This is a genomic window from Psychromarinibacter sediminicola (genome assembly GCF_029168335.1).
In the GTDB taxonomy this organism is placed as follows: domain Bacteria; phylum Pseudomonadota; class Alphaproteobacteria; order Rhodobacterales; family Rhodobacteraceae; genus Psychromarinibacter; species Psychromarinibacter sediminicola.
This window is the reverse complement of the sequence record NZ_JARGYC010000011.1, coordinates 1-56,730: the sequence shown is the minus strand read 5'-3', so window position 1 is coordinate 56,730 and position 56,730 is coordinate 1. Positions and strand designations below refer to the sequence as shown.

48 protein-coding genes, 1 tRNA gene and 2 riboswitches are annotated in these 56,730 nt (G+C 69.3%); of the genes, 26 read left to right on the top strand and 23 right to left on the bottom strand.

Annotation, left to right across the window (positions count from 1 at the left end):
• Positions 1–78: 78 nt before the first annotated feature.
• Positions 79–2,388, bottom strand: a complete 2,310-nt coding sequence (locus P1J78_RS06155) for a xanthine dehydrogenase family protein molybdopterin-binding subunit (RefSeq protein ID WP_275566451.1) — start codon at positions 2,386–2,388, stop codon at positions 79–81.
• A gap of 81 nt (positions 2,389–2,469) precedes the next feature.
• Here P1J78_RS06155 and P1J78_RS06150 point away from each other — a divergent pair, with 81 nt between their 5' ends.
• The gene (locus P1J78_RS06150) at positions 2,470–3,087 is read left to right on the top strand and encodes an alpha/beta family hydrolase (protein WP_275566450.1); all 618 of its coding nucleotides are present in this window, start codon (positions 2,470–2,472) and stop codon (positions 3,085–3,087) included.
• 190 nt (positions 3,088–3,277) lie between these two features.
• Here P1J78_RS06150 and P1J78_RS06145 read toward each other — a convergent pair whose 3' ends face one another.
• Positions 3,278–5,473: a primosomal protein N' gene (locus P1J78_RS06145; RefSeq protein WP_275566449.1), complete on the bottom strand. Its 2,196-nt coding sequence runs from the start codon at positions 5,471–5,473 to the stop codon at positions 3,278–3,280.
• A gap of 95 nt (positions 5,474–5,568) precedes the next feature.
• Here P1J78_RS06145 and fsa point away from each other — a divergent pair, with 95 nt between their 5' ends.
• The 5 genes from fsa to P1J78_RS06120 all read left to right on the top strand — a co-directional run bounded on the left by fsa (position 5,569) and on the right by P1J78_RS06120 (position 10,299).
• Entirely contained in the window at positions 5,569–6,222 is a 654-nt protein-coding gene (gene fsa, locus P1J78_RS06140; protein ID WP_275566448.1) for a fructose-6-phosphate aldolase, read from the top strand.
• 207 nt (positions 6,223–6,429) lie between these two features.
• The gene (locus tag P1J78_RS06135; RefSeq protein ID WP_275566447.1) at positions 6,430–7,140 is read left to right on the top strand and encodes a DUF484 family protein; all 711 of its coding nucleotides are present in this window, start codon (positions 6,430–6,432) and stop codon (positions 7,138–7,140) included.
• On the top strand, positions 7,137–8,075 hold the full coding sequence (locus P1J78_RS06130) for a tyrosine recombinase XerC (protein WP_275566446.1): 939 nt from the start codon (positions 7,137–7,139) through the stop codon (positions 8,073–8,075). The genes P1J78_RS06135 and P1J78_RS06130 overlap by 4 nt, the downstream gene beginning before the upstream one ends.
• 120 nt (positions 8,076–8,195) lie before the next feature.
• Positions 8,196–9,497: a SulP family inorganic anion transporter gene (locus P1J78_RS06125; protein ID WP_275566445.1), complete on the top strand. Its 1,302-nt coding sequence runs from the start codon at positions 8,196–8,198 to the stop codon at positions 9,495–9,497.
• A gap of 100 nt (positions 9,498–9,597) precedes the next feature.
• A complete protein-coding gene (locus P1J78_RS06120; protein ID WP_275566444.1) occupies positions 9,598–10,299 on the top strand; it encodes a CDP-alcohol phosphatidyltransferase family protein in 702 nt (233 codons plus the stop codon).
• A 5-nt stretch (positions 10,300–10,304) separates the two neighbouring features.
• On the opposite strand, the gene P1J78_RS06115 is transcribed toward P1J78_RS06120, so the two are convergent.
• Positions 10,305–10,781: a methylated-DNA--[protein]-cysteine S-methyltransferase gene (locus P1J78_RS06115; protein WP_275566478.1), complete on the bottom strand. Its 477-nt coding sequence runs from the start codon at positions 10,779–10,781 to the stop codon at positions 10,305–10,307.
• Positions 10,781–11,647, bottom strand: coding sequence for a glutathione-dependent disulfide-bond oxidoreductase (yghU, locus tag P1J78_RS06110; protein ID WP_275566443.1), 867 nt, complete (start codon positions 11,645–11,647; stop codon positions 10,781–10,783). The genes P1J78_RS06115 and yghU overlap by 1 nt, the downstream gene beginning before the upstream one ends.
• 193 nt (positions 11,648–11,840) lie before the next feature.
• Between yghU and P1J78_RS06105 the strand changes: the two genes are divergently transcribed.
• From P1J78_RS06105 to P1J78_RS06095, 3 genes are all read left to right on the top strand, one after another.
• Entirely contained in the window at positions 11,841–13,793 is a 1,953-nt protein-coding gene (locus tag P1J78_RS06105; protein WP_275566442.1) for a TRAP transporter permease, read from the top strand.
• Positions 13,790–14,755, top strand: a complete 966-nt coding sequence (locus P1J78_RS06100; RefSeq protein ID WP_275566441.1) for a TAXI family TRAP transporter solute-binding subunit — start codon at positions 13,790–13,792, stop codon at positions 14,753–14,755. The genes P1J78_RS06105 and P1J78_RS06100 overlap by 4 nt, the downstream gene beginning before the upstream one ends.
• A 97-nt stretch (positions 14,756–14,852) precedes the next feature.
• Entirely contained in the window at positions 14,853–15,506 is a 654-nt protein-coding gene (locus tag P1J78_RS06095; RefSeq protein ID WP_275566440.1) for a dienelactone hydrolase family protein, read from the top strand.
• A 40-nt stretch (positions 15,507–15,546) separates the two neighbouring features.
• Here P1J78_RS06095 and P1J78_RS06090 read toward each other — a convergent pair whose 3' ends face one another.
• The 7 genes from P1J78_RS06090 to P1J78_RS06060 form a co-directional block, all read right to left on the bottom strand.
• Complete coding sequence (locus P1J78_RS06090; RefSeq protein ID WP_275566439.1) at positions 15,547–16,599, bottom strand: Ldh family oxidoreductase; 1,053 nt, start codon at positions 16,597–16,599, stop codon at positions 15,547–15,549.
• Positions 16,596–17,552, bottom strand: a complete 957-nt coding sequence (locus tag P1J78_RS06085; RefSeq protein ID WP_275566438.1) for a phosphoglycerate dehydrogenase — start codon at positions 17,550–17,552, stop codon at positions 16,596–16,598. The genes P1J78_RS06090 and P1J78_RS06085 overlap by 4 nt, the downstream gene beginning before the upstream one ends.
• A 2-nt stretch (positions 17,553–17,554) precedes the next feature.
• Positions 17,555–18,517, bottom strand: a complete 963-nt coding sequence (locus P1J78_RS06080) for a 2-hydroxyacid dehydrogenase (protein ID WP_275566437.1) — start codon at positions 18,515–18,517, stop codon at positions 17,555–17,557.
• Positions 18,514–20,136, bottom strand: a complete 1,623-nt coding sequence (locus P1J78_RS06075) for an ABC transporter ATP-binding protein (RefSeq protein ID WP_275566436.1) — start codon at positions 20,134–20,136, stop codon at positions 18,514–18,516. Before P1J78_RS06075 ends, P1J78_RS06080 begins: the two co-directional genes overlap by 4 nt.
• Positions 20,133–21,068, bottom strand: a complete 936-nt coding sequence (locus tag P1J78_RS06070) for an ABC transporter permease (RefSeq protein ID WP_275566435.1) — start codon at positions 21,066–21,068, stop codon at positions 20,133–20,135. Before P1J78_RS06070 ends, P1J78_RS06075 begins: the two co-directional genes overlap by 4 nt.
• Before the next feature lie 3 nt (positions 21,069–21,071).
• Positions 21,072–21,986 carry an ABC transporter permease gene (locus tag P1J78_RS06065; RefSeq protein ID WP_275566434.1) on the bottom strand — a complete coding sequence of 305 codons (915 nt, stop codon included), beginning with the start codon at positions 21,984–21,986 and terminating at the stop codon, positions 21,072–21,074.
• Between the two features lie 88 nt (positions 21,987–22,074).
• Positions 22,075–23,580, bottom strand: coding sequence for an ABC transporter substrate-binding protein (locus tag P1J78_RS06060; protein WP_275566433.1), 1,506 nt, complete (start codon positions 23,578–23,580; stop codon positions 22,075–22,077).
• 189 nt (positions 23,581–23,769) lie between these two features.
• Here P1J78_RS06060 and P1J78_RS06055 point away from each other — a divergent pair, with 189 nt between their 5' ends.
• Positions 23,770–24,681 (top strand): LysR family transcriptional regulator, encoded by a 912-nt coding sequence (locus P1J78_RS06055; RefSeq protein ID WP_275566432.1) that lies wholly within the window; start codon positions 23,770–23,772, stop codon positions 24,679–24,681.
• 74 nt (positions 24,682–24,755) lie between these two features.
• Here P1J78_RS06055 and P1J78_RS06050 read toward each other — a convergent pair whose 3' ends face one another.
• Positions 24,756–25,649, bottom strand: coding sequence for a DMT family transporter (locus P1J78_RS06050; protein WP_275566431.1), 894 nt, complete (start codon positions 25,647–25,649; stop codon positions 24,756–24,758).
• Positions 25,650–25,922: 273 nt separating this feature from the next.
• Here P1J78_RS06050 and P1J78_RS06045 point away from each other — a divergent pair, with 273 nt between their 5' ends.
• The 5 genes from P1J78_RS06045 to P1J78_RS06025 all read left to right on the top strand — a co-directional run bounded on the left by P1J78_RS06045 (position 25,923) and on the right by P1J78_RS06025 (position 30,867).
• Positions 25,923–27,077 carry a sialidase family protein gene (locus P1J78_RS06045; protein ID WP_275566430.1) on the top strand — a complete coding sequence of 385 codons (1,155 nt, stop codon included), beginning with the start codon at positions 25,923–25,925 and terminating at the stop codon, positions 27,075–27,077.
• Positions 27,074–28,018, top strand: coding sequence for a 4-hydroxythreonine-4-phosphate dehydrogenase PdxA (gene pdxA, locus P1J78_RS06040; RefSeq protein ID WP_275566429.1), 945 nt, complete (start codon positions 27,074–27,076; stop codon positions 28,016–28,018). The genes P1J78_RS06045 and pdxA overlap by 4 nt, the downstream gene beginning before the upstream one ends.
• Entirely contained in the window at positions 28,015–28,917 is a 903-nt protein-coding gene (locus P1J78_RS06035) for a dihydrodipicolinate synthase family protein (protein ID WP_275566428.1), read from the top strand. The genes pdxA and P1J78_RS06035 overlap by 4 nt, the downstream gene beginning before the upstream one ends.
• Before the next feature lie 163 nt (positions 28,918–29,080).
• Complete coding sequence (locus P1J78_RS06030) at positions 29,081–30,202, top strand: iron-containing alcohol dehydrogenase (RefSeq protein ID WP_275566427.1); 1,122 nt, start codon at positions 29,081–29,083, stop codon at positions 30,200–30,202.
• Positions 30,203–30,303: 101 nt separating this feature from the next.
• Positions 30,304–30,867 (top strand): cobalamin biosynthesis protein CobQ, encoded by a 564-nt coding sequence (locus tag P1J78_RS06025; protein ID WP_275566426.1) that lies wholly within the window; start codon positions 30,304–30,306, stop codon positions 30,865–30,867.
• Between the two features lie 4 nt (positions 30,868–30,871).
• Here P1J78_RS06025 and P1J78_RS06020 read toward each other — a convergent pair whose 3' ends face one another.
• The 4 genes from P1J78_RS06020 to P1J78_RS06005 all read right to left on the bottom strand — a co-directional run bounded on the left by P1J78_RS06020 (position 30,872) and on the right by P1J78_RS06005 (position 34,567).
• Entirely contained in the window at positions 30,872–31,606 is a 735-nt protein-coding gene (locus P1J78_RS06020; protein WP_275566425.1) for a FadR/GntR family transcriptional regulator, read from the bottom strand.
• A gap of 3 nt (positions 31,607–31,609) precedes the next feature.
• Entirely contained in the window at positions 31,610–32,632 is a 1,023-nt protein-coding gene (locus P1J78_RS06015; RefSeq protein WP_275566424.1) for a four-carbon acid sugar kinase family protein, read from the bottom strand.
• A 112-nt stretch (positions 32,633–32,744) separates the two neighbouring features.
• Positions 32,745–33,473: an SDR family NAD(P)-dependent oxidoreductase gene (locus P1J78_RS06010; RefSeq protein ID WP_275566423.1), complete on the bottom strand. Its 729-nt coding sequence runs from the start codon at positions 33,471–33,473 to the stop codon at positions 32,745–32,747.
• A gap of 98 nt (positions 33,474–33,571) precedes the next feature.
• Entirely contained in the window at positions 33,572–34,567 is a 996-nt protein-coding gene (locus P1J78_RS06005; RefSeq protein WP_275566422.1) for a phosphatase PAP2 family protein, read from the bottom strand.
• Positions 34,568–34,766: 199 nt separating this feature from the next.
• Between P1J78_RS06005 and carB the strand changes: the two genes are divergently transcribed.
• On the top strand, positions 34,767–38,108 hold the full coding sequence (gene carB / locus P1J78_RS06000) for a carbamoyl-phosphate synthase large subunit (protein ID WP_275566421.1): 3,342 nt from the start codon (positions 34,767–34,769) through the stop codon (positions 38,106–38,108).
• Positions 38,109–38,235: 127 nt separating this feature from the next.
• Positions 38,236–38,625: an LIC10280 family protein gene (gene lfb1 / locus P1J78_RS05995; RefSeq protein ID WP_275566420.1), complete on the top strand. Its 390-nt coding sequence runs from the start codon at positions 38,236–38,238 to the stop codon at positions 38,623–38,625.
• A 67-nt stretch (positions 38,626–38,692) separates the two neighbouring features.
• Here the strand turns inward: lfb1 and P1J78_RS05990 are convergent, their stop codons facing one another.
• Positions 38,693–39,262: a gamma-glutamylcyclotransferase family protein gene (locus P1J78_RS05990; protein ID WP_275566419.1), complete on the bottom strand. Its 570-nt coding sequence runs from the start codon at positions 39,260–39,262 to the stop codon at positions 38,693–38,695.
• A gap of 75 nt (positions 39,263–39,337) precedes the next feature.
• Positions 39,338–39,429: riboswitch (glycine riboswitch) on the top strand.
• Between the two features lie 3 nt (positions 39,430–39,432).
• Positions 39,433–39,494: riboswitch (glycine riboswitch) on the top strand.
• A 76-nt stretch (positions 39,495–39,570) separates the two neighbouring features.
• Here P1J78_RS05990 and gcvT point away from each other — a divergent pair.
• From gcvT to trxC, 4 genes are all read left to right on the top strand, one after another.
• Positions 39,571–40,695: a glycine cleavage system aminomethyltransferase GcvT gene (gene gcvT, locus P1J78_RS05985; protein WP_275566418.1), complete on the top strand. Its 1,125-nt coding sequence runs from the start codon at positions 39,571–39,573 to the stop codon at positions 40,693–40,695.
• A 20-nt stretch (positions 40,696–40,715) separates the two neighbouring features.
• Entirely contained in the window at positions 40,716–41,075 is a 360-nt protein-coding gene (gene gcvH / locus P1J78_RS05980; RefSeq protein WP_275566417.1) for a glycine cleavage system protein GcvH, read from the top strand.
• A gap of 89 nt (positions 41,076–41,164) precedes the next feature.
• Positions 41,165–44,011 (top strand): aminomethyl-transferring glycine dehydrogenase, encoded by a 2,847-nt coding sequence (gene gcvP / locus P1J78_RS05975; RefSeq protein ID WP_275566416.1) that lies wholly within the window; start codon positions 41,165–41,167, stop codon positions 44,009–44,011.
• 162 nt (positions 44,012–44,173) lie between these two features.
• Positions 44,174–44,614 (top strand): thioredoxin TrxC, encoded by a 441-nt coding sequence (trxC, locus tag P1J78_RS05970; RefSeq protein ID WP_275566415.1) that lies wholly within the window; start codon positions 44,174–44,176, stop codon positions 44,612–44,614.
• A gap of 4 nt (positions 44,615–44,618) precedes the next feature.
• On the opposite strand, the gene P1J78_RS05965 is transcribed toward trxC, so the two are convergent.
• From P1J78_RS05965 to P1J78_RS05945, 5 genes are all read right to left on the bottom strand, one after another.
• Positions 44,619–45,917 (bottom strand): DUF2254 domain-containing protein, encoded by a 1,299-nt coding sequence (locus tag P1J78_RS05965; protein ID WP_275566414.1) that lies wholly within the window; start codon positions 45,915–45,917, stop codon positions 44,619–44,621.
• A gap of 151 nt (positions 45,918–46,068) precedes the next feature.
• The gene (locus P1J78_RS05960; RefSeq protein ID WP_275566413.1) at positions 46,069–46,389 is read right to left on the bottom strand and encodes a hypothetical protein; all 321 of its coding nucleotides are present in this window, start codon (positions 46,387–46,389) and stop codon (positions 46,069–46,071) included.
• Between the two features lie 27 nt (positions 46,390–46,416).
• Positions 46,417–47,037 (bottom strand): hypothetical protein, encoded by a 621-nt coding sequence (locus tag P1J78_RS05955; RefSeq protein WP_275566412.1) that lies wholly within the window; start codon positions 47,035–47,037, stop codon positions 46,417–46,419.
• A gap of 11 nt (positions 47,038–47,048) precedes the next feature.
• Entirely contained in the window at positions 47,049–49,286 is a 2,238-nt protein-coding gene (locus tag P1J78_RS05950) for a xanthine dehydrogenase family protein molybdopterin-binding subunit (protein ID WP_275566411.1), read from the bottom strand.
• A 3-nt stretch (positions 49,287–49,289) separates the two neighbouring features.
• Complete coding sequence (locus tag P1J78_RS05945; RefSeq protein WP_275566410.1) at positions 49,290–49,751, bottom strand: (2Fe-2S)-binding protein; 462 nt, start codon at positions 49,749–49,751, stop codon at positions 49,290–49,292.
• Positions 49,752–49,925: 174 nt separating this feature from the next.
• On the opposite strand from P1J78_RS05945, the gene ppsA reads away from it, so the two are divergent.
• The 4 genes from ppsA to P1J78_RS05925 all read left to right on the top strand — a co-directional run bounded on the left by ppsA (position 49,926) and on the right by P1J78_RS05925 (position 54,698).
• Positions 49,926–52,307 (top strand): phosphoenolpyruvate synthase, encoded by a 2,382-nt coding sequence (gene ppsA / locus P1J78_RS05940; protein WP_275566409.1) that lies wholly within the window; start codon positions 49,926–49,928, stop codon positions 52,305–52,307.
• A 98-nt stretch (positions 52,308–52,405) separates the two neighbouring features.
• Positions 52,406–52,481: transfer RNA gene (locus P1J78_RS05935), tRNA-Ala, on the top strand.
• A gap of 192 nt (positions 52,482–52,673) precedes the next feature.
• Positions 52,674–54,269 carry an alpha-amylase family glycosyl hydrolase gene (locus tag P1J78_RS05930; RefSeq protein WP_275566408.1) on the top strand — a complete coding sequence of 532 codons (1,596 nt, stop codon included), beginning with the start codon at positions 52,674–52,676 and terminating at the stop codon, positions 54,267–54,269.
• A gap of 75 nt (positions 54,270–54,344) precedes the next feature.
• Positions 54,345–54,698 (top strand): hypothetical protein, encoded by a 354-nt coding sequence (locus P1J78_RS05925; protein WP_275566407.1) that lies wholly within the window; start codon positions 54,345–54,347, stop codon positions 54,696–54,698.
• Positions 54,699–54,723: 25 nt separating this feature from the next.
• Here the strand turns inward: P1J78_RS05925 and gltX are convergent, their stop codons facing one another.
• The gene (gene gltX, locus P1J78_RS05920) at positions 54,724–56,046 is read right to left on the bottom strand and encodes a glutamate--tRNA ligase (RefSeq protein WP_275566406.1); all 1,323 of its coding nucleotides are present in this window, start codon (positions 56,044–56,046) and stop codon (positions 54,724–54,726) included.
• A 283-nt stretch (positions 56,047–56,329) separates the two neighbouring features.
• Here gltX and P1J78_RS05915 point away from each other — a divergent pair, with 283 nt between their 5' ends.
• Positions 56,330–56,710 (top strand): hypothetical protein, encoded by a 381-nt coding sequence (locus P1J78_RS05915; protein ID WP_275566405.1) that lies wholly within the window; start codon positions 56,330–56,332, stop codon positions 56,708–56,710.
• Positions 56,711–56,730: the final 20 nt, after the last annotated feature.

Sequence of the window (56,730 nt, the reverse complement as noted above, 5' to 3'; positions counted from 1 at the left end):
GCACCGGCCGCCGCGCGCCGATAGAATTCCCGCAGCGCGCCGCCCGACCGAAGATGCCACGATCGCCCCGGAGGCAGCCTATCCCTCCGCCGCGCGGATCGCGGCCCAGACCCGCTGCGGGCTGGCCGGCAGCGCCAGCTCGCGCACCCCCAGCGGCGCCAGCGCGTCCAGCACGGCCGACATCACCACCGGCGTCGCCCCCACGGTCCCGGCCTCGCCGGCGCCCTTCGCGCCCAGCGGGTTGCTCTGCGTGTCCGTCGACAGCACCTCGAACCGCACCGGCGGTACGTCGCCCGCCCGCGGCATCGCATAGTCCATGAAGCTGCCGGACAACAGCTGCCCGGTCTCGCCGTCATAGGCCACGTCCTCCATCAGCGCCTGGCCCATCCCCTGCGCGATGCCGCCGACGATCTGGCCCTCCAGCAGCATCGGGTTCACCACCGTGCCCACATCGTCGACCGAAGTCAGCTGCACCAGTTCCACCACCCCGGTCTCCGGGTCGACCTCGACCTCGCAGATCTGGCAGCCGTTCGGGAAGGCGAAGCCCTGCAGCAGGAAATCGTGCTGCCCGTGCAGGCCCATCCCCAGCTCCGGCGGGAAGATCGGCTTGAAGGACAACGCCGCGATCTGCCGGATCGGCATCGCCTTGTCGGTGCCGGCGACCGAGAAGGTGCCCTCGGCGAACTCCACATCCGCCGGCGACACTTCCATCAGATGCGCGGCCATCGCCTTGCCTTTCTCGATCACTTCGTCGGCCGCGCCCCGGATCGCGCCGCCGCCGTTGATCATCGACCGCGACGCCACGGTGCCGCGCCCGAACGACACCGCGTCGGTGTCCCCCTGCACGACGCGGACCGTCTCGAACGGCACGCCCAGCCAGTCCGACACCATCTGCGCATAGACCGTCTCGTGCCCCTGCCCGTGGCTGAAGGTGCCCGCCAGAACGGTCACGCCGCCCGAGGGGTCGAACCGGATCTCGGCGCCCTCGTTGGCGAGCCCGGCATTCTCCATGTGGACCGCCAGGCCGATGCCCCGGCGCCGGCCCTTTGTCTCCGCCGCGGCCTTGCGCGCCGCCGCGCCGTCCCAGTCGGCCGCCGCCAGCGCCCGGTCCAGAACCGCCGCATAGTCGCCCCCGTCGATCGTGTAGAGCAGCGGCGTCTTGTAGGGCATCGCCCCGGCCGAAATCAGGTTCTTTCGCCGCAGCGCCACCCGGTCCTCGCCCAGCTCGGCCGCAGCCTTGTCCATCAGCCGCTCGATCAGATAGCTCGCCTCGGGTCGCCCGGCACCGCGATAGGGCTGGGTCGGCGCGGTGTTGGTGTAGACCCCGCGCGCGTAGGTATGGGCGACCGGAATGTCGTAGCAGCCGGTGGCCAGCGTGCTGGCGAACATCGCCGCGACGCCGCCGCCGGAGGCGAGATGCGCCCCCTGGTTATAGTCCATCGTCACCCGCAGCGCGGCGATCCGGCCGTCCCCGTCGAAGCCCAGCTCGGCCGTGACGGTCTGGTCGCGCCCGTGATAGTCCGACAGGAGCGACTCCGCCCGGTCCGCCTGCCACAGCACCGGCCGCTCCAGCCGCTTGGCCGCCCAGGCCACCAGCACGTCCTCGGGATACACGGCCCCCTTCATCCCGAATCCGCCGCCCACATCGGGCGCCAGCACCCGCACCTGCGTCTCCGGCAGACCCAGCGCGCCGGCCACGTCGCTCTTCACCGAATGCGGGTTCTGGGTCGAGGTGTGGACCGTCAACCGCCCGTCGCGCCTGTCCCATTCGGCCAGCGTCGCGCGCATCTCGATCGCGTTGGCCGACAGGCGGTTGTTGTGAAGCTCCAGCCGCGTGACATGGGCCGCGGCGGCCAACGCGGCCTCGGTGGCGCCCGCATCGCCCAGCGCCACGGTGAAGGCCAGGTTGTCCTCGGCGCCCGCATGCAGCACCGGCGCCCCCTCGGCCATGGCGGCCGCCGGCGTCAGTACCGGGTCCAGCTCCTCGTAGTCCAGTTCCACCAGCTCGGCCGCGTCCCGCGCCGCCGCCAGGCTGTCGGCCAGGATCAGCGCCACCGGCGCGCCCACATGGGTCAGCCGGTCGGTGGCGAGCGCCGGCATCGGCGGCGCCGATTTCACCTGGTGCATCCCCGGGAACAGCGTGTGGCAGGATAGCCCCCCGATCCCGTCGGCGGCACAGTCCGCGCCGGTCAGCACCGCCGCGACGCCCGGCGCCGCCTTGGCCGCCTCCGTCTCGATTCCGTTCAGCCGGCCATGCGCCACCGGCGCGCGCAGCACGACGGCGTGCAGCATCCGCGGCCGCTCGATATCCGCGACATATCGCGCGCGGCCGGTCAGGAACCGCGCATCCTCCTTGCGGGCGACGCTCTGCCCGATGCCGAATTTCATGCCTGTCCTCCCCTCGGATTTTCCGGGATGCTAGCGCCCGGCACGGCCAAGCGGAAGCCCGACGCGACGGAGGTTCAACCGATGGAATTCCTGTGGAACGGGCCGGAGGACACCCCGGCGACGATCCTGCTCGCCCACGGCGCCGGCGCCGCGATGGACGCGCCCGCAATGACGCTCGCGGCCGAGGCGCTGGCCGCCGCGGGCCTGCGCGTGGCGCGGTTCGAGTTCGGCTACATGGCCGCGCGCCGCAGCGGCGGGGCGAAGCGGCCGCCGCCGCGGGCCGAGGCACTGAATGAGGAGTACCTGGCGGCGGTGGAGGCCGTCGCCGCCCCACTGGTGATCGGCGGCAAGTCGATGGGCGGCCGCGTCGCCAGCATGGTCGCGGACCGGTTATGGGCCGATGGCCGGATCGCGGGGCTTCTCTGCCTCGGCTACCCGTTCCACCCGCCGGGCAAGCCGGAAAAGCTGCGGACCGAGCATCTGGAAGGGCTGCGCACCCCGACCCTCATCTGCCAGGGCACCCGCGATCCGTTCGGCACGGCCGAAGAGGTGCCGGGCTATCCCCTCTCCGATGCGATCCGCGTGGACTGGGTCGCGGACGGCGACCACGACCTGAAGCCGCGCAAGCGGCAGACGGGCAAGGGTCACGCCGAGGCGATGGCAGAGGTGGCGCAGGCCGTCGCGGCCTGGCTCGCATAGCGGGACGGGCGCCTGCCCGAGATCGCCCCGCGGGCCTGTGCAACCGGGTACGCCGCGCGAAGCTGGTGGAAATCGCCCGCGGCTGATCCGGTGCAGCGCCCCGTGGACGCCCAACCCCTGTTACCGCTATCGATAACAATATCCGTTACTTACCACCCCGTCCAACCTCGGACACCCTCGGACGCGACCCTCAATAGAAGCTCTGCGGGTCAATATCTATCGCCAGCCGCAGGTTCGCCGGCAGCTTCACCTGCGCCACCCAGTCCGCCAGCGCCCCCTGCAGCGGCGCCGTCTTCGCCGCCTTCACCAAGAGCCGCACCCGATGCCGCCCCCGGATCCGCGCGATCGGCGCCGGCGCCGGCCCGAAGACCTGCGCCCCGATCCGCCGCAGCGGCGCATCGTTCCGGGCCAGCACCCCGCCCAGGTCGAACACCTCCTGCACGTCCGGCGAGGACAGCACGATCCCCGCCATGCGGCCATAGGGCGGCACGCCGGCCTGCTTGCGCTCCGCCGCCTCGGCGGCCCAGAAGCCTTCCTCGTCGCCCGACAGGATCGCCCGGATCACCGGATGCTCCGGCTGATAGGTCTGCAGCAGCGCCACGCCGGGCTTCTCCGCACGCCCCGCGCGGCCCGCCACCTGCCGCATCAGCTGGAACGTCCGCTCCGCCGCGCGCAGGTCCGACCCCTGCAGCCCCAGATCCGCGTCGATCACCCCCACCAGCGTCAGCAGCGGAAAGTTGTGCCCCTTCGCCACCAACTGCGTGCCGATCACGATGTCCGCCCCGCCTTGCGCGATCTCCTCCACCTTCGCCTTCAGCGCCCGCGCCGAGCCAAAAAGATCCGACGACAGCACCGCGATCCGGGCGTCGGGAAAGAGGCTCACCGCCTCTTCCTGCAACCGCTCCACCCCCGGCCCCACAGGGGCCAGCCGATCCTCGGCCTCGCAGGACGGACAGACGGTGGGCATCGGTTTCGTCTCGCCGCACTGGTGGCAGACGAGCCGCTTCAGGAATCGGTGCTCCACCATCCGCGCGTCGCAGTGATCGCAGCCGATCTGGTGCCCGCAGGCCCGGCAGATCGTCACCGGCGCATAGCCGCGGCGGTTCAGGAACAGCAGCGACTGCTCCCCCGCTTCCAGCCGCTTGCGCACCTCGCCGACCAGGGCGGGCGAGATCCAGCGGTTCGACGGCAGCTCCTCCTGCCGCATGTCGATCGTGGACATATCCGGCAATTCCGCGTCGCCGAAGCGCGATGTCAGCGTCAGCCTTTCATATTTCCCGCTTTCGACATTGGCCCAGCTTTCCAAGCTGGGCGTCGCCGAGGCCAGGATCACCCGCGCCTCGCAGATCGAGGCGCGCAGCACCGCCATGTCGCGGGCGTTGTACAGCACGCCGTCCTCCTGCTTGTAGGAGGTGTCGTGTTCCTCGTCGATCACGATCAGCCCGAGGTCGCGGAACGGCAGGAACAGGGCGGAGCGGGCGCCGACGACGAGCTGTGCGCCGCCCTCCCCGACCATGCGCCAGGCCCGGCGGCGCTCGGTCATGGTCACGCCCGAATGCCACTCCGCCGGCATCGCGCCGAAGCGTTCCTCGACGCGCTTGAGAAACTCCGCCGTCAGCGCGATCTCGGGCAGCAGGACCAGCGCCTGCCGGCCGCGGCGCAGGGTTTCGGCGACGGCTTCGAGATAGACTTCCGTCTTGCCGGAACCGGTGACGCCCTTCAGCAGGGTGGTGCCGTAGGCGCCGGAACGGATACCGGCGCGCAGATGTTCGGCCGCCGCCGCCTGGTCGTCGGTCAGCGTCATCCCCGCGAGGTCCGGGTCGAGCCGCCGGTAGGGCTGGTCGCGCGGGCTTTCCTCCTCCAGCACCGCGCCCTGCTTCACCAGTCCCTTGACGACCGACGCGGTCACCCCCGCCGTCTCGGCCAGCTCGCCCAGCGTGAAGGCCAGCCCGCCATAATCGCGCAGCACCTCGAGCACGCGCCGGCGCGCGTCGGTCATCCTCTCCGGCTCGGCATGGCCCAGCCGGTAGACCTTGCGCATCGAGGGCGGGTCGCCCAGCCCCGGCGAGCGCGTCGCAAGCCGCAGCATCGCGGGCATCGGCGTCAGCGTGTAATCCGCCGCCCGGCCGAGGAATTGTCGCATTTCTTCAAGCATCGGCGCGGCATCCAGCACCCGGATCACCGGCCGGATCTTCGATCTGTCGAAGTCGCCGAGCCCCGGCCCCCAGACCACGCCCAGCACCTTGCGCGGCCCCAGCGGCACCTCGACGAAGGCGCCCAGGAAACAGCCGCCCTCGGGCGCGCGGTAGTCCAGCAGCCTGTCCAGCGGCTGGGTCGTCAGGACGGCGATCAGCGTGCCTTCGTCGAAGAAGGACGGCTCGCTCATCGCGCGGCCCCCGCCCGGGTCGCGAGAGGGGTTCCGATTAGCGCTAACACGCGATATGTCACTGGCAAGCACCGCACTGCCAACAGGAGGCTCCCATGAAATTCTTCGTCGATACCGCCGACGTCGACGCCATTCGCGAACTGCATCAGCTTGGCATGGTCGACGGCGTGACCACGAACCCCAGCCTAATCATGAAATCCGGCCGGGACATCAAGGAAGTCACCAAGGAAATCTGCGACATGGTCGACGGGCCGGTGTCGTCCGAGACGGTGGCGCTGGACGCCGACGGCATGATCCGCGAGGGCCACGAGCTGAAGAAGATCGCCGACAACATCGCGATCAAGGTGCCGCTGACCTGGGACGGGCTGAAGGCCTGCAAGGCGCTGTCGGATGACGGCCACATGGTCAATGTCACGCTGTGCTTCTCGGCCAACCAGGCACTGCTGGCGGCGAAGGCGGGTGCGACCTTCATCTCGCCCTTCATCGGCCGGCTGGACGATATCAACATCGACGGGATGCAGCTGATCGCGGATATCCGCGAGATCTATGACAATTACGGCTTCGAGACGCAGATCCTCGCCGCCTCGATCCGCACGCCGAACCACATGACCGAGGCCGCCAAGATCGGCGCCGACGTGGCCACGGCGCCGCCCGCCGTGATCAAGAAGATGGCCGAGCACCCGCTGACCGACAAGGGGATCGAAGGCTTCCTGAAGGACTGGGAGAAGACCGGGCAGAAGATCCTCTGAAGGTTTCTCTGACGGCGCGCCTTTGACACCTATCCCGTATGCGGGCGGCCGGGAGCCGCCCGTTTTTCGTTCTGTGACCCGCCTGCCACCCGCCGGGCCGATCCCCGGCCGATACCGGACAAAGCACTGGACGTGTCCCCAAGTCATTGGGCAAAAACGAAGGGCAACAAACAGACGGGGCCGGAAGAGCCCCGAAATGAGGCAGGCATGACGAGCGAAAACGCCGCGATCACCGGTGATCTGCGGACCAAGATCATTTCCGAACCCGAATTGATTCTCGAGGACCGCGACCTGATGCGCGCGCTGATCGCCGCGAACGAGAAGGTCATGGGCGGCAACATCGTCGATTTGCGCGGGATCGCGATGGAGCGGCTGGAATCGCGGCTGGAGCGGCTGGAGGAGACGCATCGCCACGTGATCGCCGCGGCCTACGAGAACCTTGCCGGCACCAACATGATCCACCGCGCGGTGCTGAAGATGCTGGACCCGGCGGAGTTCGAGGAATTCCTGGCGAACCTCAACAACGAGATCGCCGAGATCCTGCGCGTCGACGCGCTGCGCCTGGTGCTGGAATCGGCGGTGGCGAACGACGATCCGGCCGCGCGCGATCTGGGCGACGTGCTGCTGGTGGTGGAGCCGGGCTTCATCGGCGAGTACCTGACGCAGGGGCGGAATGTCCCGGTCCGCCAGGTGACGCTGCGCCAGGTGCAGCCCGACAGCGACCTGATCTATGGCGACCGGGCGGACTGGGTCCGGTCCGAGGCCTGCCTGAAGCTGGATCTCGGCCCCGGGCGCCTGCCGGGGATGCTGGTCTTCGGCGCCGAGGATCCGCACCAGTTCAAGCCGAGCCAGGGCACCGACCTTCTGACCTTCTTCGCGGGCGTGTTCGAACGGGCGATGCGCCGCTGGCTGTCGTGACAGCCGCCGCCGATCCGGCGGCTCTGTCGGCGGGTCTCAGGGACGCGCTGGCGCAATGGCTGTCGCATCTGAAGGCGCTGGACGGCGCGGCGGAGCAGACGCTGACCGCCTATCGCCGCGACGTGGCGGGGTTCCTGGCGTTCCTGACGGTCCACAAGGGCGAAAGCCTCGGCGTGGCGGCGCTGGGTCAGGTGACGGTATCGGACATGCGCGCCTGGATGGCCTTCGAGCGGGGCCGGGGCCTGGGCGCGCGGTCGCTGGCGCGGGCGCTGTCGGCGGTGAAGGGCTTCGCCGCCTGGGCGGCGGAGCGCGAGGGGTTCGACCCGACGGCGGTGCTGTCGGCGCGCAGCCCGAAATACCGCCGCAAGCTGCCCCGCCCGCTGACGCCCGAGGCGGCGCGCGAGATGATCGACACGGTGGAGACGCAGACGCCGAACGACTGGGTCGCGGCGCGCGACGTGGCGATCGTCACGCTGCTTTACGGCTGCGGGCTGCGGATCTCCGAGGGGCTGGGGCTGACCGGGGCCGACCATCCGCTGCCGGACACGCTGCGCATAAGGGGCAAGGGCGGCAAGGAGCGCGTGGTGCCGGTGCTGCCGGCCGCGCGCGAGGCCGTGGCGGCCTATGTCCGCGCCTGCCCCTGGCCGGTGGAGCCGGAGCGGCCCCTGTTCCGCGGCGTGCGCGGCGGGCCGGTGAATCCGCGCCTCATCCGCAAGGCGATGCAGTCGGCGCGGATGCAGCTGGGCCTGCCGGCCACCGCCACGCCGCACGCGCTGCGCCACAGCTTCGCGACGCATCTGCTGGCCGCCGGCGGCGACCTGCGGGCGATCCAGGAGTTGCTGGGCCATGCCTCGCTGTCGACGACGCAGGCCTATACGGCGGTCGACCAGGCGCGGCTGATGGAGGTCTACGAGAAGGCGCATCCGAAGGCGTGACGTCGTTTCCTCCCGGGTCGTGGCGACGCCGGGCGACATTCCGGCGCGGGGGCGGCGGCGGGCTTTCCAATCGGGCGCGGCCGGCGTAAGCGGGTAACATCACAACCAACGACCCTGCCCATGCAACCCAAGCTGTTCAGCACGCTTCGCAGCTATTCGCCCCGGCTGTTCCTGGGCGACCTCTTCGCCGGCGTCACCGTGGCGATGGTCGCGCTGCCGCTGAGCCTGGCGATCGCCATCGCCTCGGGGGCGGAGCCGGCGGCCGGGCTGGTGACCGCGGTTGTCGCGGGCTTCCTGATTTCGTTTCTGGGCGGCAGCCGGGTGCAGATCGGCGGGCCGACCGGCGCCTTCATCGTGGTGGTCTACGACGTGATCGCGACGCATGGCTACGACGGGCTGGTGCTGGCGACGCTGATGGCCGGGGTGATCCTGGTGGTGGCGGGCTACCTGCGGGTCGGCAACCTGATCGCACATGTGCCCGAGGCCGTGGTCTCGGGCTTCACCATCGGGATCGCGGTGATCATAGCGGCGAGCCAGCTGAAGGACCTGTTCGGGCTGCAGATGGCAGAGGTGCCGGCGGATTTCCTGGAGAAGCTGCCGGCGCTCTGGGCCGCGCGCGAGAGCTGGTCGTGGCCGGCGACGGCGGTGGGGCTGGCGACGATGGCGGGTATCCTTCTGGCACGGCGGCTGCCGCCGCTGGTGCCGGGGCTGATCGTGGTGGTCGCGCTGACCTCGGGCGCGGTGGTCTGGCTGGCGCTGCCGGTGGACACGATCCAGTCGCGGTTCGGCGCGCTGCCGGGGACGCTGCCGCTGCCCTCGCTGCCCGCGCTGCCGGGCGAGCGGTTCCTGGAGCTTCTGCCCTCGGCCTTCGTGATCGCCTTCCTGGCCGGCGTCGAGTCGCTCCTGTCGGCCATGGTCGCCGACCGGATGATCGAGGACGAGCACCGCCCGAACGCCGAGGTCTACGCGCAGGGGCTGGCGAATATCGGCTCGGCCTTTTTCGGCGGGCTGCCGGCGACGGGGGCGATCGCACGGACGGCGACCAACGTGCGCGCGGGCGGGCGGACGCCGGTGGCGGGGATGATCCACGCCGCGACGGTTCTGGCGGTGATGATGCTGGCCGCGCCGCTGGCCGGGCAGATGGCGATGCCGGCGCTGGCGGGGCTGTTGCTGATCACCGCCTGGAACATGAGCGAGCCGGGCAAGTGGCGCCACCACATGGCGCTGCCGCGGGCGGACCGGGCGCTTCTGGTGATCACGCTGGTCCTGACGGTGGTGACCGACCTGACGGTGGCCATCGGGGTGGGCGTGGCGCTGGGCCTGGCGATCCAGCTGTCGCGACGGAACGTGCCCCCCGCGACCTGGGAGACGCCCGCGCCCTGGCCGGCCGAGGCGCCGAAGGATACTGACGGCAGGGACTGACGGCGGGGGCTGACGGCGGGGACTGACGGCGGGGACTGACGGCGGGGGCTGACCGCGCCAATATGTTGCCCTCGCGGCCCGAATGCTTCATGACCACCGGATGACACCGCGCATCAAGGCCACTGCCGTCCACATGCTGACCGCCACCGGCGCGGTCTTTGCCATGCTCGCGATGCTCGCCGCCGTCGACGAGAAATGGGGGCTGATGTATCTGTGGCTGGTCGTCGCCTTCGCGGTGGACGGGGTCGACGGGCCGCTGGCGCGGAAGACGGATATCAAGGTCAACGCCCCGCAGTTCGACGGCGTGCTGATGGATCTGATCATCGACTACCTGACCTATGTCTTCATCCCGGCCTACGCGCTGTTCAAGTCGGGCCTGCTGCCGGGCTGGACGGGATGGATCGCGATCATCCTGATCACCTTTGCCAGCGTGGTGTATTTCGCGAACACGGGGATGAAGTCGAAGGACAATTCATTCGCCGGCTTTCCCGGTTGCTGGAACATGGTGGTCATCGTGCTGTTCGGGCTGCAGCCGAACTTCTGGGCGATCCTGTTCATCGTCGTGGTGCTGACCGTGGCGATGTTCCTGCCGCTGAAATTCATCCATCCGGTGCGCACGGCCCGCTGGCGGCCGGTGTCGCTGCCGGTGGCCTTCGCCTGGGTCTTCTTCGCCGGCTGGTCCGCGTGGGTCGATTTCGACCCGTCGAGTTGGGCGCATTGGGGGCTGGTGCTGACCTCGCTCTACCTTGTCTTCGCCGGGATCGCGCAGCAGCTGCTCCCGGCGCGGCGGGCCCGCGCCTGAACGGGTCAGATCAGCAGCCCGCCCGCGCCCTCCAGCCGCAACAGCGCCACTTTCGTCTCGATGCCGCCGGCCCCGGAATAGCCGCCGAGCCCGGTCGCCCCCAGCACGCGGTGAAAGGGGATCAGGATCGGGATCGGATTGGCGCCGCAGGCCTGGCCCAACGCCTGCGCCGGCACGTCCAGCGCACGGGCGAGGTCGCCGTAGGTGCGCGTCTCCCCATAGGGGATCGCCTGCATCTCGGCCAGCACCCGCGCGGTCAGCCCGGAGACCGGCGGCCGCAACGGCACGGTGAACGCCGTCAACGTGCCGTCGAAGTAGGCGCGAAGCTCCGCCAGGGCCAGGTCGAGCACCGGGTCGCTGCCCTGCCCTGCCGCCTCGCCCCAGCCGACGCCTGTCACGGCGCCGTCCGCCACGGCGACCCGGACCGGGCCGACCGGCGTGTCCAGCCCGCCGACGCCCGCGTCGCCGCCGCGCGGCGCCATCACTCGGCCGCGATCTTGTCCTGCGTCCGGTGTTCGAAATCCGACGCGGAGTGCCGCTCGTGCAGCTGTTGCGACGGGTCGCCGTTCAGCCGGTTCACCATCCGCCCGCGCTTCACCGCCGGGCGGTCCCAGATGCGCTCGGCCCAGTCCACCACGTTGGTATAGCTCTTCACGTCCAGGAATTCGGCCGCCTTGTACTGGTCGAACAGCACCAGCCCCGCGTACCACGGCCAGATCGCGATGTCGGCGATGGTGTATTCGCCGCCGGCCATCCAGTCGCGGTCGGCGAGGTGGCGGTTCAGCACGTCGAGCTGGCGCTTGGTCTCCATCGCGAAGCGGTCGATGGGATACTGCCATTTCTTCGGCGCATAGGCGTAGAAATGGCCGAAGCCGCCGCCGACATAGGGCGCGCTACCCATCTGCCAGAACAGCCAGGACAGCATCTCGGGCCGGTGGGCCGGGTCGCTGACCTGGAAGGCGCCGAAGCGCTCGGACAGGTGCATCAGGATCGCGGCGCTCTCGAACACCCGCGTGGGCGGGTTGGTCGTGTGATCCATCAGCGCGGGGATCTTCGAGTTCGGGTTCGCCGCGACGAAGCCCGAGCCGAACTGCTCGCCCTCGCCGATACGGATCGGCCAGGCGTCGTATTCGGCGTCGTGGCCGGCCTCCAGCAGCTCCTCGAACAGGATCGTCACCTTCTGCCCGTTCGGCGTGGCCAGCGAATAGAGCTGGTAGGGATGCCTGCCCACCGGCAACTCGGCGTCGTGGGTGGGGCCGGCGACGGGGCGGTTGGTCTTGGAGAACTGGCCGCCGTTCTCGCTGTCCCAGGTCCAGACCCGGGGTGGGTCGTATTCGTCTGTGCTCATCGGACGTGTCTCCTGCATGAATGCGTCGGGAGCGTATCTAGAGCATCGCGCCGGGAAACCCAACGCACAGCCGGGTGTCACGCGGCGCACAGACCCGCGCCGCGACGGGCGCGGCCGCACGCCGCGGCATTTGCAAAGCGGCGCGCGGGCACCTACCCTCGCCTCGCGAGCGACGCGGGGGTGGGGCCGGAACATGGACGCGACGAAACAGCCGGAAGCCGCGGGACCGACCGGCACGGCCGCGATCCTGATCGCGGTGCTGGCCGTGGCCATGGTGGTCGCCTGTGTCCTGTGGAACGTCGAGGCGCCGACGCGCATGGGCGTCGCGATTCTGTCCCAGCAATACATGGCGCTGCAGCTCGGCCTTGCGCTGACCATCGCCTTCCTGCGCTACGGCTGGCGCGGCAAGGAGCCGAAGGCGCGGGTCGGCTGGGTCGACGCGGCCATCGCGGCGGTCTGTTTCGGCACGCTGATGTATGCGGCCTGGGACTTCAGCTGGCTCCTGCAGGAGCAGTTCTACCGGCCCTGGCAGATCACCGTGATCGGCACCGTCGTCACGCTGTCGGTGATGGAGGGCATCCGCCGGCGCGCGGGCTGGATGCTGTTCACGATCGTCGCGGTGTTCCTGGTCTATGCGCTCTTCGCGGACATGGTGCCGGGGCGGCTGGTGGGCAAGGAGCTGTCGCCCGTGCGGCTGGTGCAATATGTGGGCTTCGATCCGTCGGCCGTGTTCTCCTCGCCGCTGGCGGTGGGCACGATGATCGTGCTGCTCTTCGTGTTCTTCGGCCAGCTTCTGTTCGCGGCCGGGGGCGGGGCGTTCTTTACCGACCTCGCGATGGCCGTGGCGGGCCGCACGCGCGGCGGCGCGGCGAAGATCTCTGTGATCGGCTCGGCGCTGTTCGGCTCGATCTCGGGCTCGGCCGTGTCGAACGTGGTGACGACCGGGGTCGTCACGATCCCGCTGATGCGGCGCGGCGGCTACTCGGCCCGCGACGCGGGCGCGGTCGAGGCGGTGGCCTCCACCGGCGGACAGCTGACGCCGCCGATCATGGGCGCGGCCGCCTTCCTGATGGCCGAATTCCTGGAAATCCCCTACGTCACCGTCGCCGGCGCGGCGCTGGTGCCGGCGGTGTTCTACTACCTGGGCGTCTTCCTGCAGGTCGACCTGATCGCCGGGCGCGACGGGATCGCCCCGCACGAGGAGGATGCGCTGACCGCGCGGCAGGTGCTGGCCGAGGGCTGGCATTTCGCCATTCCGTTCGCGGTGCTGCTGGCGGCGCTGTTCTGGTTCCGCTACGACCCCGAGGATTCGGCGCTGATGGCGGCGGTGGCGATCGTGGCGGTCGGGTTCCTGCGGCCCTATCGCGGCGACCGGCTGACGCTGAAGCGGCTGGGGCAGGTCTTCGTCGATACCGGCACCTCGATGGTCGACCTGATCCTGATCGTCGCGGCGGCGGGCTTCGTGATCGGGGTGCTGAACGTCACCGGGCTGGGCTTTGCGCTGACGCTGGTGCTGGTGGACGCGGTGGGGCAGAATGTGCTGCTTCTGCTGCTGGTCTCGGCGGTGATCTGTATCCTGCTGGGCATGGGGATGCCGACCTCGGGCGTCTACGTGCTGCTGGCCGCGCTGGTCGCGCCCTCGCTGGTCGAGGCGGGGATCGAGCCGGTCGCCGCGCATCTCTTCATCCTCTATTTCGGCATGATGTCGATGATCACACCGCCGGTGGCGCTGGCGGCCTTTGCCGCGGCCACGATCTCGAAGGCCGACGCGCTGGGCACCGGGCTCGCCTCGATGCGCACCGGCTGGGTCGCGTTCATCCTGCCCTTCGCCTTCGTCGCCACGCCGGCGCTGGTGATGGAGGGGACGTGGGGAGAGATCGCGCGCGCCTCGGCACTGTCGGCGGCCGGCGTCACGGCGATCACCGTGGCGATCATCGGCTACTGGGGCACGCGGCTGAGCCTTCCGGTGCGGCTGGCGTTCCTGGTCCTGGGCGCCGCGGCGCTGCCGATCTCCTACATCCCGCTCGATGCAGGCCTGCGCTGGGCGGCGGCGGGGCTGGCCGTTCTGGGGCTGGCCGTGCTCTACTTCATCCATTCCAGGGGCGTGACGCCCGGGCAATCCACCAAAGGGGAGGCAAGACAATGAAACACTTCGGATACGCACTCGGCGCGGCGCTGGCCGTCTCGGCCACGGCCGTCTCGGCGCAGGTCGTGACCGTGGCGAGCGGCGCACAGGGCTCGCTGGCCTACAATACCGGGCAGGCCGTGGCGAAGGTCGCCAACGAGAACGGCATCACCGCGCGAACCCAGCCACTGGTCGGCTACCTGCCGCTGATCCATGCGGGCGAGGTCGACTTCGGCTTCGCCAACGGGGTCGAGACCGAATACGCCTATACCGGCACCGGCAACTACGACCGCGCGCATCCCGATATCCGGCTGGTGGGCACCATGTTCCCGCTGCAGACCGGGCTGATGGCGCCCTGCGATCTGGGGCTGGAGACGGTGGACGACCTGGCCGAGCAGGCCGGCGACCTGCGGATCGCGTCGGAATACACCTCGTCCACGATCATTCCGTTCTACATCATGGGCGGGCTGGCGAATGCGGGCCTGACCTATGACGACTTCCAGAAAGTGCCGGTCGCGTCCTTCGTGGCGGGGATCAACGCGCTGGGCGACGGGCTGGTCGACGTGGCGCTGGTGTCGCTGAACTCCGGCGCGGGGCAGCAGTCGGCCGTCAAGCTGCAGGACCGCGGCGGGCTGTGCTACATCTCGCTCGACGACAGCGAAGAAGGCGAGGCCGCGTTCAAGGACTTCCTGCCGGCGGGCGACATCATCTCGCTCGACCAGAACGAGAACATCAACGGGCTGGAGAACTACGGCGCCAACATCATGTCGATTCCGTGGATGATGATGGCCAACGCCAACGTGGACGAACAGCTGGTCTACGACATGCTCAAGGCGCTGGCCGAGAACAAGGAGGCGCTGGCCGCGTCCTTCGGGGCGTTCAACCGGATGGACGTGGAGACGATGGCGCCGTCGAACGAGATGCCGTACCACCCGGGCGCCCTGCGCTACTACGAAGACGCCGGCATTTCCGTCGGGAACTGACCACATCCGCCGGGCGTTGATCTGGCGCCCGGCGGCCCTGCCCCCTGTCCTGCCCCCAGGTCCGCGCCCCCTGTTCCGCGAGGAGACACGCAACATGATGACCGATCTCACTGCCTCCGACGGGCACACGTTCCAGTGCTACATGACGCCGGCCGAGGGCAAGGCGCATGGCGGGCTGGTGATCATCCAGGAGATTTTCGGGGTGACCGAGCAGCTGATCGGCGTCGCCCGCCGCTACGCGCGCGAGGGCTACGACGTGGCGATCCCGGCGCTGTTCGACCGGCAGGAGCGCGGCGCGGTGATCCCGTTCGACGAGGCCTCGCGCGGGCGCGACCTGATGATGGCGACCCTGCCGGACGAGGCGATGCTGGACGTTCAGGCGGCGGTGGAAAAACTCGCCGAGACCGGCCAGCCGGTGGGCGTCATGGGGTTCTGCTGGGGCGGCGGGCTGGCCGTGCGCGCGGCGCAGAAGCTGGAGATCGCGGGCGCCGTGTCGTTCTACGGCACGCGGCTGAAGGAATATCTCGACCTGCCGCTGCGCGCGCCGGTGCAGTGCCATTGCGGGACCGAGGACGACCACACGCCGAAGGCGCTGATGGAGGAGGTGCAGGACCACCTGCCCGAGATCGAGATCTGCTGGTACGAGGCGGGGCATGCCTTTGCCAACGATGCGCGGGATTCCTACGTGCCGGAGGCGGCCGAGACGGCGCATTCCCGCGCGCTGGAATTCCTGCGCGCGCATGTCGGGTGAGCGTCGGCAGGAGGCTTGACGCTCGGCCCGGTGCGGGCCGTCAGCCGACCGGCTTCGGCAGGGCCACGCCCAGCGCCGCAGCCTTCTCCTCCAGCGCCTCCAGGATGCCCGGATAGAGCCCGACGCCGTTGGCCCGCGCCTCGGACCGCCGCCGCACCGCGGCCTCGCCCGGCAGGCGCACCCGCTCGACGCCAGGCCGCGGCTCGGCCGCCCGGCAGGCATCGGCGAGCCACCCGGTCTGGCGCAGGAACGCCTCGCGCCCGCCGAAGGCCTCGGGGTCCATCACCTGCACGGTGAACGAACAGTTCATCCCCGGCCGCGCGTCCGCCCGGCCCATGCCGGAGAGCCCCTGCGTCACCGACTCGGCCACGAGCGCCAGGCCATAGCCCTTCTGACCGTGATCCAGCCCGCCGGTCGGCAGCACCGTGCCGCCGTTGAACACGGCGTTCGGGTCGTTGGTCGGATTGCCCTCGGCATCCATCAGCCAGTCGTGGTCGTACATCCGGCCCTCGTTCACCAGACGCTTGGCCATGTTGTTCGTGGTGATCGACGCCGAGATGTCGATCAGGATCGGCACGCCGCCGGTTGGAATGCCCCAGGCGATCGGGTTCGGCGTATAGACCGGCGCGCGGCCGCCGAAGGGCGCGACCGTCGCCGCCGAGGGCACCGACGAGGCGATCATCACCATCATCCCGGCATCTGTCGCCAGTTCCAGATAGGCCGCGTGCGCGCCGATATGGTGCGAATTGCCCACCGCCACGGTGCAGGTCCCGGCCTCCCGCGCGCGGTCGACGGCCAGCGTCACCGCCTTTTCGGTCAGATAGGCTCCCGGCAGGCGCCGCCCGTCCCAGGCCACCGCCGCCGCGCGGTCCGAGACGACCGCCGGCTCGCCCTCGCGCGTGACGGTTCCGTCGGCGATATGGTCGAGATACCAGGGCGCCAGGCCCAGGCCGTGGGTGTCGTGTCCCATCGCGTCGGCCATCACCAGATGGGTGGCCACGGCCTGTGCCAGCCGGGTCTCCAGCCCGGCCGCCGCGAAGAGATCCCGCGCGAACCGCTCCAGTGCCGCGATGTCGTAGCGTGGGGCGGTCATGCGGTCAGCTCCTTTGCGTTCAGCGCCCGCGCGGGCATGCCGCCCGCCGCCAGCGTCTCGATATCCTCCAGCACCATCTCGCCGACGCGGATCAGCGAGTCCTCGGTATCCGCGCCCGAGTGGGGCGAGAACAGCACGTTGGGCGCGGTGAAGATCGGGTGAGCCGTGTCGGGCGGTTCCGCCTCGAACGCGTCGATGGCGGCGCCGGAGAGGCGGCCGTCGTCCAGCGCCGCGGCCACGGCATCGAGGTCCAGGATCGAGCCGCGGGCATAGTTCAGAAGAACCGCGCCGGGCTTCATCTGGGCCAGCGCGCTCTCGCCGATCAGCCCATCGGTGTCCGGCCCGCCGGCCAGGTGCAGCGACAGCACGTCGGCGGCGGCCAGCACCTCTTCCATCGTGCCGAGCCGCACGCCCAGATCCTCGGCCACGCCGACGGCCGGGTACGGGTCATGCGCGATCACCTGCATGCCGACGCCGCGCGCCATCCGCGCCAGCCGACGGCCGACCTGGCCGAAGCCGAGAATGCCCAGCGTGCGGCCGGCCACCTCCCACCCCCGGCGCCGGTCCCAGCCGCCGGAGGCGACGGTCAGGTGCCCCGCCACCATGTTCCGCGCCAGGGCGAAGATCGCGCCCAGCGCCATCTCGGCCACCGCCTGTGCATTGGCGCCGGGGGTCGAGCAGACCGGCAGGCCCCGCGCGGTGGCCGCCGCAACGTCGATGCTGTCGACACCGACGCCGTGCTTCAGGATGCCTTTCAGCTTGGGTCCGGCATCCATCACCCCGGCATCCACCGCCGGCAGGCCGGCCACGAGATAGGCGGCCCCGGCCAGCGCCTTGCGGAAGTCCGGGCCGTCCTCCGGCACGCGGACGAGGTCGAAGCCGGCGGCGGCGATCCGGTCGGGCAGATCCCCGACCTTGGCGAATGCGGGCGAGGTCGTGAGGATCGTCGCCATGGTCAGGCGCGGGCCGGCGCCACGTCGTTCACCGGGGTCAACAGGGGCTTGCCCGCGAAGCAGGCGGCGATGTTGTCGACCACCAGCTGCGCCATGGCGTCGCGTGTCTCAACCGTGCCCGAGGCGTGGTGCGGGTAGAGCGTGACGTTCGGCAGCGAGGTCAGCGCCGGGTCGGGGTTCGGCTCGTTCAGGTAGACGTCCAGGCCGGCGCTGCCCAGCTTGCCCGAGGACAGCGCCGCGATCAGATCCTGCTCGTTCACGACCGAACCGCGCGCGACGTTGATGAACGTGCCCTCCGGCCCCAGCGCCTCGCAGACGCGGGCGTCGATCATGCCCTCCGTCTCGGGGCCGCCGGGAACGATGGCGACGAGGATGTCCGCCCAGTCGGCCAGCGCCACGACGTCGTCGAAGAAGCGATAGGGCACGTCCTTTTTCGACCGCGCGAGATATCCGATCTCCAGCCCCATCGGCTCGAACCGGCGGGCGATGGCCTTGCCGATGGTGCCGAAGCCCGCGATCCCGGCCTTCTTGCCCTTGATGGCCGAGGTCAGCGGATACATGCCCTGGCGGCCCCACTCGCCCGTCTGCACATAGGCGTGCCCCTGCACCAGATGCCGGCGCGTCGCCAGCGTCAGCATCACGGCGCAGTCGGCCACGTCGTCGCTGAGCGCGTCGGAGGTGTTGGTGAAGGGAATGCCCTTCTCGGTCAGCGCGTCCACGTCGATGTATTCGTAGCCCGCCGAGGAGCAGGCCACGATCTTCACGTTCGGCAGATGCTCCAGCTGCTCGCGGGTCAGCGCCTCGTGGCCATTCGTCGCCACCGCCTCGCAGTGCGGGCCGTGTTCGGCGAGGAAGGCCGCCTTGTCCTCGGCCAGGTCGTAGCGGTGGACGGCATAGGTCTCTTCCAGCTGCGCCATCTGGGGCGGCAGCGGGGGGACCATCACCAGCACGTCGCGCTTCGTCATGCAGTCTTCTCCAGTTCCATCCGGGCCTTGCGCCGCTCTGCCTGCACCTCGGGATCGGGATGCGGCGAGGCGGTGAGCAGGTCCTTTGTGTATTTCTCGCGCGGGGACTCGAAGATCTCCCGCACCGGTCCTTGTTCCACGATCTTGCCGCCCTGCATGACGACGACGCGATGCGCGAAGTCGCGGACCAGCGGCAGGTCGTGCGCGATGAACAGGTAGCTGAGCCCCAGCTCCTTCTGCAAGCGCTTCAGAAGCTGGATCACCTGCGCCTGGATCGACACGTCGAGCGCCGACACCGCCTCGTCGCAGATGATCAGCTGCGGCTCCAGGGCCAGCGCGCGGGCGATCGCGATGCGCTGCCGCTGGCCGCCCGAGAACTGGTGCGGGTAGCGGCTCATATGCGCCGCCTCCAGCCCGACCTGTTCCAGAAGCTCCTGCACCCGCGCCTTCCATTTCGCCTTCGGCAGGATGTCCGGGTGGATCGCGAAGGCTTCGGATACGATGTCGTAGACCGACATGCGCGGGTTCAGCGACTGCGTCGGATCCTGGAACACCATCTGGATGTGCCGGCGCAGCTCGAACAGCTCTTTCGCGGGCAGGGAGACCAGATCGCGCCCGTCGTAATACGCCGCCCCGCTGGTGGCGTCCTCCAGGCGCAGGACCGTCTTGGCCAGCGTCGACTTGCCCGAGCCGCTCTCGCCCACGATCGCCACGGTCTCGCAGGGCAGCACCGTCAGCGTCGCATCGTCCAGCGCGGTGAAGCCGCCATAGACCTTGCGCAGATTGTCGATCTTCAGCACCGGCTCGTCCTGGCCCACCGGCTCGGCCATCTCGCCTTCGCCGGGGACGGCGGCGATCAGCTTCTTGGTGTAGGGATGGACGGGCGCCTTGTAGACCTGTTGCGCGGTGCCGCTCTCGACGATCTCGCCGGCGTTCATCACGACCACGCGGTCGGCGACCTCGGCCACCACGCCCAGGTCGTGGGTGATGAGCAGCAGGCCCATGCCGTATTCCGCCTGCAATTCCTCCAGCAGCCGCAGGATCTGCGCCTGCACCGTCACGTCCAGCGCCGTGGTCGGTTCGTCCGCGACCAGGATGTCCGGCTTCATCGCCAGCGCCATCGCGATCATCAGGCGCTGCCGCTGGCCGCCGGAAAACTGGTGCGGGTACTGGTCGAACTTGTTCTCGTGGTCCGGTATGCCGACCCGCTTCATCAGCTCCAGCGTCCGGGCGCGGGCCTTGTCCTTGGGCTCGCCGTGCGTGGTCATCATCTCGGAGATCTGGAAGCCGACGGTGTAGACCGGGTTCAGATGGCTCAGCGGATCCTGGAAGATCATCGCCACGCGGCGGCCGTTCAGGTCGCGCCGCCTTTCGGACGGCATCTTCAAGAGGTCCTCGCCCTCGAACAGGATCTCGCCCGACACGATCTCGCCCGGCGGGCAGTCGATCAGGTTCATCACCGCCGAGGCCGAGACCGACTTGCCCGAGCCGGACTCGCCCAGGATCGCCAGGCACTCGCCGCGGTCCAGATGCCACGACACGTCGCGCACGGCGTGGACGGTCCCCTGCGCCGTGTGGAAATCGACCGTCAGGTTCCGGACTTCCAGCAGATGGCTCATTTCTTCTTCCTCGAAATCTCAAGCCGCCAGCGCTGTACCGGGTCGAGCGCGGTACGCATCCAGTTGGACAGAAGGTTCAGCGACAGCGTGGTCAGGATGATCGCCAGGCCCGGCCAGAACGACAGCCACCAGGCCGAGGTCAGGTAGGAGCGGCCCTGCGACACCATCAGACCCCAGGTGATCTCGGGCGGCTGGATGCCGATGCCCAGGAAGGACAGCGAGCTTTCCGCCAGCATCACGAAGGCGAAGTCCAGCGTCGCGATGGTGATCAGCGTCGGCGCGACCACGGGCAGGATGTGGCGGAACACGATGCGGAAGGTCGAGGCCCCCATCACCTGCGCCGCCTGTACGAACATGCGCTCGCGCACCTCCAGCACCTCGGCGCGGCTGGTCCTGAGGTAGATCGGGATCCGGGTGATCGCCAGCACGATGATCAGGTTCCCCACCGCGGGCTCCAGCATGTAAAGGACGATCACGGCCAGCAGGAGCGACGGGAAGGACATGATCACGTCGGCCAGCCGCATAATCACCTGGCTCGCCGCCTTGCCGGTATAGCCCGCGACGAGGCCCAGCGTGGTGCCGATGATCAGCGAGGCGAGCACCGCGCCCGCGGCGATCATCATGGTGTTCTGCGCCGCCACGATGATCCGCGCCAGCAGCGGCCGGCCCAGCGCGTCGCCGCCGAGCCACATCGTCCAGTGCTGCGAGAAGTCGAAGGGCGGCGTATTGCGGCCGCGCAGATTCTGATCGGTCGCGGCCTCGCCCAGCAGCATCGGGCCGAAGACCGCGCAGAACACGACGACGATCAGGAAGATCGCGGCGCAGAGCGCGAACTTGTCGCGGTACAGCATCCGCAGGATCGACAGCCAGGCCGGCGGCGGCTTGGGGATCGACTGCGCCTCGCTGGCGGGGGGCGTTTCGCTAACGGCCATGGCTCAGTACCGGATTCGGGGATCGAGCACCGCGTAGAGGATGTCGATCAGGAGGTTCATGAGGAAGATCGCGAAGGCGGTGACCATGATCGCGGCGAGGATGACGGAAAAGTCGCGCTGCAGGATCGAGTCGATCATCAGCTTGCCGACGCCCGGGAAGCCGAAGATCGATTCCACCACCACCGCCCCGTTCAGAAGCGCCGCCGCCTGGTCGCCGATCACGGTGATGACCGGCAGCATCGCGTTGCGCAGGGCGTGCACGAAGATGATCGGACGGTTGCGCAGGCCCTTGGCGCGCGCGGTCTTGACGTAGGCCGAGGACAGCGTCGAGATCATCGAGCCGCGCACCACCTGCAGGATCAGCCCGAAGGGGCGGATGAACAGCACCGCGACGGGCAGGATCCAGAATTCCCAGCCCCCGGTGCCGGAGGTGGGCACCCAGCCCAGGTTCACCGAGAAGATCACGATCGCGACGATGGCGATCCAGAAATCGGGCGCGCTGGCGCCCACCAGCGAGAAGAAGGTGGCCAGCCGGTCGAAGAAGCCGCCGACGTGGAACGCGGCCAGCGAGCCGATCAGGATCGCCATGGCGGTCACCAGCGCCATGGTGATGGCGGCCAGCTGCAGCGTCCAGGTAAAGCCGCGCAGGACGGCGTCGATCGCGGGTTCCGAGCGGCGGATGGATTCGCCGAAGTCGAAGCGGAGCAGATCGCCCACGTACTGGAAGAACTGCACCATCAGCGGCTGGTCGAGCCCGTGGATGCGGCGGAAGTTGTCGCGCGCCTCCTGGCTGGCGTCGACCGGCAGGTACAGGTCGGTCGGGTCGCCGGTCAGCCGGCTAAGGAAGAAAACAAGGATCACGAGCCCGACGAGCGAGATGGCGCTGGCGATGGCCCGTTTTCCGAGGAAGCTTTTCATGGCGCTGCCCTGCTGTCGTAGAGGCGGCCGCGCGCGGGCGGCCGGCGGGCCGGCCGGGGGCGGCATCGCCGCCCCCGGCCGGTTTCGATCAGTTGAACGTGATCTGCGACAGCTGCAGTTCGCTGTTGGTGCGGATCGTCGGCGTGAAGTCCAGCCGCGGGTTCACCCGGCTGAAGCCGACCATGTGGAACAGCAGCACGTCATACACCTGCTCGGTGTGGATGTAGTGCATGATGTCCTTCCACAGCCGCTCGCGCTCGTCGCCGGTGGCGGTCGTCGCATCGGCGATCATCGCGTCCAGCGCCGGGTCGCGCACGCCCGACTGCAGGCCCTCGGAGTCGTACTTGAAGTACATCGAGAAGACCGGGTCGCCGTTGGCGTTGTCATGCATCGCCGCGACGATGGTCGGGCCGCGATCCTCCGGGAACGGCTGCGAGTAGTACTCGAGCCACTCGGCCACCTCGACCATCTGCAGGTCGATGTTGAAGCCGACTTCCTCCCACATGGCGGTCAGCGCTTCCAGCGTCTCGGTCACATTGCCCCAGTTGTTGAGGCGACCGATGAAGGTGATCTCCAGGTCCACCGGGACGCCGTCGGCCTCGGCCTCGGCCAGCAGCTCCTTGGCGCGCTCCGGATCGTAGGGATAGGGCTCCAGCTCCTCGTTGTAGCCCAGGGTCGACGGCGGCACGATGGAGGTCGCCAGCAGCGTGCCGTCGGCCAGGATGGTGCCGATGAACGCCTCGCGGTCCACCGCGTAGTTCAGCGCCTCGCGCACCCGCTTGTCGTCAAGCGGTTCCATCGTGGTGTCGAGCCGCATGTAGACGCTTTCCGAGTTCGGATAGGAGAAGTCCATCTCCGGGTTCGAGGCGTCCTGCAGCGCGATGTTCGGCGCGATATCGGCCTCGCCCTGCGCGACCATCGCCGCACGCACCGCCGAGTCGGAGCGGAAGACGTAGGTCGCGTCGGTGACCGCCGGGCTCTCGCCCCAGTAGTTCTCGTTCTGCGACAGCTTGATGTTCTGGCCGCGGTTGTACTCGTCGAACATGTACGGGCCGGTGCCGATGGGCGTTTCCACGTGGGAATCCATCGGCGTATCGGACGGCACGACGGTCACGGTCGACATCAGCAGCGGCAGGATCGGCTGTACCGGGTCCGCCGTGATGTTGATGGTGTGATCGTCGACCACCTCGGTGGTCAGCTCGGTGCCGCCGAAGAACTTGGCGCCGATCTCGCAGGTGATGTCCTCGGACTTGATCCGCGCCAGCGAATGCGCCACGTCGGCGGCGTCGAACGCGCTGCCGTCATGGAAGTTGACGCCTTCGCGCAGGGTGAACTGCCAGGTCCCGTCGCCGAGATCCTCCCAGCCGGTGGCGAGGCGCGTCTGCAGCCCCTCGCCGGGCACCAGCTCGGTCATGGTCTCGGAGATGTTCTGCAGAACGACACGCCCGACGTTGGACCGCGACGCCTCGCAGGGGTCGACGATGTCCAGCTCTTCCGACAACACGACCGTCACGGACGTGTCGGCGTGGCTCGCCGCGAAGGCCGCGGACGAGGTCAGAAGCACCGCTGCGGCGCTGCTGAGTTTCCTGATCATTGAGTTACCTCCCTAAGGTGTCAGGATTGCTAGGCACGACTCCTCCCGCGCCTCGCAACCGGTCCGACGCAATGCGGACACTCGGGCGAGTCTACGGGCACTCGTTAAAAAGAACATTCCAAACTTGGATTGATTTGATCCAATTCCTGGATCACTCTGCGGCCGTCCCGCAAGGCAGGAGGCCCCCCGATGGCCACTGGCACATTCGAGTTCTTTCAACTCCGCTGTTTCGTGGCGGTCGCGGAAGAGCTGAACTTCCGCCGCGCGGCGGAGCGGCTGAACATGACCCAGCCGCCGCTGTCGCGGCAGATCAAGCTGCTGGAGCACGGCATCGGCCTGCTGCTTCTGGAGCGGTCGAACCGGCAGGTGCGGCTGACGCCCGCGGGCGAGAGCTTCTACGCCTCGGCGACCCAGCTTTTGCAGCGCACCGAGCACGCGGTGCTGCTGGCGCGGCAGGCGCAGCGCGGCCAGTCCGGCAGCGTGGCGATCGGCTTCGTGCCCTCGGCGGCGCTGGAATTCATCCCGCGCATCCTGTCCGAGGCGGCGCGGCGGATCCCCGACGTCACCGTGAACCCCACCGAGATGATGAGCTACGAGATCGTCGAGGCGCAGCGCTCCGGACGGCTGGACCTGGGGCTGACGCGGATGGAGGCGCCGCGGTCCGAGATCGCCCGCGAGCGGGTGGTGAGCGAAGCGTTCGTCCTGGCGGTGCCGGCGGACCATGCGCTGGCCACGGCGCCCGAGGTCACGCTGTCCGACCTGAACCACGCGGCCTTCGTCGGCTATTCCATCGACCGCGGCGGATTCCTGCGCGAGACGCACCAGGCGCTCTTCGCCGCCAGCGGCGTGGCGCCGCGGATCGTGCAGGAGGTCAGCCAGACGCACACGGTGCTGTCGCTGGTCAACGAGGGGCTCGGCGTGGCGCTGGTGCCGGGCTCGGCCCGGATCCTGGGCATGTCGAACGTGCGCTTCATCGACCTGGACCTGCCGCCGCAGTTCCGCTCGCACCTGTATCTCGTATACCGCGCCGACCGCCGCTCGGCGCTGCAGGAACAGATGCGGCAGCTGATCGTCGACGTGCTGGCGCCGTTCAACGCCTGAGCCACAGGCCGGGCGGCCGGCCGCAAGGCGTCCCGAAACGCCTTGCCCCGGCATGGTAGGCCCCGCCGCGCGCATCACGGCCGCTCCGGCCGGGCCCGGGCGCTGCGGGCCATCAGAAGCGTCGCCGCGAAGATCACCGTCCCGCCGATCCAGGTGGCCAGCGGCACGCTCTCGGCGAAGAACAGATACGCCATCCCCGCCACCAGCGGCAGGCGCAGGAAGTCGATCGGCACCAGCAGCGACGCCTCGGCCAGCGAGAAGGCCCGCGTCACCAGCCCCATGTTCAGCGCCCCCAGCGCCCCCTGCAGGGCCAGAAGCCCCCATTCCGCCGGCGTCGGCGTCTCCCAGACGATGGCCGCGGGGATCGCCGCGATCGGCACCGTGGCGATCAGGTTCCAGGCGACCAGCGTCTCGGTCGGGTCGCGCCCCGACATCGGCTTCAGCAGAAGCTGGATAACGGCCGTCAGCAGCGCGCCCACCAGCGCGAAGGCCAGCCCCGGCGACACCGCCGCCCCCTGCCCCGGTCTCAGCACCAGGAGCACGCCGACGAAGCCGACGATCACGGCGATCACCCGGATCGCCCGCGGCTGCTCGGACAGGAAGACCCAGGCACCCACGGTCACGAAGATCGGCGCCGCGAACATGATCGCCGTGACATCGGCCAGCGGCGACAGGGCGAAGGCGAAGAAGAAGGCGATCAGCGAGGCGAGCTTCAGCGCGGCCCGCAACACGTGCCGGAACCGGTAGTTCGACTGCAGGATGCCCGGCCGCGACAGGATGAACGGCAGGAATACCAGAAGCCCGAACAGCGCCCGGGTGAAGCCGATCACGAAGGGATGCACCCCGCCCGCCAGGAAGCGGACGAGCACCGCATCCGTCGCGGCCAGAAGCGCCACGCCCACCATCATCGTCACGCCGACGATTGCGGCGCGATCCCCGGCCTTGTCCGAAAGCGGTCCTTGCGTCACGATCCATGATCTCCCCGCCGGCGGCAGCGCGGCCCTCCGGTCTCCTCGCCGGGGAGAGTTCCCCGGACGGCCATAATTGTCAATTCAAAATCTGAAATGACAAGGGGCTTCCGGATCAGAGGTGCTTTTCTGTATGATAAACAGATATATAGAGAGCGGCAGGTCATGAAACTTGCCATGATCAGCGTTTTTTCAACTTGACAACTTTGCCCTGCAACCGGAAGTATCCGGCCGCCGAGACCCGGTTCGCAACAGCGACAGGAGCGCGATTCGATGCCCATCATGACGCCCGACCAGATCGCCGACGGCATGGATGGCCGCCTGCGCGAGACCGCCGCCGGCCGGCGCGAGGCGCTGCTGCCCAGCCCCTGCATCCAGAACCACGCCGCCTTCCTGTCGCCCGCCGCGGACGGGCTGCACTGCCTGTGGTTCGGCGGCTCGCTGGAGGGAAAATCCGACATCTCGATCCACCGCGCCACGCTCGCCGACGACGCATGGGAGGGCGGCGAGGCCGTCACCGACGACCCCGAGCGGTCGGAGCAGAACCCGGTGGAGTTCGACGCGCCCGACGGCCGCCGCCTGCTGATCCACACCGCCCAGCCCGGCGGCAACCAGGACGCCTGCGTCGTCCGGATGCGCGAGCTGGGCAAGACCCCCGAGGATCTGGCGCTGCCGAACGGCTCCTTCGTGCGCGGGCCGGTGCATGTGCGCGCCGACGGCGCATGGCTGCTGCCGCTGTTCCGCTGCGTCTCGCGCCCCGGCCAGAAATGGACCGGCAGCCACGACACCGCGGCGCTGGCGATCAGCGAGGACAGCGGCGCCAGCTGGCGCGAGGTGGACGTGCCCGGTTCGATCGGCTGCGTGCACATGACGCTGGTGCCGCTGGGCGGCGCCCGCTGGGCCGCCTTCTTCCGCCGGCGGCCGGCCGATTTCGTGTTCCGCACCGACAGCGAGGACGACGGCGAAAGCTGGTCGGAGCCGCAGCCGACCGACGTGCCCAACAACAACTCCTCGATCAGCGTGATCCGCCTGCGCGACGGCCGGATCGCCATGGCCTGCAACCCGACGAACGCGGCCGAACACCCCGAGGCGCGGCGCGAGTCGCTCTATGACGAGCTGGGCGAGGCCGACGACCGCCCCAACGCCACCGGCGGCTGCAACCCGACCTGGGGCGTGCCGCGCGCGCCGATGACGCTGTGCTTTTCCACCGACGAGGGCCGCAGCTTTCCCGACCGCGTGACGGTGGAGGACGGCCCCGGCGCCTGCCTGTCGAACAATTCCGTGGACGGAAACAACCGGGAAATGTCTTACCCCTCGCTGATCGAGGCCGACGACGGGACGCTGCACCTCGCCTATACCTACCACCGGCGCGCCATCAAGCACCTGGCGCTGTCGCCGGACTGGGCCGGATTCAAGGACGTGACATGATCGGCATCACCATGGGAGACCCCGCCGGGGTCGGCCCGGAAATCATCGTGAAGGCGGTGGCCGAGATGGCCCCGGACCAGCGCGCCGAAACCCGCGTCTTCGGCTGCCGCCGGACGCTGGAGGCCGCGCGAGAGGCCGTCGGCGCGGAGATCGACCTCGACACCGTGCAGGTCACCGACCTGCCGGTCGAGGGCGGCCCCCTGCCCTGGGGCAAGGAGGATGCGCGCGGCGGCGACGCGGCCTTCCGCTATGTCGAGGCGGCCGTGGCGGCGGCGCTGGCCGGCGAGATCGGCTGTATCGTCACCGCGCCACTGAACAAGGCGACGCTGAACGCCGCCGGCCACCACTATGACGGGCACACGGGGATGCTGGCGGCGCTGACCGGGCAGAAGGGCGCCTTCATGCTGCTCGCCTCCGACCGGCTGAAGGTGATCCACGTCTCGACCCACGTGGCGCTGAAGGACGCGATCGACCGCGCCACGCCGGACCGGGTGCTGGCGACGATCCGCACCGGCGACGCCCATCTGAAGGAGCTGGGCTACGACGCCCCGCGCATCGCCGTCGCCGGGATCAACCCGCATTGCGGCGAGGGCGGGCTGTTCGGGTCGGAAGACGACATCCAGGTCGCCCCCGCCGTCGCGCTGGCCCGCGACGAGGGGATCGACGCGCACGGGCCGATCTCGGCCGACACGCTGTTCCACCGCGCCTATAACGGCGCCTTCGACCTGATCGTCGCGCAATACCACGACCAGGGGCACATCCCGGTCAAGCTGGTGGCCTTCGACACCGGGGTGAACGTGACGCTGGGCCTGCCCATCGCCCGCACCTCCGTCGACCACGGCACCGCCTTCGACATCGCAGGGCAAGGCATCGCGAACCACGAGAACATGAACCACGCCATCGCCTATGCGCGGAAACTGGCGGCCGGGAGGGGACAATGAAACACGCGATCCAAGGGGTGCATTGCGCCGCCGCCACGCCCGTGACTGCGGACGGCAAGCCGAACCTGCCGCTCTATGTCGACCACTGCCGAAAGCTGATGGACGAAGGCTGCCACGGCATCGCGATGCTGGGCACCACCGGCGAGGCGAATTCTTTCGGCCTGCACGACAGGATGGCGCTGCTGGACGGCACCATCGAGGGCGGGCTCGCGGCGGAGGTGCTGCTCCCGGGCACCTCCGCCCCTTCCGTCGCCGACACGGTGGAGCTGACCCGCCACGCGGTGCGGGCCGGCGTCAAGGGCGTCGTGCTGCTGCCGCCCTACTACTACAAGGGTGTCAGCGACGAGGGGCTCTACCGCTTCTATTCGCGGGTGATCGAGGGCGTGGGGCAGGACTTTCGCATGGTCTTCTACCACATCCCGCAGGTCACCCAGATCCCGATCTCGCACGACCTGATCGAGCGGCTGATGCAGGCCTTCCCCGGCATCGTCGTGGGGATCAAGGACTCTTCGGGCGACCTCGACAACATGAAGGCGATGTGCGACCGCTTCCCCGACCTGGGGGTGCTGGCGGGCGCCGACCCGCTGATGCTGCCGGTGCTGAAGATGGGCGGCGCGGGCTGCATCACCGCCACGTCGAACCTGCGCTCCGACGCGCTGCGCGTGGTGTGGGAGGGCTGGAACGATCCCGCGAAATCCGACGAGGTCGCGGCGGCGCAGGACCGGATCAACGCCTGGCGAACGCTGTCGAACAAGTACGTGCAACTGCCCACCGTGAAGGCGATGCTCGCCCGGTCGCGCGGCGACACGGGCTGGCTGATGCCGCAGCCGCCGCTGGTGGAACTGGCCGAGGCCGAGCGCGCCGAAATCTGGGCCGAGATGGAACAGCTGGGCGGCTGACCCGATGACCGGCTTCGCCCGACCGTGCGCGCAAGGCCCTTCGAAGGGCCTTGGACAACGCGATTTCGCAATCGCGTTCCAAGCGGCTTCGAAGCCGCTTGCATCAAGCCGTTTCGAAACGGCTCGCCGCCCGGCCCCCTGACGACCTGAGAAAGGCAGACCGATGGACATCTCCCGCGCGATCACCCTGCACATGCCCCGCCGGATCGAGATCGGCCAGGGCGCCGCCGCGAAGCTGAGCGAGTGGGCCTCGATCTATCAAAGCGTCTTCGTCGTGGCCCAGCCCGCCACCGCGCCGATGGTGGAGAAGCTGGGGCTGTCCGGCGACGTCGCCGTCTTCACTGACGTGGCGCCGGAGCCCAAGGACAGCGACCTCGCCGCGGCGCTGGAGGCCGCCCGCGCGCAGCAGCCGGCGCTGGTGGTCGGGCTGGGCGGCGGCTCGGTGATGGACGTAGCCAAGCTGGTCGCCGTTCTCTGGGACAGCGACCAGAGGCTCGCCGACGTGGCGGGGCCGAACAAGGTGGCGAAGAAATGCTCCGACCTCGCGCAGGTCGCCACGACCGCCGGCACCGGCTCGGAGGGCGGCATCCGGGCGCTGGTGACGAACACCGAGACCAACGCGAAGACGGCGGTGGAAAGCCCGCTGATGCTGGCCGACATCGCGGTGCTGGACCCCGACCTGACGATGACCGTGCCGCCCGCCGTCACCGCCGCCACCGGCGTCGACGCGCTGGCGCATTGCGTCGAGGCCTTCACCAACGTCAAGGCGCATCCGCTGATCGACGATTACGCGCGGATGGGCATGAAGCTCGCCGGCCGCTACCTGAAGCGCGCGGTCGAGGACGGGGCGGACGCCGAGGCGCGCGCCGGGATGCTGCTGGCCTCGTTCTACGGCGGGCTGTGCCTCGGGCCGGTCAACACCGCCGCCGGCCACGCGCTGGCCTACCCGCTGGGCAGCCATGCCGGGATGCCGCACGGCATCTCGAACGCGCTGATCTTCCCGCATGTGCTGGCCTTCAACGCGCCCGAGGTGCCGGGCAAGACCGCGGAGGTTCTGGCCGCGCTGCACCTGCCGCAATCGGCCGAGCCCGAGGAGGTGCTGACCGCGGCGAGCGGCTTCTGCCGCGATCTCGGCATCGACATGGCGCTGCGCGCGCATGGCGTGACGCAGAACGACCTGCGGCCCTGGGCCGAGGAGGCGCACGGCATCCGGCGGCTGATGGACAACAACCCGCGCGACATGAGCGTGGACGACATCGAGACGATCTACCGCGCGGCATTCTAGGTTTCGCCGCGCGCTGCGCGCCCGCCGATCCGCCGGGGGGCCTTGCCCCCCGGACCCCCCAGAGTATTTCTGGCCAAGATGAAACGGCATGCGGGGCAGAGATGAACACGCCGGCGCATATGGCCCTGGGGCTGGCAGTGCTGGGGCGGCGGGCGACGCGGGCCGAGTGGGCCGTGATCCTGGCGGGCGCGCTGCTGCCCGACGCCTTTCTCTTCGCGGAGCATTTCCTGCGGGGCCGCGGCGCGGGCGACCTGGTCGCGCTCGACGCGCTGGTGGACATTTTCAATTCGGCCCTCGTCTACGCCGCGGCGGTGGCTGCAGGTCTGCTGCTGCGCCAGCGCTGGCTGTGGCTCCTGGCAGCCGCGGCGCTGTTGCACATCGCGTTCGATCTGCCGCTGCATGCGGGCGACGCGCATGCGCATTTCTGGCCGGTCAGCGACTGGCGGCTGGTCAGCCCGGTGTCGTTCTGGGACGCCGACCATCACGGGCGGCTGTTCGGCGTGCTGGAGGGCGTGGCCTTTGCCGCCTGCCTCGTGGTGATCTGGCGGCGGTTGGAGACGCGGGCCGGGCAGGCTCTGACCGCGCTCTTCGCCGTGGTCTACCTGAACGCCTTCGTGCATTTCGTGGGCCACGCCTGGGCCGGCCAGCACTGGGCGCTCTGGTAGCCGGTCAGGCGCTTTCGCCCAAACCGGCGCGGCGCCCCTCGAACAGCCGGTCGCGCGAGCCGATCAGGTGGGCGCGCATCAGGTCGCGGGCGCGGTCGGCCCGCCCCTCGCGGATCGCCTCGGCGATCTCCTTGTGTTCCTCGTAGACATGCACCAGCCCGTCGGGCGTGATCTTCAGCGACATGCCGTGGAACTGCATTCCCACCGCGATATGGTCCTCCAGCGCCTCCATCGCCGTGGCGAAATAGCGGTTGTCCGAGGCCCGGGCGATGGCGAGGTGAAAGGCGAAATCGGCATCCTCGCGGTGGCGGCGGCGCTGGGTGGCGTCGCGCATCTCGGCCAGGGCGGCGTCGATCGGCGCCATCGAGACGGCATCGTGCCGACGGGCGGCGGCGGCGGCGGCCTCGGGTTCCAGCGTAATGCGGAACTCGTAGCAGCGGTCCAGATCGGCGATGCTCGCGACATGGCCGAAGCCGATCGGCTCGCGCAGTCCGACCTGCCGCACGAAGCTGCCGGCGCCGCGGCGCGAATAGACCAGCCCGTTGTCGCGTAGCCGGCGCAGCGCCTCGCGGATCACCGGGCGCGAGACCTGGAACTCGGCGGCAAGGTCATGCTCGGTCGGCAGGCGCTCGTCGGCGGCGTAGGCGCCGGACTTGATGGCGCGGTTGAGCTTCTCGAAGACCACGTCCGCCAGGCTCTTGCGTTGCGCCGCCGTGCTGCGGCCGGGCTTGTCCGTCATCGCTCAGACCTCGGCCCGCTGCGCTCCGGGGGCCAGCCGCAGCAATGCGTCCGGCTGGCCGAACCCGCCCGATTTCGTCACGAAGACCCAGCGGCCCGACCGCGCCGCCGGAAGGCCCGGCAGCGCCTCGCCGATCAGCGACAGGCGGAACACGCCGAGCGCGTCCAGCACGGCCTCGGCCGTGGCGCCGCCGGTGAGGAGCGCGCCATGGGCCGACCGGATCCAGGGCACCAAGCCGTGGGCGAAGGTGCACGCGACCGTGGCGGGGCGGGTCTCGTCGCCCTCGGTCGTCGCGACCACGGCGATGTCCGGCACGTCGTCTGGCGGCGGCGGCACCCGGCCGGCGGGGGCCGCGACGAACGCGGTCGTCGGCCGATCCGCGCGCAGGGCGTCGACCTGCGCCCGGGTGATCGGGTCGGTCGACCCGATGGCGAAACAGACCGGGGCCGGCAACTCGGCGGGCGGCGGGGCGCCCAGCCCCCAGCGCGCGGCCAGGGCCTGCGCCAGCCCGCGGGCGCCGACGAGCACCGCGTCCTCCGGCGCGGCGGCCAGCGCCTCGGACAACTGCGCGTCGGTCTCGGCATCCGGCACCGTGGCCCGCGCCGCGGCGTCGCCGAGAACGTCGCGCACCGGCAGCGGCGTCTCGACGCCGAAGCCGCGCAGGGCGCCGTCCGAGACCACCCGCCCGAATTCGGGAATCGCCGGCAAGACCGTCAGCGGCCCCTGGAACGCCGAGAGCTCGGCGGCGACATTCCCCTTGAGACGCGAATCGATCTTCTTGAGGACAGCCGCCCCCGGCGGCAGCATCGCCAGCGTGGCCGCGACCGCCTCGCGCGCGGCCCGCGCCGGCATTTCCCGCGAGCGCGTCGAGACGGCAACGACCGCCGGCCGGCGATCCAGCGCCACGCGCAGCGCCTCCGGCCGCGTGGCCACGACGACGCCCCCCGGACTCGCGGTGAACGGCGCCGCCGTGTCGAGCGCGCCGGTCAGGTCGTCGGCGATGATCGCCAGCCGCAGATCGGCCATGGCCACCTCTTCAAACAGTTGTCAAAGAGTGTCGCAGTTTCCATTTCAAGTCAACGGGTTCCATATGTAAACAAGTTTACATTATCCACCCGCAGACAGGGCGAGCGGCAACTCAGTCCATCACCGTGCCGCCATTCACGTCCAACAGCTCTCCGGTGACAAAATCCGCCCCCGGGCCGGCCAGGAACAGAACCGCCTCGGCGACCTGCTCCGCCGTCCCGAGCCGCCCCAGCGGCACCCGCTGCAGCACCTTCGCGCGATAGTCGTCGTCCCACTGCGCCGTCATGTCGCTTTCCACCGGGCCGGGACAGACGGCGTTCACGTGGATGCCGTGCGGCGCCATCTCCTGGGCAAGGTGCAGGGTCAGGTAATTCACCCCCGCCTTCGACGCGCCATAGGCCGGCGCGGCATTGCGGTGCGGCGTCTTGGAGGCGGCCGAGCTGACATTGACGATCCGGCCGGCGCCTTGCGCGATCATCCCCGGCAGGACGGCCCGGCAGAAATGCAGCGTGCCGGTGAGGTTTACGTCGATCACCCGCTGCCAGTCGTCCAGGGTCATGTCGAGCGTCGCGGACCGGGTGTTGATCCCGGCGTTGTTGACCAGGATATCGACGCCGCCGAACCGCGCCTCGGCCCGCGCGACTGCCGCCGCGGCCGTCGCCGGATCGGCGACGTCGCCGGCTAGCCAGAGCCCCCCGATCTCTTCGGCCAGCGGTTCAAGCAGATCCGCATTGGTTCCATGAACCAGAACTCGTGCACCCGCCTTCGCCAGCGCGACGGCCGCTGCGCGGCCGATGCCACGGCTTGCACCGGTTATGATGGCGGCTTTCCCCTGAAGCATGTCGCATCCTCTCGTCCCGATCGTGATGCGGATGCATAGGGGGGCATGACGAGGCGCGGCAAGCCCCGCCGGACGAACCTTCTAACCGCGTTCGGCCGCTACTCGGCGGGAACAGCAACTGGCGCAGCGACTTCTCGAATCTCTCCACGCCGCATCTCTCCACGGCGCAACCAGGCCCAGCTTGCACCGACCACGAGGACTGAAACGTAGCCGTCGATCGCGTAGTGATACCCGGTGAAAACCGACAGGAATAGGACCGCCCCTACGAAGACGAAAGCAACCGGGGTCAGCCACCGCACTCGCTCCGCGGTATAAAGTGCGACGACGCAGGCCACAGCGACATGCACGCTCGGGAAGGCCGAGATGCCGGTGCCGAGAATCTTTGGCCCGTCCACGTGCAATTCCCAGAGTCCTTCCTGGATCAAACGAAACAGCGGGTTGCCCAGCGCACCCCCGTCTATGGCGGCGTTCAACTCAGCGAAGCGGTCGGCTCCGAGCACCCGGTCGTAGTAGACCGGCCCGGCCGACATGCCGGCAAGGGCAAGGGCATTGCCCAGCAGGATCCACGCGACACCGTAAAGGACAAGGTAGCGGCGTACGCGCGCCTCATCCCGATCGAGCACGGCGAGCGCCAGCGGCACAAGGGCGGACAGCGCGCTCCAGACATGCAGGTAAATAGGCCCCGCCCAGCTCATCGGTATCGCCGCGGCCCACTCATGCGTGATCCTCCACGGGTCCACGCCGCCATGCAGCGCGGCGTCGAGATTGGCGAACAACCGGTCCGCAAAGAACGGCTGGATGTCGGTCAGAAGCGTCTTGATCAGCCCGAATGCCGACAGGAAAACGATCGTTCCGACGACGGCAAAGCCCAGCCGTATCGCCAGTTCACGCCACTCAGACCGGCCGCACGAGAAAAAGACATAGGCCAGCGCCAGCACGAAGACACCCATGATGCGCCAGTCCGAATTCCGCAGGATAGCCGCCGAAGCCTTCAGGGCGATCAGAACGGATTCCGCAGCATCGCCGCGGAACAGCTGAACCAATAGAATTCCAACGACAAGGTAGGCCGCTGAAAAGCAGAAAAAATTACGCATCCGTACCTCTTAATACCAGTTTACTGCCCGTTTTTTCCGTTTTGCTAAGCGGGGAACTGGGCGATTTTGAGGCGAGCGGCCGATCCCAAGAGGGCGTTGCGCACCATGCGAGCACGGGATGCGGCCGGCGTATATCCGGATACCCTTGCACCGGCGCTGCGCACGTCTATAACCCCGCCGACCTAACCCCGGGGGATCCATGCCGAAGAGAACCGACATCCACTCGATCATGATCATCGGCGCCGGGCCCATCATCATCGGGCAGGCCTGCGAGTTCGACTATTCCGGCGCCCAGGCCTGCAAGGCCCTGCGCGAGGAAGGCTACCGGGTCATCCTCGTCAACTCGAACCCGGCGACGATCATGACCGACCCGGGGCTGGCCGACGCCACCTATATCGAGCCGATCACCCCCGAGGTCGTCGCCAAGATCATCGAGAAGGAACGCCCCGACGCGCTGTTGCCGACGATGGGTGGGCAGACCGGCCTCAACACCTCGCTGAAGCTCGAGGAGATGGGCGTTCTGGCGAAATACGGCGTCGAGATGATCGGCGCCAAGCGCGAGGCCATCGAGATGGCCGAGGATCGCGGCCTGTTCCGCGAGGCGATGGACCGGATCGGGCTGGAGAATCCCAAGGCCACCATCGTCTCGGCGCCGAAGGCCGCGGGCGGCAAGTTCGACATCGCCGCCGGCCTGTCCCGCGCGATGGAGGCGCTGGAACATGTCGGCCTGCCCGCCATCATCCGGCCGGCCTACACGCTCGGCGGCACCGGCGGCGGCGTGGCCTATAACCGCGAGGACTATGAGCTCTACTGCCGGACGGGGATGGAGGCGTCGCCGGTCGGCCAGATCCTGGTGGACGAGTCGCTGCTCGGCTGGAAGGAGTTCGAGATGGAGGTGGTCCGCGACAAGGCGGACAACGCGATCATCGTCTGTTCCATCGAGAACGTGGACCCGATGGGCGTGCATACCGGCGACTCGATCACCGTGGCGCCGGCGCTGACGCTGACCGACAAGGAATACCAGATCATGCGCAACGGCTCGATCGCCGTGCTGCGCGAGATCGGGGTCGAGACCGGCGGGTCGAACGTGCAATGGGCGGTGAACCCCGAGGACGGCCGCATGGTGGTGATCGAGATGAACCCGCGGGTGTCGCGGTCGTCTGCGCTGGCGTCGAAGGCCACCGGCTTTCCCATCGCCAAGATCGCGGCGAAGCTCGCCGTGGGCTACACGCTGGACGAGCTGGACAACGACATCACCAAGGTGACGCCGGCGTCGTTCGAGCCGACCATCGACTATGTCGTCACCAAGATCCCCCGCTTCGCCTTCGAAAAGTTTCCCGGCGCCAAGGCCGAGCTGACAACTGCGATGAAGTCGGTCGGCGAGGCCATGGCCATCGGCCGCACGATTCACGAATCCCTGCAAAAGGCGCTGTCCTCGATGGAGACGGGGCTGTCGGGCTTCGACGAAATCGACATTCCGGGGATCGAGGGCGAAAGCGACCACGCCGCCGTGATCAAAGCCCTGTCGACCCAGACGCCGGACCGGCTGCGGCTGGTCGCGCAGGCAATGCGCCACGGGCTCGACGACGACACGATCCAGCACGTCACCAGCTTCGACCCCTGGTTCCTCTCCCGCATCCGCGAGATCGTGGAGACGGAAGAGCAGGTCCGCGCCGAGGGCCTGCCGCAGGACGCGACCGGCCTGCGCAAGCTGAAGATGATGGGCTTCACCGATGCCCGACTGGCCACGCTGACCGCCCGGACCGAGGCCAGCATCCGCGCCGACCGCATCGCCGCGGGTGTAACAGCCGTGTTCAAGCGCATCGACACCTGCGCCGCCGAGTTCGAGGCGCAGACGCCCTACATGTACTCCACCTACGAAACCCCGGTGATGGGCGAGGTGGAGGACGAGGCCCGGCCGTCCGACCGCAAGAAGGTGGTGATCCTCGGCGGCGGCCCGAACCGGATCGGCCAGGGGATCGAGTTCGACTATTGCTGCTGCCACGCCTGCTTCGCGCTGAGCGACAGCGGCTACGAGACCATCATGGTCAACTGCAACCCGGAGACCGTGTCGACGGACTATGACACATCCGACAGGCTGTATTTCGAACCGCTCACATTCGAACATGTCATGGAGATCCTGCGGGTGGAGCAGGAGGCGGGCACCCTGCATGGAGTCATCGTGCAATTCGGCGGGCAGACCCCGCTGAAACTGGCCAATGCCTTGCATGATTCCGGCATTCCGATCCTCGGCACCACGCCCGACGCCATCGACCTGGCGGAAGATCGCGAGCGGTTCCAGGCGCTCGTCAACAAGCTCGACTTGAAACAACCGAACAACGGCATCGCCCACTCCGAGGCCGAGGCGCTGGCGATGGCCGAGCGGATCGGCTACCCGCTGGTGATCCGCCCGTCCTATGTGCTGGGCGGCCGCGCGATGGAGATCGTCCGCGACCAGGCGCATCTGGAACGCTATATCGACCAGGCCGTGGTGGTCTCGGGGGACAGCCCCGTGCTGCTCGACAGCTACCTCTCCGGCGCGGTCGAGGTCGACGTGGACTGCCTGTCGGACGGCGAAGCAGTGCATATCGCGGGCATCATGCAGCATATCGAGGAGGCCGGGGTGCATTCCGGCGACAGCGCGTGCTGCCTGCCGCCCCACACCCTGCCTGCCGATATCATCGCCGAGATCGAGCGCCAGACCGCCGCGCTGGCCAAGGCGCTGAACGTCGTCGGGCTGATGAACGTCCAGTTCGCGGTCAAGGACGGCACGGTCTACCTGATCGAGGTGAACCCCCGTGCCAGCCGCACCGTGCCCTTCGTCGCCAAGGCCACCGACAGCGCCATCGCGTCGATCGCCGCGCGGCTGATGGCAGGCGAGCCGCTCTCGGCCTTCCCGACACGCGCCCCCTACCCGCCCGGCACCGGCCCGGACGACCCGCTGCCGCTGGCCGATCCGCTGACGCTCGCCGACCCGAACATGCCGTGGTACTCGGTCAAGGAGGCGGTGATGCCCTTCGCCCGCTTCCCCGGCGTCGACACGCTGCTCGGTCCCGAGATGCGCTCGACCGGCGAGGTCATGGGCTGGGACCGGACCTTCCCGCACGCCTTCCTCAAGGCGCAGATGGGCGCCGGCACCCACCTGCCCGAGGGCGGCACCGCCTTTCTGTCGATCAAGGAAGAGGACAAGACCCCGGAGCTGGTGGAGACGGCGCAGATCCTGTCGGACCTCGGCTTCCGGCTCCTCGCCACCCGCGGCACGGCGGCCTTCCTGAAGGCGCACGGGCTGGAGGCGGAGACGGTGCTGAAAGCCTACGAGGGCCGGCCGAACATCGTGGACGTGATGAAGGACGGCGGCGTGACGCTGGTGATGAACTCCACCGAGGGCGCGCAGGCGGTCGAGGATTCGCGCTCGATGCGCTCCGTGGCGCTGACCGACAAGATCCCGTACTTCACCACGCTCGCCGGAAGCCATGCGGCGGCGCTGGCCATGCGGGCCCGCGAAGACGGCGAGATCGGGGTGCGCGCGCTGCAGGGATGAAATGCCGGTGGGCGCGCCCCGGGCGTGGCAGCGACGCCGATCCGGTCGCCTGATGGCGTCCGGATTCCCCGACTTGCCAACGCTGCGCCCGCGCCCGATCATTCCTGCGCAATCAGGAGGATCCGCCATGCTCACCCGCCGCCTTCTCGCCGCCGGCCTGCTCTCGGCCCTTGCCACCGCCGCCCCGGCCCAGCAACAGCAGGGCAAGAAGGAAACCGGCCCCGGCACGAAACCGGTCCCGGTGATCGGAATCGACGGCCAGTACGCCGCCGCAGGCCGCAACCCGGACGGCTCGACCTATCACGGTACGGTCTGGATCGTGCAGCAGGGCACGGCAGTGGAGGTCGAATGGTCCGTCGGCGGCGACACCTATCGCGGCCAGGGCATCATCGAGGGCCGGGTCGTGGCCGTCGACTGGGGCAGCGACACGCCGGTGGTCTACGTGGTGATGCCGGATGGCGCGTTGCACGGCACCTGGGCCGACGGCACCGCGCTGGAAAAGCTGACCCCGCGCTGACCCCGCGCTCTTCGCGCCCGCCGGCGCTCATCGCGAGAAGGCCCCGCACGGGGCCGACGAGCGCGGGTCAGGCCCGCGTCGTGACCCGAGCGCCGACCTTGCGGAGCCAGTGATCGACCAGCGCGCGTTCGTGCGGGGTCAGGGGCCGGTGGCGCGCATAGATCGGCTTCGCCCGGTCGTCGAGGATCGGCGCGTCCCAGCCCGCCGTCGTCTCGAAGAAATGTGCGACACCGTCCTCGCCGTATTCGTGCAGATAGCCCTGCACCACCACGTCCACGTAGCTCAGGAGCACCGGATGCGCCCGGTCGGGCGCGCCGTGCTTGCCCTGCGGGATGGAATAGACCTGGATGTGCAAGGGCCGCGTCACCCCGTGCCGGGTCTGCCCGGTCACGCGGGTGCGGTCATAGGCGTGCTCGCGTTCGTCCAGCGCCGCCCAGTCGTCGTTCGGCACATGGGCGATCAGCCCGTCGATCTCGGATTGCGGGTCGGGCTCGGCCGTCAGGAACGCCACGGGGCGCAGCGCGGTATGCCGCCAGACGCGGCGCCAGCCCAGAAGCCGGGCCTTGTGCGCATCGGTGAAGTCATGCGTCGCCCGGTTCACGAGCGATCCGTAGCCGAAGAAGAACGGGTCTGACATGACCCCAACATCTGGCCGGGGGCGGCGCGGAAGACAACCCCTTGCTGCTCTGCGGCGCTTCGCATAGCCTCCGCGACATCGGTTCAGGGAGAATCCGGCGCAGGCGCCGGTGCCGAAGGAGCAACCGCCCCGGTAAACTCTCAGGCGACAGGGACCTGGCCGAGCGCGAACTCTGGAGAGACCCCGGGCACGGGGCGCCGAAGGGATAACGATCTCAGGCGAAAGGACAGAGGGGGCATCGGTGCGCGGGGCAGACCCCGCGCGTTTCGGTGCCGGGCATGCGTCCGGCCTTGGACGGAAGGGGCGGCATGAGCGACCTGCGGCGGACGAGCCTGAACGACCTGCATCGCGAGTTGGGGGCGAAGATGGTGCCCTTTGCCGGCTACGAGATGCCGGTGCAGTACCCGATGGGCGTGCTGAAGGAACACCTGCACTGCCGCGCGGCCGCCGGGCTGTTCGATGTCAGCCACATGGGCCAGATCCTGCTGCGCGCCAAGCCGGGGCAGGACGCGGCGCTGGCGCTGGAAACGCTGGTCCCCGCCGATATCGCCGGGCTGAAGGAGGGACGGCAGCGCTATGCGCTCTTCACCAACGACGCGGGCGGCATCCTCGACGACCTGATGGTGGCCAATCGCGGCGACCATCTGTTCCTGGTGGTCAACGCCGCCTGCAAGGCGGACGATCTGGCGCATCTGCGCGCGCATCTGGCCGAGAGCTGCGAGATCACGCCGGTCCGCGATCGCGCGCTGCTGGCGCTGCAGGGCCCCGAGGCGGAAGCCGCGCTGGCGGCGCTTGTTCCGGGCGTGGCGCAGATGCGGTTCATGGATGTCGCCGTCTTCGACACGGTCTTCGGCGAACTCTGGGTCTCGCGCTCCGGCTATACCGGCGAGGACGGCTTCGAGATCTCCGTGCCCGAGGCGCAGGCAGAGGTGCTGGCCTGCGCCCTGCTGGATATCGACGCGGTGGCGCCCATCGGCCTCGGCGCCCGCGACTCGCTCAGGCTGGAGGCCGGGCTGTGCCTTTACGGCGCCGACCTCGACACCACGACCAGCCCGGTGGAGGCCGCCCTCGAATGGGCCATCGGCAAGCCCCGCCGCCCCGGCGGTGCGCGCGCGGGCGGCTTTCCCGGCGCCGGGCGCATCCTGCGCGAATTGCAGGAGGGCGCCCCCCGCCGCCGCATCGGCCTGCGCCCCGAGGGCCGCGCCCCGATGCGCCCCGGCACCGACATCTTCGCCACCGCCGAGACCGACACTCCCATCGGCGCCGTCACCTCCGGCGCCTACGGCCCCTCCATCGAAGCGCCCATGTCCATGGCCTATGTCGAGACCGGCCACGCGGATGACGGCACCACGCTTTACGGCGAGGTCAGGGGCAAGCGCCTGCCGGCCACCGTCGTGCCGATGCCGTTCCGCACCGCGAGCTACAAGCGATGAACAACAGGAGAGAGACGTTCATGAAATACACCGAAGAGCACGAATGGCTCCGCCCCGAAGACGACCTGATCGTCGTCGGGATCACCGAGCATGCCAGCGAGCAGCTGGGCGACGTGGTGTTCGTGGAACTGCCCGACGCCGGCACGACAGTGTCCAAGGACGACGAGGTCGCGGTGATCGAGTCGGTCAAGGCCGCCTCCGACATCCTCGCGCCGCTCGACGGCGAGATCGTGGAGGTGAACGACGCCATCGTCGAGAACCCCGGGCTGGTGAACGAGGACCCGCTGGGCGACGGCTGGTTCTTCAAGATCCGGGCCGAGGACGCCACGGCCATCGACGAATACATGGACGAGTCCGAGTACAAGGACTTCATCGGCTAGCGCCACGGGCCGCGGCCCCTGGGGATGACGGCAGGCACCGCCGCCGGTCCCCTGCCCGCCCGAACCAGCAGCAGCAACAAGGTCCACACATGCCCTTCACCCCCACCGACTACAATCCGCACGACTTCGCCAACCGCCGCCATGTCGGCCCCTCGCCCGCCGAGATGGCGGAGATGCTGGAGGTGGTCGGCGCCGACAGCCTCGACGCGCTGATCGACGAGACGGTGCCGCAGTCGATCCGCCAGGCGGAGCCGCTGGAGCTGGGCGCGCCGCTGTCGGAGCGCGAACTCGTCTGGCACATGCGGCAATGCGCCAAGAAGAACCAGGTCTTCACCACGATGATCGGCCAGGGCTATCACGGCACGGTCACGCCGCCGGCGATCCAGCGCTACATCCTGGAAAACCCCGCCTGGTACACCGCCTACACGCCCTATCAGCCCGAGATCAGCCAGGGCCGGCTCGAAGCGCTGCTGAACTTCCAGACGATGATCTGCGACCTGACGGGGCTGGACATCGCCAACGCCTCGCTGCTGGACGAATCCACCGCCGCGGCCGAGGCGATGGCGATGGCGCAGCGGGTGTCGAAGTCGAAGGCCACCCGCTTCTTCGTGGACGAGAACTGCCACCCGCAGAACATCGCGGTGATCGAGACCCGCGCCGAACCCTTGGGGATCGAGGTGATCGTCGGCGACCCGGACGAGATGCCCGAGGCCGGGCTGTTCGGCGCGATCTTCCAGTACCCGGGCACCTACGGCCACCTGCGCGATTTCACCGCGCAGATGGAGACGCTGCACGCGCAGAAGGCGCTGGGCACCGTCATCGCCGACCCGATGGCGCTGACGCTCCTGAAGGAACCCGGTGCGATGGGGGCCGACATCGCCGTCGGCTCCACCCAGCGCTTCGGCGTGCCGATGGGCTATGGCGGCCCGCATGCCGCCTACATGGCCTGCCGCGACGCGCATAAGCGGGCGATGCCCGGCCGCATCGTCGGCGTCTCGGTCGACGACCGCGGCAACAAGGCCTACCGCCTGTCGCTGCAGACCCGCGAACAGCACATCCGGCGCGAGAAGGCGACGTCGAACGTCTGCACCGCGCAGGCGCTCCTGGCGGTCATGGCCTCGTTCTACGCGGTGTTCCACGGGCCCAAGGGGCTCAAGGCCATCGCCCAGCAGATCCACCGCAAGGCGCTGCGCGTGGCACGCGGGCTGGAGGCCGCCGGCTACACGGTCGAGCCGAAGGAGTTCTTCGACACGATCACCGTCGAGGTCGGCGCGCTGCAGGGCGTGATCCTGCAATCGGCCCGGCACCAGCGGATCAACCTGCGCAAGGTCGGCGACAGCAAGGTCGGCATCGCGCTGGACGAGACCACGCGCTTCGAGGACATCGACCGGCTTTGGGTCGCCTTCGGGCTGGAAATCGGCGCCCCGCGCTCCGAGGAATACCGCCTGCCCGAGCCGCTCCTGCGCCAGTCGGACTACCTGACCCACCCGATCTTCCACCTGAACCGGGCCGAGACCGAGATGATGCGCTACATGCGCCGGCTGGCCGACCGCGACCTGGCGCTCGACCGGGCGATGATTCCGCTGGGCTCCTGCACGATGAAGCTGAACGCGGCGGCCGAGATGACGCCGATCACCTGGTTCGAGTTCGCCAACATCCATCCCTTCGCCCCCGACGGGCAGGTGCAGGGCTACCGCGAGCTGATCGACGACCTCTCGGCCAAGCTGTGCGAGATCACCGGCTACGACGCCATGTCGATGCAGCCCAATTCCGGCGCACAGGGCGAATACGCCGGGCTTCTGACCATCGCCGCCTATCACCGGGCGAACGGCGACACCCACCGCAACATCTGCCTGATCCCGATGTCGGCGCACGGGACCAACCCTGCCTCGGCGAACATGGCCGGGATGAAGGTGGTCGTCGTGAAATCGGCCGAGAACGGCGACATCGACGTCGAGGACTTCCGCGCCAAGGCGGCAGAGGCGGGCGAGAACCTGGGCGCCTGCATGATCACCTATCCCTCGACCCACGGCGTGTTCGAGGAGACGGTGCGCGAGGTCTGCGACATTACCCACCAGTACGGCGGCCAGGTCTACCTGGACGGCGCCAACCTGAACGCGCTGGTGGGGCTGTCGAAACCGGGCGAGCTGGGCTCGGACGTGTCGCACCTGAACCTGCACAAGACCTTCTGCATCCCGCATGGCGGCGGCGGCCCCGGCATGGGCCCGATCGGCGTGAAGGCGCACCTCGCCCCGCACCTGCCCGGCCACCCGGCCACGGGCGGCACCGAGGGGCCGGTCTCGGCGACGCCCTTCGGCTCGGCCAACATCCTGCCGATCTCCTGGGCCTACATCCTGATGATGGGCGGCGAGGGGCTGACCCAGGCGACCAAGGTGGCGATCCTGAATGCCAACTACATCGCCAAGCGGCTGGAGGGGGCTTATGACGTGCTCTACAAGGGCCGGGGCGGGCGCGTGGCGCACGAGTGCATCCTCGACACGCGGCCCTTCGACAAGTCCGCCGGGATCACCGTGGACGACGTGGCCAAGCGGCTGATGGACAACGGCTTCCACGCCCCCACGATGAGCTGGCCGGTGGCCGGCACGCTGATGGTGGAGCCGACGGAAAGCGAGACCAAGGCCGAGCTTGACCGCTTCTGCGAGGCGATGCTGTCGATCCGCGACGAGATCGCGGCGGTCGAGGCGGGCGAGATCGACGCCGAGAACAACCCGCTGAAGCGCGCGCCGCACACGGTCGAGGACCTCGTGGGCGACTGGGACCGGCCCTACACGCGCGAGCAGGGCTGCTACCCGCCGGGCGCCTTCCGGATCGACAAGTACTGGCCACCGGTCAACCGGATCGACAACGTCTACGGCGACCGCAACCTGGTCTGCACCTGCCCGCCGCTGGAAAGCTACGCCGACGCGGCGGAATGACCCCGCGCTCGTCGGCCCCTGCGGCCCTCCTCGCGAAGAGGGCCCGCAGGGCCCGATGAGCGCACCTCACCCCAGCCTCTCGGCAGGTCGCGGCGCGCTCTTGTATTCCGCCGCCCCGCTCCCGATATATTCGCCATAGTGAATTTGAAGGGGAGCGCCGCCATGCCGGCCCATACGAAACTCACCTGCCTCGACTGCGGGTCGGCCAACCGGGTGCCGACCGAGCGGCTGGCCGACGGGCCGAAATGCGGCGTCTGCGGCGCGAAGCTCGCCGACGGCAAGGTCCGCGAGATCGACCTCGCCACGCTGGAGAAGGCCGCCAAGGCCGACGACCTGCCGCTGATCGTCGACCTCTGGGCCGACTGGTGCGGCCCGTGCCGCGCCATGGCGCCCGAGTTCGCCAAGGCGGCCCGGACCATGGCGCCGCATGTCCGCTTTGCCAAGCTCGACACGATGGCCAACCCCGACGCCACCGTGCGCTTCAACATCCGCGGCATCCCCGCCCTGATCCAGTTCCGCGAGGGCCGCGAGGCCGCCCGCCTGACCGGCGCCCGCCCGGCGGCGCAGATCGAACGCTTCGCCCGCGGCGAGCTGGTCGGCTGAGCGCTCAGCGCCGGGGCCGCATCACCAGCGGCTCCGGCTCGGTCTCGGGCTCGAACCCGCCCCAGCCCGCGACGGCGGCGTGCAGCCGCTTCAGGTCGTGCTCGCGCGCCAGCGCCTCCTCCGAGGCCGCCAGCGCATAGCGCGCCAGGTCCCGCGCGGCCGCCGACAGTTCCGGGTCGCGCGACCCCGCCATGCGCCGCAGCGTGCCCATCAGCCGCGCCGAGACCTCCACCATCCCGGCCCCGTCCCGCGCGATCATCGCGAAGGCCTCCTCGATCAGCTCCGTCTCCGGCAACCGCCGCACCCGCACGTCCGGGAAACTCGCCGGCTCCGCCGCCACGCTGTCCGGCGAGTTTTCCATCAGCATCCGCTCCAGCCGGCCGATCACCTCGATCGCCGTGCCCGGGTCGTTGATGCCGGGCGACAGCGCCCGCACCCCGATCTCGGCCATCACGAAGACCCCGAAGCGCGGGTCCTGGTCGAAGCTGCGCAGGGGCGAGAAGGTGAAGGCGTCGTGGATGCCGTCGGCGGTGTCCGTGCCCGCATGGTCGGTGTAGGCCAGCGGCTCCCCCTCGCCCACCCAGTCGCCGGGGATGGCGCATAGAAACACCCGGCACTCCCGCGCCTCCGCACGCGCCTGCAAGAGCCGCACGTCCACGTGCCGGACAAACCCCGAGCTGCGGGACCGCACCGGCACCGCGCCCTGCGGCAGGTCCGCCTCGCCGTCGTAGCAGGCCGCCCCCAGCCCCGGCCACTTGCGGTGGTTCTCCAGGTTGCCCCGCGCCCGGGACTCCAGCAGCCGCATGGTCTCGTCCATGCTGCCCAGCCCGGTCAGATGCGAGATCCAGCGCAGGATCGCGACGACGACCAGCACGATCACCAGGGCCGTAAAGCCGAAGACCACGACCGACGCCCGCTCGCCATAGAACCCGGCGCGGAACAGCACGAGCGCCAGCAGCGCGAAGATGAACGCGCCGAGGAACGTCGCCAGCACGGTCTGGGTCGTGGTGTCCTCCAACAGCAGCCGGTGGGCGCGCGGCGTCACCTGGCTCGCCGCCGCGCGGTGGGCCGAGACCATAACCGACAGCGAGAAGGTGACGACCGCCAGCATGCTGGAGGCGAGGATGTTCAGCACCGGCAGCACCGCGTCCCGCCCGAACCGGTCGGCCAGTTCCTCGGGAATCAGGCCGCTCACCGCCCAGGCGAGCAGCGCCGCAAGCACCGCGAGCAGCGCGATCAGGGTCGTCCGGACCCAGATTTCCCGCGACAGCTGCAACAGCCGCCAGAGCCGTTTCGACAACATCGGTCTACCCCGCGCATCGCCTGCCGCAACTTAGCGCCGAGAGCGCGCGCGAACACAAGACTCGCAGGGAAGACTGTCCGCAACGCGCCGAGAAAGGCTCAGCCGCGCCCGGAGCGAGGATGCCCCGCGCCGGCCGCGGCGCGCCACGGGCTCACGACACGACTGCGTGCCGGGGCCGCCACAGCGCCGCGAACAGGCAGATAGCGACGGCCGCATCGACCAGCCCCATCGCCAGGCGCAGCGCATCCGGCGCCCCGGGCGTTCCGATCCCGCCCAGCGCCAGGCCCGCCGCAACGATGACGCCCGGCAACACCGGCCAGGCCAGCCAGCGCCAGCCGCGCCAGAGCCCCGCGGCCGCGAGCGCTGCCAGCACCGCCGCGCCGAGACCCAGCATCCACCCGGCGCCGTCCGCGCCAAGGACCAGCGCGACCAGCTGCAGCACCGCCGCTGCCCCCAGCAGCGCACCTGCCACCTGTAAAAGACGCGGCCTCCGCATCGCCTATCCTCCGGTCTCGCAGGGCGTGCCGGCCGCGCCCCAGGTCAGCACATCGTCGATATGGGCCTGCAGCCCATAGGGCGCCGGCGCCCGCCCGCCGCCGGGGTCGAAGCCCCATTTCACGAAGCCGCCATGCCCGGCATCGTCCCTGAGATGCTCGGCCAGCGCGACCCAGTCGCGGCCGCCGGTGCGGTCGGGGTCGGCCATCTGCGCGCAAATCTCGGCCGAGCTCCGCCCGAACCACTGGAAGTCGACGGGCGCGAGCCGCCAGTCCAGCGCCACCTGCGGCGGCCTGTGCGGGCCGTCGGTCCGGCTTTGCCCCGCGTCCAGCGTCACGTGACAGGCGCTGCAGGGGAGGAACTCCGCCCCGATCCGGCTCTCGCCGCCGCTGATGAACATGCCGTGCGGCCGGGTCTCGCCATAGCTCGGCCCCGACCACATCGGGATGTTGTCCGCGCCCACATGGCAATTGGCGCAGCGCGGGTGCGAGACGACGTCATGGACCCGCTCCCAGGCCGCCAGCCCCTCCGCGCGGCTGACCGAGCCGTCTTCCGGCGGGTCGACCGTCACCTCCTGCGCGGCAGCCGAACCGGTAAAGAGGACGAGGACAAGGAACCGGATCATCGCGAAGCCTCTCACACGAACCGCACATGCCGCCGGAACGGCATCTCGCGCAGCCGCTGGCCGGTGGCGGCGAAGATCGCGTTGCCCAGCGCCGGGGCGGCCGGCGGCACCGGCGGCTCGCCGATCCCCCGGATGCGCGGCGCGGCCTCCAGCGTGCGCACGCTGATCCGCGGGCACTGGTGCATCCGCATCCCCTCGGCCGCGTGATAGTTCGACTGCTCCGCCATCCCGTCGCGATAGGTGATCTCGGAATTCATCGCGTGCCCGAGCCCCCAGACGACGGCGCCCTGGATGTGGTTTTCTATGTTCACCGGGTCGATCACCGTGCCGGAATCCGAGGCCACCCAGACCGCGTCGATCCGGATGCCGCCCTCGGTGGCCGTCACCTCGACGATCTCCGCCACCGGCACGCCGAAGCTCTCCACGAGCGCCACGCCCAGCCCCCTGTCCTCGCCCGGGTCGCGACCCCAGCCGGCCATCTCGGCCGCCGCCTCCAGCACGCCGCGCGCGACGGGGTCGGTCATCAGCCGCAGCCGCTCCTCGACCGGGTCGGCCCCGGCGGCGTGGCACAATTCGTCCATCAGCGTCTCGATGAAGAAGCCGCCGCAGGAGGCGCCGACCGAGCGCCAGGACGACACCGGCGCCAGCCCGGGCACGGCATAGGACCGCACCCGGAAATGCTCCGGCCCGTAAGGCGCATTCCAGACCCCGGCGGGCAGCTGCGTGTCCGGCCCGGCGCCGCCCAGCCCGATCCGGCCCATCTGCGACGCCGTCACCGGCGCGCCGGCCACGTCGATGTCGATGGCCGTGACATGGCCGTCCGCCACCGCCCCGCGCCCGCGCGCCATGGCGATGTGGCGCGGGAAGTCCGTGGCGAAGTCCTGCTCGCGCGAATAGGTCAGCTTCACCGGCGTCCCGCGCCGCGCGTTGGCGATCTCGGCGGCCAGCGTGACATGCTCGAATTCCAGCCGGTGGCCGAAACTGCCGCCGGCAAACTGGTTGTGAAGCACGACCTGCTCGGCATCGTGCCCGGTCACCCCGGCGACGCGCTGCTGCAGGAAGCGCGGGAGCTGGTGCGCCGTCCAGACCTCGACCCGCGGTTCAGTCACCAGGACCACGGCGTTCAGCGGCTCCAGCGGCTGGTGCGCCACGTAGGGCGCGCGGTACTCCGCCGCGACATCGGCGCCGGCCGACAGCGCCGCCGCCGCGTCGCCGTCCGCACGCCATTCCGCGTCCATCCGCGCGTCGGTGAACGACGCGCCCACCGCCTCCCAGTGCTCCGCCTGCTCGGCCGGATAGGCTGCCGGCCCCCACGCGATCTCCACCGCGTCCAGCGCCCGGAACGCGCGCCAGGTGTTGTCGGCCAGCACCGCCACGCCGCCCGTCACCGCGATCACGTCCTGCACGCCGCGCATCCCCGCCGCGGCGCTGGCGTCGTATGACAGCACCTCGCCGCGCCGCGGGCTGGTGCGCACGGCGGCATGGAGCATGCCCTCCGGCGCCAGGTCGATGCCGTAGACCTGCCGCCCCGTCACCTTGTCGGCCATGTCGATCCGCGCCATCGGCCGGCCGATCAGCCGCCACTCCGACGACGGGCGCAGGACGACATCGCGCACCGGCGCCACCTCCGCCGCCACCGCGGCGAGGTCGGTATAGGGCAAGGCCCGCCCGTCCGGCAGGATCACGCGCCCCGCCTCGGTGGTCATCTCCGCCGCGCTCACGCCGGTCAGCTCTTCCGCGGCACGTTTCAGCGTCTCCCGCGCGACGGCGCCCGCCTCGCGCAGCTTGTCGAAACTGTCGGGCGCCGAGGTCGACCCGCCGGTCCCCTGGACCCCGAAAAGCTTCATCGCCCCGCCCGCGACCGCTTCCGCCATCGCCGCCGAGATCGGGGTCAGCGCCGCCATCGCCGCGCCGGCCTCCGCCGCCATCGCGCGGTTGTAATAGGCCGGGTCGGGCGGACCGAACGCGGTGTCGAACTGCCCGAATTCGAGGTCCATCTCCTCGGCGATCAGCGCGGCCTGCATGTGGACCGCGCCCTGACCCAGATCGGCATGCGGCGTGATCAGCGTGATGCCCGCGCCCGTGACCTTCACCCACGGGTTGAAGCTCGCCTCGCCGGCGCCCAGCCCCTCGGCCAGCGGGTTGTCATGCGGGTGGCGCACGGCCCAGGCGCCGAAGGCCACGCCGCCCGCAATCGCCGTGGCCCCGATCAACAGGGTCCGGCGGGTGATCGTTGCGGCGCGTGTCATGGCTCAGCCCTCGCGCAGCGCGGCCGCGGCCGCGTGGATCGCCGCCCGGATCCGCGGATAGGTTCCGCAGCGGCACAGGTTGCCGCTCATCACCCGGTCGATCTCTTCGTCCGAGGGCGCAGGGCTCGTCTCCAGAAGCCACGCCGCCTGCAGGATCTGCCCCGCCTGGCAATAGCCGCACTGCGCGACCTGCTCGTCGATCCAGGCCCGCTGCACCGCGTGCAGCGCGTCGCCGCCGCCCAGCCCTTCGATGGTCAGCACCTCGGCCCCCTCGGCCGCCGCCGCCGGCACCTGGCAGGCCCGCATCGCCATCCCGTCCAGATGCACCGTGCAGGCGCCGCACTGCGCGATGCCGCAGCCGTATTTCACGCCCGTCACGCCCAGCTCGTCGCGCAGCACCCACAAAAGCGGCATGTCCGGCTCGACATCCAGCTCGTGCTCGGTTCCGTTCACGGTCAGTCGCATGGGTCGTCCGCTCCGGCTCCATCGTGCCCCGGCAGCGTAGCAGCCCGCGCCCGCGACACCATGACAAATCCGGCCGCGCGCCAGACCTCGAACCATGACCTTGACCCGTATCAACGCAGGCCGTTCCATGACGGTGTTAATCTTCGCCGCGAACCGGCACGGGAAGGAACCGCCATGAGCACCGACACCAAAGACGTCATCTTCTTCGAAAACCTGCGGCGGGGCGACGTCGCGCTCGTCGGCGGCAAGAACTCCTCGCTGGGCGAGATGGTGCAAACCCTCGGCGAGCTTGGCGTGGCGGTGCCCCCGGGCTTCGCCACCACGTCGGACGCCTATCGCGGCTTCATCGCGCATAACGACCTGACCGACCTCGTGCGCGAGACAACCCAGGCGCTGGCCGACGGCAAGATCACCCTGCACGAGACGGGCGAGACCATCCGCAAGGCGATCCGCGCCGGCGAATGGCCCGACCACCTGCGCGAGGCCATCGCCGCCGCCTACCGCGAGCTGTCGAGCCGCGCCGGGCAACAGAACATGTCGGTCGCCGTCCGCTCCTCGGCCACCGCCGAGGACCTGCCCGACGCCTCCTTCGCCGGCCAGCAGGAGACCTACCTGAACGTCACCGGCGAGGCGCAGCTTCTGGAAGCCTGCCGCAAGTGCTATGCCTCGCTGTTCACCGACCGCGCGATCTCCTACCGCGACGCCAAGGGCTTCGACCACATGGACGTGGCGCTGTCGATCGGCGTGCAGCAGATGGTCCGCGCCGACACCGGCGGCTCGGGCGTGATGTTCTCCATCGACACCGAGAGCGGCTTCGACAAGGTCGTGCTGATCAACGCCGCCTGGGGCCTGGGCGAGAACGTCGTGCAGGGCGCCGTGACGCCCGACGAGTATCAGGTCTACAAGCCGTTCCTCGGCAAGAAAGGCCTCAAGCCGATCCTCGAACGCAAGCTCGGCGCCAAGGAAAAGAAGATGATCTATTCCGGCGACCCGGCCAACCCCGTCCGCAACGTGCCCACCTCCAAGGCCGAGCGCGCGGCCTACGTGCTGAACGACGACGAGATCGTCGAACTCGCCCGCCAGGCCGCCGAGATAGAACGCCATTACGGCCAGCCGATGGACATGGAATGGGCCCGCGACGGCGACAGCGGCAAGCTCTACATCGTCCAGGCCCGCCCCGAGACGGTGCAGAGCCGCGTCGACGCCGGCGCGCTGAAATCCTACACCATCCGGGAACATGGCGAGCTGCTGATCAGCGGCATCGCCGTGGGCGAGGCGGTGGCCGCCGGCCATGTCAGCCTGATCGAGGACGTCAAGGACATCGACGATTTCGTCGACGACACGATCCTGGTGACCAGCCAGACCGACCCCGACTGGGTGCCGATCATGAAGCGCGCCCGCGCCATCGTCACCGACCACGGCGGCCGCACCAGCCACGCCGCCATCGTCAGCCGCGAGCTGGGCGTGCCCGCCATCGTCGGCTGCGGCGACGCCACCCATGTCCTGCACCACGAACAGGAGGTGACGGTCTCCTGCGCCGAGGGCGACGAGGGCCGCGTCTATGCCGGCACCTCGGATTACGAGGTCGAGGATCTCGACCTCTCCCAGCTGCCCGAGACCAAGACCCACGTCATGCTGAACCTCGCCAACCCGGCCACCGCCGCCCGCTGGTGGCGCCTGCCGACCGACGGCGTGGGGCTGGCGCGGATGGAATTCGTCATTAACAACGCGATCAAGGTCCACCCGCTGGCGCTTTTGCATTTCGACGAGCTGAAGGACGAGGCCGCGAAGGAGGAAATCGCCGAGCTGACCAAGGGCTACGACGACAAGGCCGACTATTTCATCGACCACCTCGCCATGGGCCTCGCCCGGATCGCCTCGTTCTGCCACCCGAAGCCGGTGATCGTGCGCATGTCCGACTTCAAGACGAACGAATACGCCGACCTCCTCGGCGGCCGCCAGTTCGAGCCGCACGAGGAGAACCCGATGATCGGCTGGCGCGGCGCCTCGCGCTACTACGACCCGGGCTACAAGGACGGCTTCGCGCTGGAATGCCAGGCGATCCGCCGGGTCCGCGAGGCGATGGGCTTCGACAACGTGATCGTCATGATCCCGTTCTGCCGCACGCCCGAGGAAGCCGACCAGGTGCTCGCCGTGATGAAGGAGAACGGGCTGGAGCGCGGCAAGAACGGCATGCAGGTCTACGTCATGTGCGAGATCCCCTCGAACGTGATCCTCGCCGACCAGTTCGCCGAGCGCTTCGACGGCTTCTCCATCGGCTCCAACGACCTGACCCAGCTGACCCTCGGCATCGACCGCGACAGCGACCGGCTCGCCGGGCTCTTCGACGAACGCTCGCCGGCGGTGGTCTGGATGATCCGCTCGGTGATCGAGCGGGCGCATGCCAAGGGCTGCAAGGTCGGGCTCTGCGGCCAGGCGCCATCGAACTACCCAGACTTCGCCAAGGTGCTGGTGGAGGCCGGAATCGATTCGATGTCCGTCACGCCCGACAGCTTCTTCGAGGTGAAACGCAACGTCGCCGAAGCCGAAAGCTGACACCGCCGCCCGTCGCGCCCCGAACGAGAAGCGCCCGAAAGGGCGCGGCGAGCGGCCGCTTGACAGCGTGCGTAAAACCCATCACATAGCGCGCCAGTGGGGCCGTAGCTCAGTTGGGAGAGCGCGTCGTTCGCAATGACGAGGTCAGGGGTTCGATTCCCCTCGGCTCCACCAAATTCTCCCTGTACAGCTCGGAATGCCTCGCCCGCCAGCAACCACCGCCCGGGACGGCCCGGCCGCGGAAAACTTCGCTGCGGGTGCAAAGGCGCGGTTGATCCCCGGCGCGCTTTGATTTCTGCTGAGCCGACACCTGCCCCGCGCCGCGCCCGGATCGCAGGGCTTCGCCACGCCGCCAGGGAGAGCGACATGACCGACGACAGCTGGTGGCGGGGCTCCGTCACCTACCAGATCTACCCGCGCTCCTTCATGGACGCCGACGGCGACGGCGTGGGCGACCTCAAGGGCATCACCGACCGGCTCGGCCACGTCGCCGACCTCGGCGTCGACGCGATCTGGCTCTCGCCGGTCTTCCCCTCGCCGATGAAGGATATGGGCTACGACGTGTCCGACTACCGCGGCGTGGATCCGGTCTTCGGCCACCTGTCGGACTTCGACGCAATGGTCAGAAGGGCGCACGACCTCGGGCTCAAGGTCATCATCGACCAGGTGCTGTCGCACTGCTCCGACCAGCACCCCTATTTCGAGGAATCGCGCCAGTCGCGCGACAACCCCCGGGCCGACTGGTTCGTCTGGGCCGACCCCAGGCCCGACGGCGCGCCGCCCAACAACTGGCAGGCGATCTTCGGCGGCATCGCCTGGGAATGGGACTCGGGCCGGCGACAGTACTATTTCCACAACTTCCTCAAGGAACAGCCGGACTTCAACTTCCACAACCCCGAGGTTCAGCAGTACCACCTCGACAACATGCGCTTCTGGCTGGAGCGCGGCGTCGACGGCTTCCGCCTGGACACGGTCAACTACTACTTCCACGACGCGCGCCTGCCCGACGACGCCGCCGACCCGCGCCGCCCCGAAGAGCCCGCGCGCCGGCCCTACGACATGCAGTACCACCTGCATTCCAAGAACCAGCCCGAGAACCTGGCCTTCCTGGAACGGATGCGCGCGCTCTGCGACGAATACGATGCCCGCACGATGGTGGGCGAGGTCGGCGACAGCCACCACGCCATCGAGATCATGGGCCAGTACACCTCCGGCAAACGCCTGCACATGGCCTATTCCTTCGAGATGCTGGGCCCCAACTTCTCGCCGTCCTTCTTCCGCCGGCGGATCGGCGAGTTCTTCGAACACGCGCCCAAGGGCTGGCCCTGCTGGGCCTTTTCCAACCACGACGTGCCGCGCCACGCGACCCGCTGGAAAAAGCACGGCGCCGACCAGGACGCGCTGGCGAAGCTCGCCGCCGCGATGCTTCTGTCCTTCGAGGGCTCCGTCTGCCTCTATCAGGGCGAGGAACTGGGCCAGACCGAGACCGAGCTGGACTACCACGAACTGACCGACCCCGAGGGGCTGACCTTCTGGCCCGAGCTCAAGGGCCGCGACGGCTGCCGCACCCCGATGGTCTGGGAGGCCGCCGCCCCCAATGCCGGGTTCTCGCAGGCCAACAAGACCTGGCTTCCGGTGAAACCGCCCCAGGCCGCGCGCGCCGTCGACGGGCAGACCGGCGACGACAGCGTCCTGGCCTTCTACAAGACGATGCTGGCCCTGCGCCGGGCCGAGCCATCGCTGCGCGAGGGCCGGCAGGTCTTTCTTCACAGCGCCGACCCGGTGCTCGCCTATACCCGCGGCGACGACATCGCCTGCGTCTTCAACCTGTCCGCCGACGACGTCACGCACGAGCTCGGCACCTCCGGCGAGGTCCTTCTGGCACAAGCGGCCAGCCTCTCCGGCCCCACGGTCACGCTCGGCCCGAACGGCCTGATCCTCCTGCGCCTCTCACGAGAGTGAACCGCGCGGCGGCCCCGCACGACCCACGGGCGTAACCGGCACATCGCGTGCCGGTCCGCTCCCGGAGGTTCCGCCATGCCCCGCCGCGCCCTGCTCGCCCTCGCCCTCGTCGCCCTGGCGCCGCCCGCCCAGGCGGCCCAGACCACCCCCGGGGTCTCGCCGCACCAGACCGCGCCGATCCGCCCCGGCCCGGCCATCGAACTCACCGCCGCATCGCAGACCTGCCCCGCGGGGTTCGACGTCGCCACCGCGACCGCCTTCACCTACCAGTGCCGCATGTTCGCCCCGGGCAACACCGCGCCCGGCCACGCCTTCGTCGCCGGCCAGAAGCCCTGCGACAATCGCCGCTACTGGACCGACGGCCCGAACGTCACCATCACGCCGTCCCGCGGCGGCGGCGTCGTCGTATGGACCTGCCGCCACCTCTGAGCCGCGCCGACAGCGCCGACAGCGCCTACAACGACGGCGGCACCTGCAGCAGCGGCATCACCTCGGCCATCTCCGGCCCCCGCGCCCGCCCGGTGATCGCCAGCCTCAGCGGCATGAACAGCTGCTTGCCCTTGCGCCCGGTCTTCTCCTTCACCGCCGCGGTCCACTCCGACCACGTCTCCGGCCCGTAGGGATGCGGCGGCAAGAGCGCAAAGGCCTCCTCCACGAAGGCCCGGTCCTCGGCGTCCAGCACCGCCCCCTTGCCGCCGTCGCGGAACACCTCCCACCAGCCGGCCATGTCCGACTTCACGGTCAGGTTCTCGCGCACCACGTCCCAGAACCGCTCGGCGATCGCCTCGGGCACGCCCAGCGCCCGCACGTCCTCCTGCACCGCCTCGAACGGCAGCGACGCCAGATACCGCGCCGTCATCGGGAACAGGTCGTCCACGTCGAACTTCGTCGGCGCCGCCCCGAACCGCGCGATGTCGAACCCCTCGACCAGCTCCTCGACCGAGCCGCGCAGCTCCACCGGATCCGCCGACCCCAGCCGCGCCATCAGCGAGAGCAAAGCCATCGGCTCCACCCCCCGCTCCCGCAAATCCCGCAAAGCCAACGTTCCCAGCCGCTTCGACAGCGCCTCCCCCGCCGGCCCCGTCAGCAACGAATGATGCGCGAACCGCGGCACCGCGCCGCCCAGCGCCTCGATGATCTGGATCTGCGTGGCGGTGTTCGTCACGTGGTCCGACCCGCGCACCACGTCGGTGATCCCCATCTCGGTATCGTCCACCACCGAGGCCAGCGTATAGAGAACCTGCCCGTCGCCCCGGATCAGCACCGGGTCCGACACGCTCGCCGCGTCGATCGAGACCGGCCCGAGGATCCCGTCCTCCCACTCGATCCGCTCATGGTTCAACAGGAACCGCCAGTGCCCCGACCGCTCCTCGCGCAGCTTCGCCTTCTCGTCCTCCGACAGGTTCAGCGCCGAGCGATCATAGACCGGCGGCCGCCCCATGTTCAGCTGCTTCTTGCGCTTCAGGTCCAGCTCCCCCGGCGTCTCGAACGCCTCGTAAAACCGCCCCTTCTCGCGCAATTCATCCGCCGCGGCGGCATAGCGGTCGAGCCGCTCCGACTGCCGCTCCACCCGGTCCCATGTCAGCCCCAGCCATTCGAGATCCTCCTTGATCCCGTCGACATATTCCTCCTTCGAGCGCTCCGGGTCGGTATCGTCCAGCCGCAGGATGAAGGTGCCGCCGGCCTTCCGCGCGATCAGGAAATTGAACAGCGCGGTCCGCAGGTTGCCGACATGCAGGTAACCGGTGGGCGACGGGGCGAAACGGGTGGTGGTCATGGGCGCTCTCCTTGCGCCGTCGATCTGTCACAGGGCGGGGGCGTTGTCGAGTGGAGGGAGGCCCTGCCCGCACCGCCCCAGCCTTGCCGTCACTCCGGGCTCGACCCGGGGTCTCCCTGCCAAGAGCGGAACGCACGCCAAGGCCCGACTGGCCGCCCCTTAGAGTTGCAATAATGCGAAGCTCAACTTCTCAGTCACCAACCGTAACGCACCTCGCCTTCGCACGAAAAACAAAGTTCGTGTGATTGTTGACATGTCGTACAAATGAATTGCAGCCTAGTCTATGAAAAATGTGACCATGCCGAAAGCTAGGATAATGAAGAAATTTAGTCAGCTTTTCCTGAAATGCCACGACGCATCCGTTTTTCAAGAGAAGAACAACTTTGAAATCTTGAGCAAAGTATACTTTGACGACAACCACAGCAAGCAGGTTCTGGAGCAAGATCAGTATTTCATAATAGGAGAAAAGGGAACCGGAAAAACTATGATTGCGCAATACCTATCAAATATTAGAACTGACAAGAATTGCACAACGATTGATTTCTCGACAATTGACTTTGAGACCTTTCGAAAACTCAGCGAAGATGGCTACCTAGAGCGTTTTCCGATCAATCTGCATCGTATCCGCAGGCGGCGAAGTAGTTTTCGCATTCCTGGTGCGTGAAGCAGTCGATGAGTTCGCCG

What these genes read in the sequence shown, in the direction of transcription:
- P1J78_RS06105 (WP_275566442.1), top strand. Translation starts at nt 11,841, where the DNA reads ATGGACGCGACGAAACAGCCGGAAGCCGCGGGACCGACCGGCACGGCC.
- P1J78_RS06055 (WP_275566432.1), top strand. Translation starts at nt 23,770, where the DNA reads ATGGCCACTGGCACATTCGAGTTCTTTCAACTCCGCTGTTTCGTGGCG.
- pdxA (WP_275566429.1), top strand. Translation starts at nt 27,074, where the DNA reads ATGATCGGCATCACCATGGGAGACCCCGCCGGGGTCGGCCCGGAAATC.
- P1J78_RS05965 (WP_275566414.1), bottom strand. Translation starts at nt 45,917, where the DNA reads ATGTTGTCGAAACGGCTCTGGCGGCTGTTGCAGCTGTCGCGGGAAATC.
- P1J78_RS06115 (WP_275566478.1), bottom strand. Translation starts at nt 10,781, where the DNA reads ATGGCGCCGCGCGGCGGCGACGCGGGCGTCGGCGGGCTGGACACGCCG.
- P1J78_RS06075 (WP_275566436.1), bottom strand. Translation starts at nt 20,136, where the DNA reads ATGAGCCATCTGCTGGAAGTCCGGAACCTGACGGTCGATTTCCACACG.
- P1J78_RS06135 (WP_275566447.1), top strand. Translation starts at nt 6,430, where the DNA reads ATGACGAGCGAAAACGCCGCGATCACCGGTGATCTGCGGACCAAGATC.
- P1J78_RS06005 (WP_275566422.1), bottom strand. Translation starts at nt 34,567, where the DNA reads ATGCGTAATTTTTTCTGCTTTTCAGCGGCCTACCTTGTCGTTGGAATT.
- P1J78_RS06025 (WP_275566426.1), top strand. Translation starts at nt 30,304, where the DNA reads ATGAACACGCCGGCGCATATGGCCCTGGGGCTGGCAGTGCTGGGGCGG.
- yghU (WP_275566443.1), bottom strand. Translation starts at nt 11,647, where the DNA reads ATGAGCACAGACGAATACGACCCACCCCGGGTCTGGACCTGGGACAGC.
- P1J78_RS06080 (WP_275566437.1), bottom strand. Translation starts at nt 18,517, where the DNA reads ATGACGAAGCGCGACGTGCTGGTGATGGTCCCCCCGCTGCCGCCCCAG.
- P1J78_RS06030 (WP_275566427.1), top strand. Translation starts at nt 29,081, where the DNA reads ATGGACATCTCCCGCGCGATCACCCTGCACATGCCCCGCCGGATCGAG.
- ppsA (WP_275566409.1), top strand. Translation starts at nt 49,926, where the DNA reads ATGAGCACCGACACCAAAGACGTCATCTTCTTCGAAAACCTGCGGCGG.
- gltX (WP_275566406.1), bottom strand. Translation starts at nt 56,046, where the DNA reads ATGACCACCACCCGTTTCGCCCCGTCGCCCACCGGTTACCTGCATGTC.
- P1J78_RS05950 (WP_275566411.1), bottom strand. Translation starts at nt 49,286, where the DNA reads ATGACACGCGCCGCAACGATCACCCGCCGGACCCTGTTGATCGGGGCC.
- P1J78_RS06125 (WP_275566445.1), top strand. Translation starts at nt 8,196, where the DNA reads ATGCAACCCAAGCTGTTCAGCACGCTTCGCAGCTATTCGCCCCGGCTG.
- P1J78_RS05915 (WP_275566405.1), top strand. Translation starts at nt 56,330, where the DNA reads ATGAAAAATGTGACCATGCCGAAAGCTAGGATAATGAAGAAATTTAGT.
- P1J78_RS06010 (WP_275566423.1), bottom strand. Translation starts at nt 33,473, where the DNA reads ATGCTTCAGGGGAAAGCCGCCATCATAACCGGTGCAAGCCGTGGCATC.
- P1J78_RS06035 (WP_275566428.1), top strand. Translation starts at nt 28,015, where the DNA reads ATGAAACACGCGATCCAAGGGGTGCATTGCGCCGCCGCCACGCCCGTG.
- P1J78_RS06095 (WP_275566440.1), top strand. Translation starts at nt 14,853, where the DNA reads ATGACCGATCTCACTGCCTCCGACGGGCACACGTTCCAGTGCTACATG.
- P1J78_RS06045 (WP_275566430.1), top strand. Translation starts at nt 25,923, where the DNA reads ATGCCCATCATGACGCCCGACCAGATCGCCGACGGCATGGATGGCCGC.
- gcvP (WP_275566416.1), top strand. Translation starts at nt 41,165, where the DNA reads ATGCCCTTCACCCCCACCGACTACAATCCGCACGACTTCGCCAACCGC.
- P1J78_RS06020 (WP_275566425.1), bottom strand. Translation starts at nt 31,606, where the DNA reads ATGACGGACAAGCCCGGCCGCAGCACGGCGGCGCAACGCAAGAGCCTG.
- P1J78_RS05925 (WP_275566407.1), top strand. Translation starts at nt 54,345, where the DNA reads ATGCCCCGCCGCGCCCTGCTCGCCCTCGCCCTCGTCGCCCTGGCGCCG.
- gcvH (WP_275566417.1), top strand. Translation starts at nt 40,716, where the DNA reads ATGAAATACACCGAAGAGCACGAATGGCTCCGCCCCGAAGACGACCTG.
- P1J78_RS06015 (WP_275566424.1), bottom strand. Translation starts at nt 32,632, where the DNA reads ATGGCCGATCTGCGGCTGGCGATCATCGCCGACGACCTGACCGGCGCG.
- P1J78_RS06155 (WP_275566451.1), bottom strand. Translation starts at nt 2,388, where the DNA reads ATGAAATTCGGCATCGGGCAGAGCGTCGCCCGCAAGGAGGATGCGCGG.
- P1J78_RS06090 (WP_275566439.1), bottom strand. Translation starts at nt 16,599, where the DNA reads ATGACCGCCCCACGCTACGACATCGCGGCACTGGAGCGGTTCGCGCGG.
- P1J78_RS06070 (WP_275566435.1), bottom strand. Translation starts at nt 21,068, where the DNA reads ATGGCCGTTAGCGAAACGCCCCCCGCCAGCGAGGCGCAGTCGATCCCC.
- P1J78_RS06065 (WP_275566434.1), bottom strand. Translation starts at nt 21,986, where the DNA reads ATGAAAAGCTTCCTCGGAAAACGGGCCATCGCCAGCGCCATCTCGCTC.
- P1J78_RS05955 (WP_275566412.1), bottom strand. Translation starts at nt 47,037, where the DNA reads ATGATCCGGTTCCTTGTCCTCGTCCTCTTTACCGGTTCGGCTGCCGCG.
- fsa (WP_275566448.1), top strand. Translation starts at nt 5,569, where the DNA reads ATGAAATTCTTCGTCGATACCGCCGACGTCGACGCCATTCGCGAACTG.
- P1J78_RS06145 (WP_275566449.1), bottom strand. Translation starts at nt 5,473, where the DNA reads ATGAGCGAGCCGTCCTTCTTCGACGAAGGCACGCTGATCGCCGTCCTG.
- P1J78_RS05990 (WP_275566419.1), bottom strand. Translation starts at nt 39,262, where the DNA reads ATGTCAGACCCGTTCTTCTTCGGCTACGGATCGCTCGTGAACCGGGCG.
- P1J78_RS06120 (WP_275566444.1), top strand. Translation starts at nt 9,598, where the DNA reads ATGACACCGCGCATCAAGGCCACTGCCGTCCACATGCTGACCGCCACC.
- trxC (WP_275566415.1), top strand. Translation starts at nt 44,174, where the DNA reads ATGCCGGCCCATACGAAACTCACCTGCCTCGACTGCGGGTCGGCCAAC.
- lfb1 (WP_275566420.1), top strand. Translation starts at nt 38,236, where the DNA reads ATGCTCACCCGCCGCCTTCTCGCCGCCGGCCTGCTCTCGGCCCTTGCC.
- P1J78_RS06085 (WP_275566438.1), bottom strand. Translation starts at nt 17,552, where the DNA reads ATGGCGACGATCCTCACGACCTCGCCCGCATTCGCCAAGGTCGGGGAT.
- P1J78_RS06060 (WP_275566433.1), bottom strand. Translation starts at nt 23,580, where the DNA reads ATGATCAGGAAACTCAGCAGCGCCGCAGCGGTGCTTCTGACCTCGTCC.
- gcvT (WP_275566418.1), top strand. Translation starts at nt 39,571, where the DNA reads ATGAGCGACCTGCGGCGGACGAGCCTGAACGACCTGCATCGCGAGTTG.
- carB (WP_275566421.1), top strand. Translation starts at nt 34,767, where the DNA reads ATGCCGAAGAGAACCGACATCCACTCGATCATGATCATCGGCGCCGGG.
- P1J78_RS05930 (WP_275566408.1), top strand. Translation starts at nt 52,674, where the DNA reads ATGACCGACGACAGCTGGTGGCGGGGCTCCGTCACCTACCAGATCTAC.
- P1J78_RS06100 (WP_275566441.1), top strand. Translation starts at nt 13,790, where the DNA reads ATGAAACACTTCGGATACGCACTCGGCGCGGCGCTGGCCGTCTCGGCC.
- P1J78_RS06150 (WP_275566450.1), top strand. Translation starts at nt 2,470, where the DNA reads ATGGAATTCCTGTGGAACGGGCCGGAGGACACCCCGGCGACGATCCTG.
- P1J78_RS05945 (WP_275566410.1), bottom strand. Translation starts at nt 49,751, where the DNA reads ATGCGACTGACCGTGAACGGAACCGAGCACGAGCTGGATGTCGAGCCG.